Origin of the sequence: Epilithonimonas hungarica (genome assembly GCF_900102265.1) — a bacterium.
GTDB classification, from domain to species: domain Bacteria; phylum Bacteroidota; class Bacteroidia; order Flavobacteriales; family Weeksellaceae; genus Epilithonimonas; species Epilithonimonas hungarica.
The window spans coordinates 1,556,667-1,599,617 of sequence record NZ_FNBH01000001.1 but is presented as its reverse complement, the minus strand read 5'-3'; the positions used below and the strand labels follow the sequence as shown (position 1 = coordinate 1,599,617).

General features: G+C 37.6%; 32 protein-coding genes (1 of these 32 cut by a window edge). 10 read left to right on the top strand and 22 right to left on the bottom strand.

Translation table 11 applies throughout. The features are described 5' to 3' along the window. The 4 genes from BLT30_RS07295 to BLT30_RS07280 all read right to left on the bottom strand — a co-directional run. Positions 1-2,123 (bottom strand): hypothetical protein (locus tag BLT30_RS07295; RefSeq protein WP_139166602.1); only part of this gene is annotated, 2,123 nt, incomplete at its 3' end. 10 nt (positions 2,124-2,133) lie between these two features. Then, positions 2,134-3,843, bottom strand: a complete 1,710-nt coding sequence (locus BLT30_RS07290; protein ID WP_089872798.1) for a T9SS type A sorting domain-containing protein — start codon at positions 3,841-3,843, stop codon at positions 2,134-2,136. Positions 3,844-4,424: 581 nt separating this feature from the next. Then, a complete protein-coding gene (locus BLT30_RS07285; protein WP_089872796.1) occupies positions 4,425-5,066 on the bottom strand; it encodes a DUF6266 family protein in 642 nt (213 codons plus the stop codon). Positions 5,067-5,628: 562 nt separating this feature from the next. Then, the gene (locus BLT30_RS07280) at positions 5,629-5,889 is read right to left on the bottom strand and encodes a helix-turn-helix domain-containing protein (protein WP_089872795.1); all 261 of its coding nucleotides are present in this window, start codon (positions 5,887-5,889) and stop codon (positions 5,629-5,631) included. Positions 5,890-6,243: 354 nt separating this feature from the next. On the opposite strand from BLT30_RS07280, the gene BLT30_RS07275 reads away from it, so the two are divergent. Then, entirely contained in the window at positions 6,244-6,534 is a 291-nt protein-coding gene (locus BLT30_RS07275; RefSeq protein ID WP_089872792.1) for a GIY-YIG nuclease family protein, read from the top strand. A 230-nt stretch (positions 6,535-6,764) separates the two neighbouring features. Here the strand turns inward: BLT30_RS07275 and BLT30_RS07270 are convergent, their stop codons facing one another. The 12 genes from BLT30_RS07270 to BLT30_RS07215 form a co-directional block, all read right to left on the bottom strand. Beyond that, positions 6,765-7,721 carry a transporter gene (locus BLT30_RS07270; RefSeq protein WP_089872948.1) on the bottom strand — a complete coding sequence of 319 codons (957 nt, stop codon included), beginning with the start codon at positions 7,719-7,721 and terminating at the stop codon, positions 6,765-6,767. Positions 7,722-7,962: 241 nt separating this feature from the next. Continuing rightward, on the bottom strand, positions 7,963-9,033 hold the full coding sequence (locus BLT30_RS07265) for a cytochrome-c peroxidase (protein WP_089872790.1): 1,071 nt from the start codon (positions 9,031-9,033) through the stop codon (positions 7,963-7,965). After that, on the bottom strand, positions 9,026-9,847 hold the full coding sequence (locus BLT30_RS07260) for an MbnP family protein (RefSeq protein WP_089872788.1): 822 nt from the start codon (positions 9,845-9,847) through the stop codon (positions 9,026-9,028). Before BLT30_RS07260 ends, BLT30_RS07265 begins: the two co-directional genes overlap by 8 nt. A 461-nt stretch (positions 9,848-10,308) precedes the next feature. After that, positions 10,309-10,665, bottom strand: a complete 357-nt coding sequence (locus BLT30_RS07255; RefSeq protein ID WP_089872786.1) for a hypothetical protein — start codon at positions 10,663-10,665, stop codon at positions 10,309-10,311. Between the two features lie 64 nt (positions 10,666-10,729). Then, positions 10,730-11,398, bottom strand: a complete 669-nt coding sequence (locus tag BLT30_RS07250; protein ID WP_089872783.1) for a superoxide dismutase — start codon at positions 11,396-11,398, stop codon at positions 10,730-10,732. 119 nt (positions 11,399-11,517) lie between these two features. Then, positions 11,518-12,201 carry an SCO family protein gene (locus tag BLT30_RS07245; RefSeq protein ID WP_089872781.1) on the bottom strand — a complete coding sequence of 228 codons (684 nt, stop codon included), beginning with the start codon at positions 12,199-12,201 and terminating at the stop codon, positions 11,518-11,520. Next, complete coding sequence (locus tag BLT30_RS07240; protein WP_089872779.1) at positions 12,198-12,467, bottom strand: YHS domain-containing protein; 270 nt, start codon at positions 12,465-12,467, stop codon at positions 12,198-12,200. The genes BLT30_RS07245 and BLT30_RS07240 overlap by 4 nt, the downstream gene beginning before the upstream one ends. A gap of 108 nt (positions 12,468-12,575) precedes the next feature. Further along, a complete protein-coding gene (locus BLT30_RS07235; RefSeq protein ID WP_089872777.1) occupies positions 12,576-12,941 on the bottom strand; it encodes a hypothetical protein in 366 nt (121 codons plus the stop codon). 140 nt (positions 12,942-13,081) lie between these two features. After that, entirely contained in the window at positions 13,082-14,836 is a 1,755-nt protein-coding gene (locus BLT30_RS07230) for an endonuclease (protein ID WP_089872774.1), read from the bottom strand. Between the two features lie 21 nt (positions 14,837-14,857). Next, positions 14,858-15,391, bottom strand: coding sequence for a tRNA methyl transferase PRC-barrel domain-containing protein (locus tag BLT30_RS07225; protein ID WP_089872772.1), 534 nt, complete (start codon positions 15,389-15,391; stop codon positions 14,858-14,860). Between the two features lie 168 nt (positions 15,392-15,559). Continuing rightward, complete coding sequence (locus tag BLT30_RS07220) at positions 15,560-16,237, bottom strand: response regulator transcription factor (protein ID WP_089872770.1); 678 nt, start codon at positions 16,235-16,237, stop codon at positions 15,560-15,562. Further along, on the bottom strand, positions 16,227-17,531 hold the full coding sequence (locus tag BLT30_RS07215; protein WP_089872768.1) for a sensor histidine kinase: 1,305 nt from the start codon (positions 17,529-17,531) through the stop codon (positions 16,227-16,229). Before BLT30_RS07215 ends, BLT30_RS07220 begins: the two co-directional genes overlap by 11 nt. Positions 17,532-17,780: 249 nt before the next feature. On the opposite strand from BLT30_RS07215, the gene BLT30_RS07210 reads away from it, so the two are divergent. The 6 genes from BLT30_RS07210 (at position 17,781) to BLT30_RS07185 (ending at position 26,552) form a co-directional block, all read left to right on the top strand. Then, complete coding sequence (locus BLT30_RS07210; RefSeq protein WP_089872766.1) at positions 17,781-20,132, top strand: outer membrane beta-barrel family protein; 2,352 nt, start codon at positions 17,781-17,783, stop codon at positions 20,130-20,132. A 205-nt stretch (positions 20,133-20,337) separates the two neighbouring features. Beyond that, entirely contained in the window at positions 20,338-20,937 is a 600-nt protein-coding gene (locus tag BLT30_RS07205; RefSeq protein WP_089872764.1) for a hypothetical protein, read from the top strand. Positions 20,938-21,339: 402 nt separating this feature from the next. Continuing rightward, on the top strand, positions 21,340-21,669 hold the full coding sequence (locus tag BLT30_RS07200) for a hypothetical protein (RefSeq protein ID WP_089872762.1): 330 nt from the start codon (positions 21,340-21,342) through the stop codon (positions 21,667-21,669). An 11-nt stretch (positions 21,670-21,680) separates the two neighbouring features. Continuing rightward, the gene (locus BLT30_RS07195) at positions 21,681-24,059 is read left to right on the top strand and encodes a hypothetical protein (RefSeq protein WP_139166600.1); all 2,379 of its coding nucleotides are present in this window, start codon (positions 21,681-21,683) and stop codon (positions 24,057-24,059) included. A 75-nt stretch (positions 24,060-24,134) separates the two neighbouring features. Continuing rightward, complete coding sequence (locus BLT30_RS07190) at positions 24,135-24,767, top strand: hypothetical protein (RefSeq protein ID WP_089872758.1); 633 nt, start codon at positions 24,135-24,137, stop codon at positions 24,765-24,767. Between the two features lie 630 nt (positions 24,768-25,397). Then, complete coding sequence (locus BLT30_RS07185; RefSeq protein WP_175487143.1) at positions 25,398-26,552, top strand: transcriptional regulator; 1,155 nt, start codon at positions 25,398-25,400, stop codon at positions 26,550-26,552. Positions 26,553-26,641: 89 nt separating this feature from the next. On the opposite strand, the gene BLT30_RS07180 is transcribed toward BLT30_RS07185, so the two are convergent. The 6 genes from BLT30_RS07180 to BLT30_RS07155 all read right to left on the bottom strand — a co-directional run bounded on the left by BLT30_RS07180 (position 26,642) and on the right by BLT30_RS07155 (position 37,530). Continuing rightward, positions 26,642-27,778, bottom strand: coding sequence for a 1-acyl-sn-glycerol-3-phosphate acyltransferase (locus BLT30_RS07180; RefSeq protein WP_089872754.1), 1,137 nt, complete (start codon positions 27,776-27,778; stop codon positions 26,642-26,644). Between the two features lie 124 nt (positions 27,779-27,902). Then, complete coding sequence (locus BLT30_RS07175) at positions 27,903-28,286, bottom strand: hypothetical protein (RefSeq protein WP_089872752.1); 384 nt, start codon at positions 28,284-28,286, stop codon at positions 27,903-27,905. Then, positions 28,270-28,830: a LemA family protein gene (locus BLT30_RS07170; protein ID WP_089872750.1), complete on the bottom strand. Its 561-nt coding sequence runs from the start codon at positions 28,828-28,830 to the stop codon at positions 28,270-28,272. Before BLT30_RS07170 ends, BLT30_RS07175 begins: the two co-directional genes overlap by 17 nt. A 26-nt stretch (positions 28,831-28,856) precedes the next feature. Continuing rightward, positions 28,857-30,086 (bottom strand): UbiA family prenyltransferase, encoded by a 1,230-nt coding sequence (locus BLT30_RS07165; protein WP_089872748.1) that lies wholly within the window; start codon positions 30,084-30,086, stop codon positions 28,857-28,859. A 41-nt stretch (positions 30,087-30,127) separates the two neighbouring features. Next, positions 30,128-32,497 carry a translocation and assembly module lipoprotein TamL gene (tamL, locus tag BLT30_RS07160; protein ID WP_089872746.1) on the bottom strand — a complete coding sequence of 790 codons (2,370 nt, stop codon included), beginning with the start codon at positions 32,495-32,497 and terminating at the stop codon, positions 30,128-30,130. Next, complete coding sequence (locus BLT30_RS07155) at positions 32,497-37,530, bottom strand: translocation/assembly module TamB domain-containing protein (RefSeq protein WP_089872744.1); 5,034 nt, start codon at positions 37,528-37,530, stop codon at positions 32,497-32,499. Before BLT30_RS07155 ends, tamL begins: the two co-directional genes overlap by 1 nt. Before the next feature lie 331 nt (positions 37,531-37,861). Here BLT30_RS07155 and BLT30_RS07150 point away from each other — a divergent pair, with 331 nt between their 5' ends. From BLT30_RS07150 to BLT30_RS07140, 3 genes are all read left to right on the top strand, one after another. Continuing rightward, entirely contained in the window at positions 37,862-38,458 is a 597-nt protein-coding gene (locus tag BLT30_RS07150; protein WP_027382452.1) for a TetR/AcrR family transcriptional regulator, read from the top strand. Between the two features lie 297 nt (positions 38,459-38,755). Continuing rightward, positions 38,756-39,916 carry an efflux RND transporter periplasmic adaptor subunit gene (locus BLT30_RS07145; RefSeq protein WP_089872742.1) on the top strand — a complete coding sequence of 387 codons (1,161 nt, stop codon included), beginning with the start codon at positions 38,756-38,758 and terminating at the stop codon, positions 39,914-39,916. 34 nt (positions 39,917-39,950) lie between these two features. Further along, a protein-coding gene (locus tag BLT30_RS07140; RefSeq protein ID WP_089872740.1) for an efflux RND transporter permease subunit crosses the window boundary here: on the top strand, positions 39,951-42,951 show its 5' portion. It continues 170 nt past the right edge of the window; the window shows 3,001 of its 3,171 coding nt (coding positions 1-3,001); its start codon is at positions 39,951-39,953; its stop codon lies off the right edge, out of view.

Sequence of the window (42,951 nt, the reverse complement as noted above, 5' to 3'; positions counted from 1 at the left end):
ATCAAATTGTTGTTCGCCTGGTTGAAACTCTTCTCCGAGATATCCGTCAAGGAATTACTATTGGAATCGTATGTGATATCTGTCGTCGTGATCTTATCGAAGAAAGAATCCATGTAGTATTTTACCGTTCCATTAGGGTTCTCGTACAAATAGAGTTTGGTCTCATCAAATGGCGGAAAGGTATAATCATAGATCGTTTCATGCGTTTTGATATTATCTGCCCCATACACCTCTTTTTTATCCAACAGCCCATTTTTGACCAGATTGAAATTGGTTTGTACATCGATGTTATTGAACATAGTAATGGGATAGTCTCCTGCTGATTTATAATAATATTTGGCATATCCTGGCTTATCACTCTCTGTCACTTTGAAGTTTTTATAAATGAAGACATCTTCCTGGTCCTCAACTGGTACACCACTCGATAATCCCGAACCATCAAATAAAGTATAATCATAAGTAATTGTTTTTTTGAGGTCATAAGTATTAAGAGCATCATTATTATAAGGGATACTATTTTCAGCAATATCATAGAATTTCGTACTTTCCAGCACAGGAAGCCCCACTTTAATGTAAGTTTCATAAGGAGGCGCTTTTAAAGTTTTTTCCATAACATCAAAGGTCCCCTTTCCACCAGAACCATAAACTTCCAAATATAGATTATGGGAAGGTATTATGATATAATTATCAGTTTTGCCGATTAGAGGGGACAAAATTTTCCCCGTAAGAGCATCTACTAACCTGTATTCAAATTGTAGCGGGAGATCTTCCCCTAAAGTAGGGTTTTGTGTAGTATCATTGGGATACCACTCACCTCGCGAAAAACTTACAAAAATCATTGTTTCCGCATATGTAAATTTGGATGCATCCAAATAATATTTTGTCTGATTTTTAGTGTCTATATTATGTTCGACCTTAGTTGTATATTCATGTATTCCATTGATAAACACGCCTGGGCTTTGTAAATAAGGCAAGTTGGAGGGATTATTATAATCTACTGGATTCTTTACTTTGTTAAACCCAAAATTATATTCGATCTTTTGTCCTGATGAAAAGCTGATCTTGCTTAATAACTCTTTGTCCCGATCTACTGCACCACTTATACCATATGGGTCATTTGTATAAATTTTAGTCCCAAAACCAATCTTATCCAAGACAACATTATTTTTATCCATCTTTTCTATTCCGCTAATATCCCTATACCATATATCGCTAATACCAAAATCAGTTTCTTCATCATCAATATGATTAGAATGTATATCCAACTTACTTTTAGAAACAAAATTTCCCTTATGATCCTTCAAAATAACACTGTCTATAAAGTAACGGTCTTGAATCGGGAAATCCAGTCCTTGAGAATCACTATCCCCATGCCCAAAATTAACACTTCCATAAGCCGTGGTGACTGTTGTTGGTAAATAACTCCAAGTATCATTTTTATCGTTGGCATATTTTGTGTTGTTGAACGTGGCCACAGTTCTATTTAAGGCATCCTCCACCCTTGTGACATAGAAAGTATTTCTAAGCTTCATGGTAGGTGACGTACCAGTCCCATTACTATATGTAAATTTACTTTCATCATATTCTGTAAAATAATATTTATATCCTTTACTATCTTTTACTGTAAAGGACTTTACAACTCTTCTATCGCCAGCCCAAGTGATTGCTATCCTTTCTGATTCGATAATGATATTACTGGGGGTCAATTTTATGATCTTATATGTATCATTTGGATAGACTCCATGTTTTTCGAATTTGAAACTGCCCTGTTCACCATTGACATTATAATAATAGATATCATCCCAATAATCATTGGTCTCTATTTCGTCTGGGTAACTATTTTTAACAGCTCTTGTGATGGTAAAATTACTACCCGTCAGCGCCCAGTTCTTTGCAATCAATCCAGAGTAGCTACCTTTCCTGTAAGCATTGGCATTATAGGCGAGTCCAAAATTAATGGTCATATCCTTGGTGGCCGGAAGACTTACTAAAGGAAATGATATATCCGGTACGCCCGTCTGATAGGCGGCTGGAGAATTGACAGAAGCAGCCAGAGTATTATCCTGTGCTTTGTAGGATATACCTGCCAATAAAATAAATAATAATTGTAATCTTTTTCTCATAGTTTGTGTTTTATTCTTTCACGATCTTAGTAGTTAGTTTTTTGTCTTTCTGGGTCGGGATACTCGCCTTGATGATATAAACACCCTGTGGTAATCTTGAGGTATCCACTTTCGTTACCTTATTCTTTGTTTGTAACTTCTGTATAACCTTACCTGTCATATCATACAGATAGATTTCGGCTTCATTGAAGTCCAATCCTATCTCCACATAGGCATAGTCCTTCACAGGATTCGGGTAGATCCGGATATCCTTGTTCTCCATCAGGTCCTCCACATCACCGTCCAGCAGTTTCACCACCTTCCAGTTCTCTTTGCCCAGCTCCTCTGCACTTGTCCCTGCCAATATGTACGAGCCGTCCCTGTTCAGTATTGCACTCGTCAGTCTCTCTTCTTTCTTCTTGTCCTTCCCTTCCACATACTTCCTCCACACCTCCTTGCCATTTCTGTCGATGTACAGCATCCAGAACGTCTCATCGTTCTTCTCCACCTTGCCTTCCGACTGCGTGAAACCGCCGATGAGGAATCCTTTCGTCCCGTCCTGGTTCTTTTCTCTCTGTCCCTTTATCTCATTCAATGACATCAGCACATCCCTGTTCCTGAAATTGTAAGACTGCTGCCATTGTTCATTGCCGTCTTCATCCAAAGCCAAAACCCAAAGATCAGTTCCTTCTTCCAACTTAGCTCTCTTATTTCCCGAAGTCTGTGATCTACTTTCGCCACCGATAATGTAACCTGAATCTGTTAGTGCCATAGTTCTGACATGATCATCTTCACTCCCTCCAAAGTTCTTTTCCCACTGGACATTCATATTCTTGTCCAATTTCACGATCCAATAATCCCCTTCTCCATAATTCTGTTCTTTCTTACCATAGAAAGTAATATCATACGATTCAGAATATTGAGGATTTGATGCTGAAGTATTAGTATTGCTAGTAGAATTGTTTACGGATGATTCAGAATGATTGTTTTGTGAGGATATTGGATTTAGATCTTTAGAATTAATCTTTGATCTGGTTTGACCTTCATACATTCCACTTCTTGAGTAGATACCTAACAAAGCTCCGCCATCTTTCGTAGGAATCACTTTCTCGACTTCATCCAAGCCATTACCCCCGAATATTAATTGGCTGATGATTTTTCCTTTCTGATCCAATTTTGTGATGAGGACATCTTTAGAACCGTAGCCTAATTTGGGATGGTTGGTTGAACCTGCCACAATATACCCTTGGTCTGTTGTCTGGGTAACACTTCTGGCTTCTTCATTATATCGTGTTCCTATCGTCTTCTGCCATTCTTCTTCCCCGTTCTCATCAATCTTGATCACCCAAATATCAGAAGAGCCATTGCCTTTGTCCTTCTTGTCCAGGGCCGATGAGGAATACGAGGTGCCTGCCAACAGAAAACCACCTTCCTGAGTGGAAATGGTGGAACTGAGGTAGTCATGACGATTCCCCGAGAAATACCTCTCCCAGACCTTTTGACCTTGTTGGTCAAGTTTTAGGATATGATAATCGTAACCATTGTTTTGATTGGAGCCTGGGTTCTGATCCTTTTGGATGGAAGATCCGGATACCAAATACTGTCCGTCTATCGTGACAGCAAGCCCGGAAAGGAAATCCTGAGTATTGGAATCTATGTTCTTTTGCCAGCTCACCTTTTGGGCATGGGCATGGACATGGCACAGGACAAGAATGCCCACGCCGATGCTGAGTCTTTTCATGTTATGAGTTTTTATTGATTAAAAATAGTTATACGATCTATCTGATCTATTTTCTTTGATCTTTTTGCAAAAATAAATTTTAAAAACGACAAAACTTGACGTATTATATATTTTTTTATTAAAATTTTATAGTTTTTATCTTCGATAACGGATTTTACTATGTAATATTTTGATTTATTCGTAAATTTTTATTTCTTAATAAAATATACACTAATAAAAAAACTGATCGGGGCTTTGTATTATATTATATCCATTCATTAAAAAATCAAATTATATAATATTAATCCGGAATAGGGATCTTTAAAACGCAAAGCCGCACAAAGAATTAACTACCTGATTCAAAATATAAGATAAACCAAGACGTAAAACTTATCAAAGTAAACATCGTTTTGCATTACTTTGACAAATGAAGTGGCATTGTACAGCTTAAAAACGTTTCAGAAAGTAAATATTGCTTGTTTTCCTTTGCGATAAAATAATTAAATTTCTGAAAAACAATTATTTAAAATATTACTTATCCCGAACGCAGCTTCATATATGCTCCATAAAGAAAGATCCACTCTAGCGAGTGGATCGATCGTTTAGATAACCTGGTGTTGTCCCAGATAGAAACTGGTGGATGCCGAGGTCTGCTTCTCGTTGTTGAGAAAAGCATAGGCCTCCATCGTTTTGCCGATGCAGTAGTTCGGGAGCGTGACATCTGCCATCAGGTCGGAGCGCATTACAATGCCCTCAAAGATCTCAAAATTCTTCAGCTCCGCACAGTAGCAAACGATACTGACCTGGTCTGACGGAGCAGCATTCCCCTGGGTACTGTTGTCCTCCCAATCCAGATGCAGCACGCCACCTGCCTGTGTAGTCAGTACCGCATTCTGAAACCCTGTAAGGTCACCTTTGGTAATGAGCACCTTGTTGTAGATCAGCTCCGGAACATCTTTCTGTACCTCAACCGCCTCATTGATGGTATAGGACACCGCCATATTCACCCTGGACCTCACACCACTCGACGAGCCAAAATACCGTGACTGGATGGTTTTGAGCGGCTGAAGGAAGGTGATGACCAATTTGAACCTGAGCTGCTGCATAGCCTGTTTTTCTGATGGAAGCCTCTGGGTCACTTTGGGACGGCTCCTGATGATGTCCTTGCCCCGCCAGTTAGCGCCTACTACTGTTCCTACTTTTCCTGAGAATCCGCCTAGGATCCCTTTGTTGATTGTTGCCATAACATTTGGTTTTTAATGTTTAATGACACGAAGGTATAGCAGAAAATATCACTCTGTATACCCCTGACAGGTTTTGACCGGTTTTGATTGATTTTGACCGGGTATCTGCTGCATTTCTTCGGAAAGGCTTCGAGGTTTCTTCGGGTCTTCTTCGGAAAAAAGATGTTTTTTCCGAAGAAGACCCGAAGGATTATCGAAGAAAACATGAATGGAAGTTGAAACATGTTCTTTTTAGTTGTTGAGGTTTTGATATCCTTCGACTCCGCTCAGGATGACAGTTTTGATTTTGAGAAAAACTTCTCGCAGATCTAGAGTATCTTGCAGGTTTTTTAATGCAAAGAAGTTGGACGGATGGTGGTGCTTTGGGGGTATTCGGGTCTGCCCAAGATGCTATATATTTAACCAAAATTGGGATAAGGCATAATGATCAAAGTATTAGAATTTAATATCACATCTTATCCCGAACTGAGATCATTTATGGAAAATGGTGTTTGTTGATCTGGAAAATATATCCCTCTCTTCTGTAGGCACTATTGCTTTAACTGATAATGTTTATGTAGTTCTATTTCAGCAGGTCTTCTATCGACCTACGGGAATAATAATATTTACCACCCAGCTTGATATATTTTATCTTTTTGTTTCGCCTCAAACGGTAGATAGAGCTGTCGCTCAGGTTGTAGATCTGTTTGAGGTCAGCACTGTCCAACAGATCTTTGGATTGGCTTTTGGTCCCAAAGTTGTCCAGACGGTTGAGGATCTCATACAGCAAAATAATAGATAGGTCCTCACCCGGATCGGAGGAATAGAAATTTGTTTTCATCATTTTAGTTTTTAGGAAAATAATATAAATTACTTATAAAACGAAAATAATATTGATTATATTCTATAATTAAATAAAATTTTACCATTTTACACTATTTTTTATCAAGTAGCAGAAATTAAATATTTAATTAGAAGTAAAAACCTGTCCGCTCGTCAGTTCGAGTAGCGGAATGAAGTGGAGCATATCGAGAACCTCGTCTTATAAATACAAACGGTTCTCGATACAATTTTTCTCCGCCCCTGCTCCGAAAAATCACTCGAACTGACGAGAGCTCAACAGTTCTAAATCCAAATAGGTTTAAAAAAAATATTGAGAACATCAATTATTTCTTATATTTAATAAGATCTTATAATCATGCTTTTATCTTATGTCTATATTTTAGAATGTTCCGACGGCACTTATTACACAGGAGTTACAGAAAATGTCTATAAACGGCTTGATGAACACCAAGATGGTAAACACTTTGGTTCTTATACATTTAGCAGAAGGCCTGTGCAATTAGTTTATTTTTTTCAATTTATGGATATAGAGTTAGCCATTGTTTTTGAAAAGAAGATTAAAAAATGGTCACAGGCAAAGAAGCTAGCTTTGATAGAAGGTCGTTTCGAAGATTTGCCCAATCTTGCTAAAAAAAAGTTTAAATAGTACAAGCTCCTCGATATAATTCGTCTAATGACGAATCACTCGAAGTGACGATATTATATTCAAATAACCAAATAAGACGTTAGTTCGAGTGTTTTCGTAGCAAAGCGAAGAAAATGTATCGAGAACCCCAATTATACACCTAATCCAAAAATTTCCAATACAATTCGCTTAAGAACGAATCACTCGAAGTGACGGTTAAAAACTTCTCTATAATAACCATCCATTCAGCCTTATATCCCAAAGTTCACAAACAAGCTGAATCTGGATCTGGCTTCGATATCGCCGCCCGCCAATTGCGCATAAGCAGGTAACATCAGCTCACTGCCAAGACTGAACTTCTTGTAAGATATCTCAAATCCCAGTTTACCATACAAGGCACTGCCAGCAGTCCTGGGCATCACTTCGCCGAACTGCCTGTTCCGATCATAAACTTCACCCTGTAATCCAAGCTTCCCTGAAAAAATGCTATCCTCATTGCGCCAAAGTCGGTAAAACCCTGTTGCCACATAGTTCCACTGGTTACCGAAGCGGTAGTGTTTCCTGTTTTCGGTCTTGATGGTATAATCGGTATTCAGCATTAATGCAAAGAGGTTTTTCTGAAATTTGTAACTCAATGCCAACTGGTAATCCCAACTCCCTGTCCCCAACTGGAAACCCGGATTAACTCCCGTAATGCCTTTCTCATCAAATTTCCCCAACGGAATCTTCATACCAATACCGCCATTCAGCTGATGGTAATCGCTTTTGGATCTAAGGATTTCGTAAATCCCCATTACGCTGGCATCCCCTATTCCGCTGATATTGATATCGCCCTGTAAGGTTTTCTTCTCATGAAACTGAAACGGAAGGCTTCCATAGATACTCAATTTCTGGGTCACAGGAACCTTACCCCAGATCTGAATGGTATTGAAATACTGGTCCTGCGTCAGATCCTGCATGAACAGGTTTTCTTTGGCCCTATAATGCTGTGCGAAGTATTTGACTCCGACGAACTGGGGATTGAGCAACGACTCAAAGCCGGAAGAACCGTTGCCGGCAGCACAACCGCAGGCATCGCAGAAGAATTCTTCGTATCTGGATAAAGACTGTAACCGGTTTTGATATTGAGGGATATAGAGGCTGTCTCTATTGGCTTTTATTTGCTGAGACAGGATAAAAAGTATCAGGAATAGTATTGATTTTTTCATTTGTTGAGGGTTTGTTTGAACCATAAAGGCACAAAAGTTTTTATTGATTGTGAACACAAAGCGCACTAAGTTTTTATTTAAAATGTTATTAAGGTTCACAAAGGCGCTTGCTTAGATAAAATTGATATTTCTCGCAGATCGTTTCGATTTTGCAGATCATTAAATCTCCTTGACCTGTTTGATCTGCGAGATAATTATTATTGAGATTGCTTCACTTTGTTCGCAATGACAGTGACTGTCGCTATTCTGCAAATTGTTTATTGGTAATAAATTGCTGGTCGCTGAGGGTTTTCAGGAAAGCGATGATGTATTGTTTTTCTAAAGTGGTCATTGGGATACCGATGTGTCCGTTTTGTTTCAGAAGCGGGTCCAGATTGGCTTGGTTCTCTACGTTATCCGAATAAAAATTGAGAACCGCTTCCAAAGAATAAAACCGGCCATCGTGCATATAAGGTGCGGTGTATTCTACATTCCGAAGACTTGGCACACGGAATTTCATGTTATCATTCCAGTCCAATGTTACGTGGTATCTTCCACGATCATCATACTGTGCATTATAATACATTCCTGTATTCCGGTAACTTTCATCCGTAAACAATTCCCCCGAATGACAACCCGCACATTTGCTTTGAAATAATGCCAGTCCTTGCTTTTCTTCATTGGTGAATGTTGCTGTACCTTTTTTCATTCTGTCGTATTTGGAATCGGCGGAAATCATTGTGACCATAAACTGAGATAAAGCTTTCAACACTCTTTCACCTGTAATATTCTCATCGCCATAAGCTGCTTTGAATAGCTTCTTGTAATTGGCATCTGCATTCAGTTTTGAAACGACTTCGGGCAGAGAACTGTCCATTTCAAAATCGGTGGTAATCGGAACCAGAGAACGTTCATCCAGGTTATGGCTCACGCCATCCCAAGTATAGTTTTTAAGAAATGCCATATTCTGGATTGCCGGTGCGTTGCGGATTCCCAATTTATCATCAATACCGTGGCTCACAGGATGCCCGTGGTGTGTGAACGCATACTCCTGAATATGACAGAATCCACAAGAAATGGTATTGTTACGCGACAATTTACCTTCATAGAATAATTTCTTACCCAAGGCCACTCCATTCACGGTTAAGTGATTTTTATCGGTATCAAATGCCAATGCTGGAAAATTAATCGGAATTTCCAGATTGTAAACCTTGTCTTCTTCAAAAACTTCGCCTTCATATTCATCGGAGCAAGATATCCCACAAAGCACAATGAATAAAATCCAAAGAGAACAAAATCGTTCCCTCTGGAATTGTTGAATTGAATTAATCATTATGAACGTGGTCGACTTTGAACATATTGATGAGATTGTTGCTGACATCCACCAGATGCTGACTGCTTCCCATCGCCATATTGTTATTGGTATCTAAAGTCAATGCCTTATTTCCGCTCAGGTATTGATTAAAGTCTGCCAAGATATGTACAGAAGGTGTAATATCCTTATGCACTCTCGCTGTAGTCGGTAAATCTAAAACTACTTCTCTATATAGATCTGCCGTACCGTTGGCCGTCGTGTCACCCATATTTCCGCAATGGTTCATAAACTCTGTGTCAGGAGATGATGTTCCATACTTACCTTCCAGTTTTGTAAAGATGTAGCCGGCAGCCCACGACCAGGCCATCCCTTCCTGCTTGGCCTTTTCCCAGAACAGGCCTTGCCCACCCTGGCCAATAAGATAAGCTGTTGGACTAACACCTAAACCCAATTTGATTTTCTTGTAGTTGCCTTTTGGGATTTCGGTAAGATTGACATAGACGATCCCTCCTTTGGCTTCTTCTTGGTTGATGATGAAAGCGCCTTTGTCGGGGTTATTATAATTGTATTTGAATTCGGCTCCATTTTCATCAATCAATGAGATATTGCTAATGATATATTTTAGGATTGAGAACTGGTGTTTCTGTCCGTTGACCGAAGTTTGTGTGGTCTGGTTGAGAACGATATCGCCAAGGTTGTTGAAACCGTTCTCAAACTTGAGTTGAAGATTTCCAGTTGCGTCGTCCTGAATATCTTCATCAGCGCTGTTACTACAGGATGAAAGAGTTATTATTGTGATGAATAGTAGTGATAAGAGTTTATAAATTTTCATTTGTCTAGATGTTATGTTGTTAAACTGTTGATTTGTTAAATCGTTTAACTGTTAATTGTGTAATTTTTGAACACAAAGGCACAAAAGGTTTTGAGCGATTCTTAGTTTGTAAGATACTAAGGTTTGACTTCGTCAAATATTTTTTTTGAGCTGTTCTTTTCGTTTAAGATTTTTTTCAACGCAAAGGCATAAAGGCTTTTTGAGCGATTCTTTGTTTTAAGGCGCAAGGTTTGACTTCGTCAAATACTAATAATTCTCTGCTGTCTTTAATTTAAAAAGACGGTTATTTTTTTGCTGAAATACGTGTTTTGTGCTCTGCTGCGATAGGGAAAGCAGCGGTTACCCCACAGGGCAGCGGCGGAGCGAAGCGGAGCCGTTGACCGAGGAGTATGAGTGGATAGCCCGACCCGAGGGTTGCTTTAGCGTCGGAGAGGGAATCGCCCTAATAATAAATTGAAAATCTAAATAATGGGAGGTCTGAAAACGTGTTTCAGGAACAGATAAGAATAATCTGTGGTATGTGTGAAAATAAGGCTGGTAAAGAATCTCTGCCCTACTGTTTTGACCGCAGAAATATCAACCGGAATGTAATAGTCGATGATCTTCTGTGTCGGACTTTTGGATTTGGAATCTTCCGAGCTGTTTTTTGCAAGCTCTTTTCCGAGGTAACATTTGCCGTTGCAATGCAGTTCCGGCTTTTTCTTGTTGATACACAAAACCTCTGAAATATAATCATAGTTAACCACATACTCCACCAATGGCAACACCGGTTTGAGCACCAAATAAAAGACGAGTAACAGGTTAAAGATTAATTTCAAAAGTCAGTTTTAAGGATTTTAAAAAGCACAGACAAGCTGTGCTTTTTTTGATATATCGAGGTTGTTATTTAATAGCTTCCTCGTATCTTCTGCTGATCTCTTTCCAGTTGGTGACGTTCCAAAGGGCTGCCAAATAATCTGCTCTTTTGTTCTGATATTTAAGGTAATAAGCGTGCTCCCAAACATCAATCCCGAAGATTGGCGTTCCTTTGACCTCAGCAATATCCATCAAAGGATTATCCTGATTACCAGTAGATGTAACAGCCAATTTTTTATCCGCCGTCACAACCAACCAAGCCCAACCCGAACCGAAACGGTCTGCGCCGGCTTTGCTCAGTTTCTCTTTCAACGCATCCAGACTTCCGAAGGAATCGTTGATCGCCTTTGCTAATTTAGCAGAAGGCTGTGTGTTTTTCTCAGGCGTTAAAACCGTCCAGAACAACTCGTGGTTGTAGTGTCCACCAGCGTTGTTTCTAACCGCAGGGCTTTCTTTGGAAACGTGGGAAAGGATCTTTTCCAAACTTTCTTTTTCTAGTGGAGTTCCAGCGATAGCCTTATTAAGATTAGAAACATAAGCCGCCGCGTGCTTTGAATAATGGATTTCCATTGTCTGCGCATCGACAGAACCTTCCAAAGCATTGTAAGCATACGGAAGTGGCGTTTGCTTGAATTGTGCTGCTGCAAAAGTCGCTGCAGATATAGCACTTGCTAGAAATATTTTCTTGATTTTCATATGAATAAATTTAATTTATTTTTATTTGTCATATGTTATCGCCAAAACTTCAATGTTATTTAATATTAGAGAAAGTCTTGGCGATTTCATAATAACTTTTTTTAGTAATTAGACATTTATTATTTTAATAATTTTCTGATATCTTCTATCAATTTTTCCCTGTCCGGATGGTACTTTCCTCGCAGACTGGTTTTTGTTCCAGCTTCATCTTCATAATTCAAACCTGAATAATAAAGAACCGGCATATTGTTCTCATCGAACCTGCAACGCAGATTGCCTTCTTTGTCCACCAAAGCGATCATCCCGCTGTGGTTGAGACTCTCCGCATCATCTTCCTTGTCCCCTACATAGATATCGAACTTATCCGCTAAGTTACCGATATAATCTCGGTTTCCCGATAGAAAATGCCAATTGGGTGAGGTTGCACCAATCATTTTGGCGTGATTTTTCAGCACTTCCGGCGTATCGTTTGTCGGGTCTATACTGATGGAGATGATCCCGAAATCCGGACTATTAATTTGCTCATCGATATATTTCATATTCGAATTCATCACGGGACAGATCGTGGGACAACGGCTGTAAAAGAACTCTACGAGATAAACCTTCCCCAGCATATCCTTATCGGTAACCTTTTTAGAATTCTGGTCTGTGAGCGCAAATTCCGGGACTTTCATTACCGTATAAAGACTTTTCCTGAAGTAGCTCATCCCAATTCCTATGACCAAAAATAATACCGCAAAAATGACAATGGGCAGAATCAGTTTGCTTTTTTGGAAAGACTTCTGTTTCTTTCTATTTGTCATTTCAGGGCGTATTTGGTTGGATTTTTCCTGAATTCTTTTTTGCAATGGTCACTGCAAAAGCCGTAAGTTTTGCCTTTGTAAATGACAGTATCTTTCAGGAATTCGACTGTTTTCATATGACAGATCGGGTCATCGGCATTCACGACCTTTACTCCCTTGAGGTCGGTCTTGGGTTTCATCTTGGAAACCTGTTTTACTTTGGGTGTTTCCTGTGCACAAGATAGTGCAGACACCGAAAGCAGTATCATCAAAATATTGAATTTCATTTTTTGAAGTTGATTTAATGATAAATTTTAAACGCAAAGGCGCAAATATTTTTTAGCTATTAACTGTTTAAAGTCGCAAAGACTAAAGTTAAAAGCTCGCAGATGTTATTAAGCCAACGGTGGATGGAATATCCTTGAATCTAATGAGAAATTGTAGAATGAACTTAAATAAGAATTCTGTTTTTGATTGTCCAAGCTGAAATTTAAATTATCCAGAACTGTGAAAATATTCCCTACAGTAAATAATTCTGAGAATACGGAAAGTTTTAATTGGTCTTGTTTTGCAGAGTTCTGAGAAGATTTGGAAAGTTCTTTGACCAAGTAACATTTTCCTTTACAGTTCATTTCTTTTTTTGCTCTGTTTTCGCAAAGATTTTTGGTGATGTAATTGTAATTCACGGTATAATCAATCAACGGCATTACCGGTCGTAATGCAATTATGAAAATGATGAATAAGGAAATTAAAGCTTTCAATACAACAAAAATAAAACATTAGTCCCGGATACCAAATGATATTTGACAGTAGATCGTAAGAGTTTACTGAAACTTAATTTTGAAAATAAAAAAGGTCAGAAGAAAAAACTCCTGACCTTTTTATTATGATTTGAAATTGATCAATCAACAATTACTTTTGTGCTGCTAGATTTTGTTTTCACAAAATAAACACCTTTAGAAAGCTTTTTCAAGCTGATCTTTTCGTTGTTGTTAACATTATTGATCGTCTGAACCAATTGTCCATTGGCAGTGTAAATCTGAACTGTTTCGTTCTTAGAAATTCCACTGATGAACAATTCGCTGTTCTTAACAGGGTTTGGATAAACAGTCAGTTTTTGGTTTTTAGAAGCTGATTCTTCAACTGCCATTTTCGCATAACAAGTCCAAGATAAGTTATCAAAAGATACCCTGTTGCTTGTTGTGTCATCTACTAGCTCGATCACTACATTGCCATCTACGTTGATATCATTGATCGTATAAGTCTTGGCCGTTTTGGAATAAGGAATCTGGCCCTTCACCACTCCATTGATCTTCAAAGTATAATTACCATCCGAATCACTGAAAGGCAGATAGGTTTTAACCGTCAATGAACCAACACCTCCAGAGATTGTAGAAGATTTCAACGAACCTTTTCTCAAACAGATCGCTCTGTTGTTATCGCCATCGATATGAATTTGTTTATCTGTTCTGGCATAAGTGGCAGTCCATGTAATGCCTTTATTAACCCATTGTCTATCAAGGTAAGATGAGTTAGTAGCTGGTATAGTTTCAAAATCCTCAGTTCCACAAGTTGTCTCTGGCTCACCTGGATTTCCGTGTCCTGATGTTGTGCTCTCTACTGTATCACTATTGTTAGATTTATTACCTGCCGCATCTTTTGCTACGACATACAAAATATAAGTTGTAGAAGAATCAAGTCCTGAGACTGTTCCGCTCGTTGTAGTAACCGTAGTTTTATATGTATTGTTCGCATAGATATCATATCCGCTAACCCCAACATTATCGGTAGAAGCTGTCCAGGATAATGAAATGCTAGAAGAAGTAGTTCCTGTAACACTAAGATTTGTTGGTACAGTTGGTGCCTCTGTATCAGTAGTACTTCCGCCATTGAAAGTATCCGGCCAAGTATTCTGAGCCGCAGGCCCACCCCAAATAACAGTTGCCAAATATGGGTTATCGATGAACGGGTTTCTGTTCTTTTGCGTGTTAGCCACCACATTGTTTCTTTGTCTTTCGAAGTCAGAAACCGGGTCTTCAACATTCCATTTCAAAAGGATATCCGGAAAGTCTGAAGAGTATGTCGCCGGATTCATTGTGATATTCAAAGGCAAACATCTTGTGTTATATCTTACATACATATACATTAGAATTCTCGCTACATCACCTTTCCACTCTTCACCCGGATACCATCCACCACGGCTAGTTTTGTAAGCTGTAGCTCCAGTTCCGTCATCAAATAACAAACTTCCTCTTGTACTGTTCAAAGTATTGTCTGCGGGACGAAGGTGGTGACCATCTGCTCCAGGACCAGAAGTTCCCAAGTTAGGTGTTCCTTTGGATTTTGCATAAACGTGCTCACGATTCCAAGAACCATTGATAGCACGGCTTCTCTGGTGTGTTCCGGAAGCTTGAGAACCGTAAATCAACAATAGATTTGAGGGGTTTTGTGGGTCAACATCACTACTTTTCAAAAGCGTTTGCAATTCGCTGTAAGAAATGGTTTTGGTGTGTGTTGTTGTGATTAAAGTTGCAAGTTCACTCTTTAATTCGTTTTTAGTTTTGTTGAAGTTAACTCCTGAATAGTAAGATGGAGCCGACTGTGCAAAACCAACCAACGAAATAATACTTGCAAAAAAGGAAATCTTTAATTTCATAAGTAAATATTTAATTATTTTTTAATAACTCTTTATAATTCTATTTTGATAAATGATATCGAACGGGTTATCCTCAACAGTTACTGAGACTTTATTTTCAAATTCCAGGAAAAAACTTTCATCAAATCCGTAAAGTTTAGCTGAAAGATCATCTTCATTTATTGATGTTGAAATTTTCACATCAATCCCTTTTTCTAATTCTTCTTTCGAAAAACTGATATCATTTAATTTTAAATTTTCGCCAAGACGAATGGTAGCTATCGATAGGCCCGGATGTGAGTCTCCTGCGCCTACAAAAAGCATGTTTTCTTTTACATCGATCCAGATGACATACAAAGGCTCTTTTTTTCCACCTACATTGATTCCTTTTCGTTGTCCGATCTTGAAATTTTCTACTCCCTGATGTTCTCCGACCAGAAAACCATCAAACAACGAGTACTCTTTTTCCCGGGATCTCCAGATGAGTTCATCTTTCTTTGAATGAAATCCTGGCAATTCTCTACTATAAATTGGAGAACTTGCAGGTATTTCAACTATTTGGCCTTTTTTGGTCATCTAAAACAGAATAATTTTTTTGTAACAACCCCTATCGATATCGGGGGCGCTAATATAGAAATTTATATTTAAACAGAATATAACTTATTATTAATTTCGAATTTTTAATGAAATTTTATGATTTACGCAAAATCAGCAATAAATTGAATTTATAAAAAATGAATTTAGTTATTCAGGAAATTCGACTTTGAAACCGATGCCGCGAACAGAATCGAATCTGATCCTTTCATCTTTCTGAAAATATTTGCGCAATCTGGTCATAAAAACATCCAGACTCCGGCCAAGAAAGTAATCGTTTTCGCCCCAAAGTGTTTCAAGGATTTCTTTTCTGTTAATGATTTTCTGGTTGTTTTTAGAAAGTAAAAGCAACAACTCGGATTCTTTCTCGGTCAACTGAGTCGTTTCATCATTGAAAAGCAACTGAAACTGTGACGGGATGAAAGAATAATTGCCGAGTTTAATGATTGCCTTTGTAGAATTCTGTTGTCTTTTCAGAATATTTTTGATTCGTAAAATCAATTCTTCTGGCTCACAAGGTTTTGTGATATAATCATCGGCACCAAGTTTTAAACCTAAAATTCTGTCAATACTTTGTCCTTTTGCTGTCAGAAATAAAAATGGAATATCAGAAGTCTTTCTAATTTCTTTGGACAATTCAAAGCCATCAATTACTGGTAACATTACATCAAGAATTGCCAATTGGTATTGATCAATCTGTTTTTTATTTTTCAGAATTTCTTCCGGATTCGCAATCCAATTGACCTCAAAATCGGAAAATTCCAAATATTGTTTCAGAACCATTCCCAGATCCTGGTCGTCTTCTACTAATAAAATCTTAGGCTTCATTGGGGATCATTATTTTAAATGAAACACCTTTCTTTTTTGGATTCACTTCGATATCGCCTTTGTATTTATCAATGATTTTTTTAACTAAAAAAAGACCGACTCCAAGACCGTTCACGTGAAGATTTTCATCTCGCGTGATGCGATAATATTTATCAAAAATATTTTGTTTTTCTTCTTTAGGAATTCCGATTCCGTCATCGGAAACTTCCATTTCAATGGATTTATTTACTTTAATCAAAACCTGAATTTCCTTTGCACCATATTTTGATGAATTATCGATGAGATTATCCATAATTTGCTTGAAATCATTTTGAAACAACGATTTATTCTCAGTAAAATCGATTTTAATTTTGAAATCGATTTTATCAAAGGACTTTTTAATTTCTGAGAAGTAATTTTCAATCTCTTTTTTATCAATCAAAATATCATCAGAATCGTTGTTGTGAATGGACGAAACAATAGTCTCCAGACGTTTGATTTGGCGTTCCAATAAGGTTTTGGTTTCAGAATCAGAAGATTGGGCGATGGAAAATTTCAGGGTTGTAATCGGCGTGTTCAGTTCGTGAGCAATGGAATCGATGGTTGTGTGGAGCTGTGAGATCTTCTTTTCTTGGCGATTCAGGTTTTTGATACTGTTTCGGAATAGAATTACAATCAGAATCACAATCAACAAACTAATGATAATCAACGGAATGATTTTCTTTAAAACTAAAATTTTGACATTCAAAAGTTGAAAGCTCGATTTAGATTTTACCAGATAATAGTTTTTTTCATCCAGCTTCAAATCTGTATTTTCCCTGGTTTGGCGGCTTGACCATTTGCCTTCGTTAATTGTCAATGGTTTTGACATCTTTTTTACAGTTTGATACAAAATAAGCGAGCGATTAGTCGGTAAAAGCTCCTTTTTCTGAACTTCATCCAAAATCGAATAGATTTCGCTTTTCATTGCAATCTCAAAACCTGAATCTCTAATATTGTCTTTAAGAGTTTTCTCCAATTTTTGATTGTATAATTTCTCTGAACTGTAAATCCTTTCGGGATGTAAAATCTGTTCTTTTTGTATCGTAATTCCTTTTTTCAGTCTGTCGAAATCGCCAACCAATTTTTCTTCATTGGTTTCGTTTTCATATTTTTCCATTGTTTCCAACGTTTTGTCTGCAATGATTCTCGCTTGTCTGTTGAGTTCTTTTTCCTCGAGACGATAAGAATTGTAAATGTAATAGCCTTGCAGAACAACCAAAATAACAAGGCTGAACGTGAACAAAATCATCGTGATGTTTCTCTTCCGATTCATATTGATTTTTCTAAAACCACAAAGGAGCAAAAGTTTATTAATTATTACAAAAATCCTTCGACTCCGCTCAGGATGACATTTCTAATACTAACTGTTTACATTGTCAGGCTGAGCGGAGTCGAAGCCTTTATTTAATATTCCAAAAATACAATCAAATTTCTTTCAAAATAAGCATTAACCTTCCATTAACCGTTCATTAACAAAACTTTCCTGCGTTTCGTCTCAATTTTGTCAAAATAATTGAGAACTATGAAAACTTATTTGATAATGATATTGATGATGCCAACTATAATCTGGAGTCAGACTATCAAAGGACACATCGAGAATGAAAATCAGGAACCTATTTCCGAATCAGGCATTGAAATTAATGAAAACAAATCGATATTCTATTCTGACAAAGAAGGGAATTTTAATATTGAAGGCATTTCGAAATTTCCTGTCTCAATAACAATAAAAAAAACAGATTATCAGGATTATGAAATCACACTGGAAGAAGATGAATTTCTGAATATCATCCTCAAAAAAGACACTGTGAAATCCATTGAAAGTGTCACAATAAAAGCCAACAAACCTTTACTGAAAAGAAAAATCGACAGATTGGAATTTAACATCGATAAAACGCCACTTCAAAATCTAAATGCCTGGGACATCTTGAAAAACACACCCAATATCTTAGTGAAAAATGAGGAACTAAGTGTTCGTGGAAATTCTCAAATCATAGTAACAATAAATGATAAGAAAACATTGATGACGCAGGAACAATTAAAACAACTTCTGGAAAATACCGATGGAAATAATGTTTCTTCCGTTGAAGTTATCACAAATCCGCCAGCAAAATATGAAGCTCAAGGAGGCGCTGTTATCAATATTAAAATGAAGCAAAATGTGCTTTCCGGCTACAAAGGAAGAATCTCAACAAGATATACGCAAGCGACTTATTCCAAAGGATTAATTGGAACGTCGCAGTCTTATAACACAGACAAATGGCAGTTGACCGGAAACTATAACTTTGTGACCGGAGATTATGTACGATATAATTTTGATGTTGTAACCTTTGACAAAGACAAAACCCGCTGGGAAAGCGATATGGTGAGAAAAACACACGCTCACGAACAGCACGTCTATAATTTTTCCGGACAATATACAGTAGATAGTTTGTCCACCATCCAGTTTGGTTTTGACGGTTACAATGCGCCCAACAACAATGGTCATTACAATGTTCCAACCAATATCTATAACACAGAGAACAATCAATTACAATCTTATTATCTGACATCCAACAAGAAAAGACAATATGATAACAGTTTCAATTCTTATCTGGTTTATGATAAAAAGTTCGGAAATCATAATCTGACCTGGACCAATAACTCCAGTACAAAACGCTTCAAGGAAAATCAGGATGTTGAGACTTTACTGAATTTTGACGGGCAACCTGAAAGCAATAATAGATTTGCGAACAACAGTATTCAGGATATTTCGCTTTATGCCACACAATTGGACTATCGATTTTCAAATGACAAATTCACGTTGGAAAGCGGACTGAAATACAGCTTTGTAAACAATAAAAATGACCTCGATTTCTTTGACGGAACAAGCGGAACTTTGATTCCTGATTTAACAAAAAGTAACCTATTTAATTACAAAGAGAATATTTTTGCTGGTTATATCTCTTCAGAATACAAATGGAAAAAATGGGAAATGAAAGCTGGTTTGCGTTCGGAAACGACTCTTATAAAAACCAATTCGGACAATCCTGTGGTGGAAAACAAGACAACAAGAACCGGGCTTTTTCCTACGTTTTATCTGATGTATAATTTGAAAGAAGACCAGCAATTAGGATTCTCGTACGGAAAAAGAATCGACCGACCGAACTATGATTTCCTGAATCCTTCCAAATCTTATTACAACCTATATTCTTATTTTCAAGGCGATGCCTATTTGAAATCGACTATCATTCATAATCTTAGTTTGACCTACACTGTAAAAGACTGGAATTTTGAAGCCTGTTACAGCTATATCAAAGACCCTTCTATGGAAATTTCTATTCAGAATCCGCAGACTTTTGAAACAGTTTATAATTATACCAATATCGACCACGGACAAAATCTGGGAGTCAATTTCTCCAAAAGCATTTCTATAAAGCCCTACTGGAAACTGAATCTTTTTGGAATGGGAGAATTTCAGGAAAATTATTTTATGGGAACAGACAAAATTCTTTACAAAAATGATGTCTTCTTTTACAATGCGAATGTTTCGACACAAATCACTTTGGACAAAGCAAAAACCTGGGATTTGAATGTGTCTTATGTTTACAATTCCAAGACGATCCAGGGTTCTTTTGACATCAGTTCATCTCAGAGAACCAATATCATCGTCAATAAAAAAATGTTTGATAAGAAATTGGAAGCGGGTTTGGTTTTCAATGATATTTTCCGAACAGATAAGAACATAATCTCGACAAGATATGCTGACCAAAACCAGTATTTCAAAGATTATCGTGATACGCAGTATGTTATGATAAATCTGAAATATAACTTCGGAAACCAGAAAGTGAAAGATGCAAAAGCCGGACGTAAGACCGATGAGCAGAATAGATTGTAAAAAAAAACCAGCAAAAAGGTAAATCGCATGATTTACCTTTTTTATTTACATAGCAATTTACCAAACAAAAATTATAACTTAATTATCAATACTTTAAAACAAAATAGTACAATTATAGTATATAGAAATCATTGTTAATAAAGAGGATTTCTATTCATTTGCACATCAATTCTTATGGATATCTGTCTGGATTGAAAAAACACAAATGATGAAAAAAAATACTCTGGTTTCACAATTTCTTGTGAGGACTTTTGGTACATTTTTATTACTTATTTCTATTTCGGGCTTTGCCAAAATTCATCTTGACGAGGATATTGTTTCAAGTATTGAAAACAAATCCAAGTCATCAGAAGAACAAAGTCCTCAACCTGAAAAGGCCAAGATCTATGTAACTGAAGGTGTAGTGATCACTAATTTAAGCAATAATATAGAAATTGTTTTGATTAGAAGCAGGTCCAATAAAAAAGAGAAGAAAAAAAGCAGAACAACGCCAGTTGTAGTAACTTTTAAGCCCAAGAAACAAAAATACACGATAATAAAACAGGCTGTTATCGTACAGAAGTTCATCCCCAAACCTTACTCTTCAGAATTATTATTTGGCAAGGCTAGCAAGTTAGATACTGCAACAATCACTTCATCTCAAAATTACAAGTCAAAAATATATGCTATAAAAGACTTTGTAAAATTTACTTTATTTATTTTCCTTGTAATTTTCCTTGGTTTTTATACCTACAACATTAAAATTCTAAAAACAGAATCTTCTTTATATTCTGTGCGTCCTCCCCCATTTCTCGGTATTTTATAGACAATAGTCTGAAAAAAGACTTGAATAAGCACAATTAATTATAAAAACGATGAAATTAAAATTATAAACCGCTTACTTCCAAGTTATGCGATTCGTTCCTAATCGCAAATGCAAAGGGCATCAAAATACTATCAATAGCATCAAAAGCTCTTGAAATGGCAATTTGCTCTGCTGCTTAATTAAATAAAGGCTAACACAGAGATTGAATTTTTTAATCTTAAACATTTTGATCTTCGGAAATACATCTTTCTGAAGATCCGGATACCCTTATGCCAAAATTTAATGGAGCTAAATAATTTAATTCCTTTAGTATAGCATGGTTACTATTTACAAAGCCTTGTAAAAGTGAACATATTATAACTGCACCAAAAACTATTTTTTTAAATCAAAAACATTTCAAAAATGAAAAAAATTATTTTCATAATCTCTGCCGTGTTTTCCATATCAGCTTTTTCACAAGTTGATAACAAGACTCACAATACAACAAAAACAGGTCTCATTGCCGAGATATGGACAGGTGATGAACTCAGGACTGCCGACAACTTTGAATTCACGGATAAGAAAGTTGTATTTATATCAGAACCGGATTCTAAGCCACAAGGCAGGACCAATAACATCACCGCAAAGGGATATTATTACTACGATGCCAGCAGTAGAAAATGGTTAAGACTAGAGCATCTGCCATACAATTCTTCAGTTAATCCACTTGAAAAAACAAGAAATAAACATTAATAAGGGAAAAAATGAAATTAATATTAAAAAACACAAAAATAATTGTCCTGATGCTTTTTCTTTTATCGAGTATAAATGGTAATGCACAGGTAACATGTAGTGGAGGAACTACAAATATACCAAGATCCGGCTCTGTGGTGGTAAACGGTGTGACCGTCACCACTACTTATACAGGTGATATTCAAAATTATTCTTATGGTGCCTGGTCCAGTTGCTCAGGAGCAGTTACCACATCCAACAATTCATTACTTGTAGGTGCTGGAGACCTATGGAACCCAACAGCCTACAGTCCCTGGAGTGTCACGCTAAATTTCAACAAGCCGGTCAATGACCTGGTAGTTGTTCTAACTGCAACAGGAACAGGCGGATACCCTTCTTATAATGAAAATTTTATATTTAATTCCAATGGAGGTACAGTCAACATTACGGCTGGAACAAACTGTTATTCTACAATAAGTGGTAACACCATTTATTCCGGTGCCGGAGCTCCTCTTGACACAAGTGGAACAAGTGGCGGCGGCGGAGGGCTGTTCAAAATATCTGCACCCAATGCTTATACAAGTTTGACCATTAGCGGAAATGGAGGTTTAGCAGGTTCACTCATGGCAATATGCGGAGTATCGATAAAACCAGCTTGCTCAGCAGGAACTACAGCGCCTACAGTGAAGAACCTATCATACTCTTGTCCTGCTACTTATATAAATCTCAACACGGCACATACAGGAACGGTTCCGTCCGGAGCATCATTGGTATGGTTTACAAATAGCGCACATAGTGGAACGGCGCTTTCTGGAACTCAGGTCACACAGGCTGTCGCAGGAACATATTACGCCTTTTATTATGATAGCACAAACGGATGTTATAGTCCAGCTTCAAATTCTGTTGTCGTAACTAATCCTACAATCACTGCTCCATCCGTCCAAAATCTATCATACTCCTGTCCCGCAAATTATGTAAATCTTAACACGGCACATACAGGAACTATACCTTCCGGGACATCTTTGGTCTGGTTTACAAACAGCACACATACGGGAACGGCACTTACAGGAACTCAGATCACACAAGCTGGTGCAGGAACATACTATGCTTTTTATTATAGCAGTACAGGAAACTGTTACAGTTCAGCTTCAAGTCCTGTTGTTGTTACAAACCTTACTTCTTTGGACAGTGACGGAGACGGGATTCCCGACGCCTGCGATCTAGACGATGATAATGATGGGATCTTAGATACCGAAGAATGTTCAAATGCCTCACAACAGCTTATTATTTATTGGAATAGCGGAAATTATACTGCCTCAATCTACACATCTGCTCTCACAGCATCCAATAGTATTGCAGGTGCCGGATTAAGCAGAACACTTCAAACTTCGCATAATTACCAGCAACTTTCAGGAATCAATGCTGTTAATGAATCTCAAGCGATAGCAAATAATGAGTATATAGAATATACAATAACTCCTAGTCAATATATCGCTATAAAAAGTGTGGGATACTATTCGATGAACTCTGCTCAGACAGGAGAAGATACACAATATCATTATTTATTGAGAGTATCTGATGATAATTTTTCTACAAGCAATATTTTGCATGGAGATAAGACCTACAATCCTAATCTGGGAGATCTGGTTTACAGTGTAACAAATGGTACTTTCTATATGCAACCAAACAAGGCTTATAAATTCAGAGTATATTTTTATACCGTTAGCGGAGGTGCTTCTGCAACTATAGGACATGATGATTTTAAACTGATCGGATTTGTCGAATGCGACACAGATGGCGACGGTATTCCTGATAGATTAGATCTGGATTCTGACAATGACGGCTGTTTAGATGCTCTGGAAGGAGGTGCTGACATTACAACTTCCCAGCTTGTAAATGCCGCAGGTAACGTAAAAGTAGGAATCGGTTCCACTGCGTCTAATCAAAATCTATGCGCTAGTTCAGCATGTGTGAACAGTAATGGAATCCCTCAATTTTCAACCTTACCCGCCAACTATAGCAATATTACAGGTCAAACAATCGGTAGTTCCCAAAACAGCCTTATAAACAGCTGCACAACTTCTAATTTATGCTACAAACCTGGAGCTACAGGAGGAATAACACTAGAAACCAGCCATGGTATATCAGCATTACAAAGAGCTGGTGAAGATGATAAGGATAACTGGCCAATGATTAGGAAAGGAGCATGGACTGTTCTAGAATCCAAAGAAAAAGGATTTGTCGTAAACAGAATTCCTGCAACCGCCAATCTAAACCTTATTTCTAATCCTATCGAAGGAATGATGGTATATGATGAAGAGGCAGATTGTCTTAAAATATATACCATCAAAGAAGGAACAACAACTCCAGCTTGGTATTGTTTCAATACTCCGGCTTGCCCGAATCAATAACAAATAAAAAGATAGCAGAGGTGAAAAACTTTAAAAATCACCTCTATATCTTTCTTTCTAAACACAATAAAAACAATGAAAAAAAGTATTACAGTACTATCAATACTATACACAACTACCATCTTTGCACAGGTAGCGATTGGTAAAAAAGCAACAACAGCAGGATCCGATATTTCCCTTGAATTTTACGACTCTGCAGATAATGTCAAAGGAATTGTTATCCCATGGGTATCTACAATACCAGACACTCCTGTCGTTTATAATTCTACAACGGGGTCAGGATACAGAGGAATGCAGGGAACAATCGTAGATGGGACAATTATTTTTGACCTGTCGGACAAGAAGATGAAATATAGAAAAGCCGGTGCATGGTTTGACCTTACAGGAGATCCTACTTTTCCGTTGACGGTTAAAGACAAATCAAATAATGACATTACGTTCACACAGTTCAACAGTATTGACTCTTCATTACAAGACGAGAAAAAGGAATCGAATAGCGCAAAGGTAACTATTGGCATAAATGGTGAAAGCGATACAACTTCAGGGATCCTTGTTTTAACAGACACCAATAAAGCAATGGTATTACCCAAAGTAGCAAACCCACATCTGAACCTCATGAACCCCACTCCAGGAATGATGGTATATGACACGACCAATCGACAATTAGCTGTCTATAATGGTACGATATGGTCTTTTTGGAAACCCTAGAATAATATTGACGATTGGTCTATAATGAATCAACTGAATTTTACATGATCTATAACAACCACTCTTCGTCTTATTTGTGAAAGTATAGACAGAGTGGTTTTTAACTAATAACTATGAAATAAACTAAATTAATTATAAACATAATATATTATAACAAAAATATTTGTTAGATATTTACAAAATACACACTCATAATAACTGTAATAAATCATTATATCAAAATAATTTATAATATTAATTTTGTTTATTCGAATAAGTTGGCCTTCTACTACTATGAATAAAATCTTACTATATATATTGTTATGTCTTCCTGTTATTTTTTTTTCACAAAATGGACAAAAAATTAAAGAGATCGAAGTGCTATTAGATTCTTCTTATATAAAAACAACAGAGTTCGATCTGCCCGGAGCAATTAAATATGCACAGAAAGCACTAAGATCAAGCAATCAAAAAAAATATTCGCGCGGAATAGCTATCAGTAATTTTCGCATTGCCCAGTGTCTAACGGAATTAAGCATCTATAAGCAAGGGTTAGAATACCTTGATAAGGCACAACATGAAAATCAAATTCTAAAAGACCCGAATTTAAATTTTGAGATAAGAAGGGTTCGTAGCCGGATATATGGCAACATGAAACTACTTCCAAATGCCATTTCTGAAAGCAAAAAAGCATTAGAAACCATTCCGGAATTAAAAAAAGATGAAACTGAAAAAAAATTTGCCCAGACTCTAATTAATGAAAATATCGCCTTGATCTATAGATCAATGGAAAAACCTGATTCTACATTTTATTATCTTAACGAAAACCAACTGATATTAGAGACACTGGAAACTCAAAAATACCTTTCAAGCATCATTAATAATTATGTAGAACTAGGCAATTATTATCTATCCACACACGATCCAAAAGCAGCCCGGTCCTTCCTGAGCAAAGCGATCAATACAGCAAAAACCCATAACTACCCTTTTCTTTCTCATACATTCAGGTCCTACGGTGATTTGATGATATATAATAAAGAAAATGATTCTGCAATAATATATTACAAAAAAGCGCTAGAAATCTCTGAACAAACCAAATTAAAAAGTGAGATTCCGCCTATTTATCAAAAGATGAGCAATGCGTATCATCTTTTGGGGAATAAAGTTCTGGAAGAAAAATATAAATTACGATCTCTCGAGCTTCAAAACAACCTGAAATCCGAAATGCTTTCTGCATCCAGCCTGATAATCAATTCTATCCTTTCTGATCAAAAAGATGAATTCACAAAAAAAGATGCAAAAGCAAATTATACGATAATCACAATAACGGTTGCTGCAATCGTTCTATTTGTAACTTTATGGTTATTATACAGGAGAAAGGTCAAAAAATTTAAACATTTAAAAAAAATATCTTCTCAAAAGGAAAAAATGCTTATTCAACAAAAGGAAGAGATCACGCTGCGTTACCGAGAAGATACTCGAAATCTGGAACAAAAGATCAATCAATCCTTTGATGATATCTTTGCTTTGGCAAAAAGTAATAATCCCGAATTTTTCACACGTTTTCAGGAAGTCTATCCAGAAGTGATAAGCGCCATACTTTCCATAGATAGTAAACTAAGAATATCAGAATTAACACTTTGCGCGTACTTTTTTCTAGGCTTCACTACAAAAGAAATAGCACTATACACTTTCAAATCAATAAATACTGTTAGAAACAGGCGACAGAACCTCCGTAACAAATTACAAATACCAGCAGATGAAGACCTTGAACTATGGTTTAAAACTTTGTCCAGAAAGAATTAATATTAGAACTATTCCAATAGGAAAGCCAAAATTTAATATATTATTAATATGGCTTTGCATTTGATTGATCGATGATGTATAAATTAAAATTATACATTATCGTCTTGTTTGGCCTTATTAGTTACCGGATTGGCGTACATCTCAAGAAAACTATTTTTCAGAGTCTCATCGGAACTATCGATACGCATTTCCAAACGTCGCTCGAATAATTGCTTTTCCTCTTTTGTGTAATGTTCAGAATACCGGTCAGTTTTATGAAGAAGGTCGTAAGCAATATATTTGGTTGGCCAAAGTTTATAGTTTTTTATGATGGAATCATCTATGACCTGAGCGATCGCCTGAAGTTGTTTGTTCTTGTTTTCATATTGTGATGCGATGTTGTCCAATTCTTCATTTAGAATATTGCCTGCATGTAGATGGATATGTTTTTTTTGTCCCAAGGCACCACTCAGAATTGTCTTGAAATCTTCATTATCATCTTTGGCATAGGTCTCATTTCTTGATTTTGCCATCAGTTGTGGCAATTTTAGCGCATCTGTAGGATCATATTCATAAGATATCGATAATGGGACTATTTTCAGGCTTTTAAAAAAATCTATCAATGGTATATCACCACCAGCCATTGCCAACATCTTCAGTATACCTTGTTGTGTAAAATCATTTCCGTCTTTGGCTCGGCCTTCTCGCTGCGCAATCCACACAGAACGATTTTTCTTCTTCAAAAGATCATAGATATATTCTGACAGAAGTTTCGAACTGCTCAACTGCTCACGAATTGGCAGATCTCTTTGTACCAAAAAATTTCGGGTCAATTTTGCCAAAATATTGATAAAAGAGTTTTGGATAAGATTATCCCCAACTGCAGAAGCCGTCAGCATCAATCCGTTATCCAGCAATACCAGATTCAACAAAGAGGTGTCCAATACAATATCTCTATGATTTGAAATGAAAAGATAAGCTGTATTTTTATCCAGCTTATCAAATCCAGAAGTACTTAGACCATCTGAACTTTTATTAAGGATCTGACGAACGGTATGCGAGATGATCCGATTTTGAAAATCATTTATAGAATGTATATTTTTAAACTCATCAAGCCAAAAATTCTCATCACGATTTGGAAATGTAAACTGCATGAGCGCTTTCATCATCGGATGTCTGGCCACATTTAGCAAAGCTCCATTCACTTCTTCATCATAAAAATACCTGATATCATCGATCTTCGACATAGTTCTGTTAAAATAAGATTTTGCAAAAAAACGAAAATTTATCGGACTTATCTCCTGAGATCTATAATAATCAGAAGCAACAACAACCTTGTGATCAAATCAAATGATAAACACGTTATAATGATCAATTATTCAAAGGTTTCTTTTTCAATTGGTCCTGATCGAACTTCTTTCTCAAACCAGCGGCATTCACTATGACAAAAGCGGTGATGCAGAGATACATCGAGAAGTAGACCATCAACATCTTAAGTCCGGAAACACCCATGAACATTAGCAAGATCTGAGAAACAAAACCCATAAGCCAACCAACCATAAAAATAACGGTCACAGAAAAACCAAAGATACCAAGACTCTCGATCGGTTTGTAAACACCAATTTTTTTTAATATCCAGAGCGGAATTATTAAGATCACCAGTGCAAAAGGATGAAATGCAGCAAAAGCCACCAAAACTCCAGGTTCTGCTTCTATATTTCGCAGGATATCTATCATATTAAAAGGCAATTCCATCGTATTTTTTTTCTTGTTCGGAGATCTGAAGCAATTGCTTTTTCCCGTAAAGCATCATTTTTGCCAAAATCAAATTAGGGAATTCTGCAATTCCGATGTTGTACATCGTCACACTTTCATTATAAAACTCTCTTCGGTCAGCAATTGCATCTTCTATCTGAGAAACACGACCTTGTAGCAATTGGAAATTCTGATTGGTTTTGATATCAGGATAATTTTCCGCAATAGTGAAAATCGATTTCAATTGCTCCTGCATCTGATTGGACAACTCCACTTTTTTTTCAGCCGAGTTGGCATTAAGGAAATTGGTGCGCAATTCGGTCAACTTCGTCAACATGGATTCCTCGAACCTCATAGACTCCTTCACCACTTTTATAAGATTCGGAATTTCATCGGCTCTTTGCTTCAAAAGCACATCGATGTTCACAAAGGATTTCTCAACATTATTTTTGAGCATCACCAATCTGTTGTAGGTCGAAACAATCACATTCAAAAGTCCTAAAACGACCAGTCCTAAAATAACGTAAGCGAAAATCTGTATCATAGTTTTGTATTTTTTTTAATTTAAATTTATTCTGATGGCTTTGTTACTTCTGCACCTTCAGCTTGTTGTTGATCAGTACTATCAATTGGTTTCGTCTGTTCATAGCTATCATAGATGTTGTCATAAAAATCCGTGACAGATCTCACAGGTTTTGAATTTTTAAAAGGCAGATCCATATTGATCTTTCCAAACTTTAAACCATTATTGGTCAAACTGATCGGTGTAAGAAAGATCAATGCAGTCAGGATCACCCAAAAATAAACGAAATACCCGGCAGATTGTAGAATTGGCCTTAATGTATTATAATTTTCCACACTTTTTACAGGTGAGATCCCGAAAACATCTTTGATCTCTTCCTTTTGAAAAACAGGTTCGTTATTTTCCTGCAAACCAGCTTTACCTATGAGTAAAACTTCCATATCCTCTTTCAGGAGATATTGCGTGTATCGCTTCATCGAGGATTGATATTGCTCATCAATCTCAAAATCTATGAACTCAATATCATCGGTTACCACTTTGATTTGACCAGATTTATCTTGTAGGAAAAAAGGATTACAAATGGTTTCCGAGGATTCCAAAGAGTAAGAATCTTTACCATCTTTGTCCGTGCTTACAGTTTCTATCGTATAAAGATAGCCAATGCACTCTTTTTTTCCGATACGCGCCATCATCGGCTCAATTGTCTTTGACGTTCCAGAGATCTCTGCCAATCCCATTGCCACAGAACGGATATTGGAAGTTGGAAGTGTGCGCTGGAATTTGTAGAACCTTTTTTTGTTATTTGGTTTTAAAGATGTTAAAAACGGAAGAATAATGAATACAATGATGATAAAATAAGGAACACCTAATGATAGGACCAATCCAAAGAAAATCAATCCGGAAAAAGTCAATAAGATCTTTTTCCAAATAGGAAGTGCTGGTTTTCCACTTCGTTTTCTGCGTTCATCTTCTTCCTTGGAACTTTGAAGTCCACTTCTGATCGCTGAGACAATCATCCCGAGAATTCCTAAAACAAACACAGAAAGAAACAAAACAATTGCAACTAGTGCTCCCGATCTGCTGTCATATAATGAAGCAAGCCAGATCAATAAAGGATTTAGAACAAAGAAAAGCCATTTTGGTTTGAGATCGATCTCATAAAGTCCCATCAGAATAACTGTATGGAAAATAGCTACGAAGACGCTCATGAGCATCAACATGAAAAGAAGCCCGTTATCAACTTCTAATGTTTTGTAGAATTCTGAAAACTCATTCATAGGCAGAAAATACGTTCATCAAGCTTTGGCTAAGATATAATTTAAAATGGATATCCGATCGCAATATTCAGGATCAGGTTGTCTTTTCGCCAGGAGCTGTCTCCAAATTTCACTCTATCCAAAACCCAACGGTCACCTTTTTCATAATAAGGCACTTTCAAAGGCATTGCAAGATCTAGTCTCAAAACAAGAATTGAAAAATCCAGTCGTAAACCTACTCCGGCGCCAACCGCTACTTCACTCAAGAAATCTTTGGAGAACTTTCCACCAGGTCTTGTATTGATGCCTTGTTCATTGATATCATCATTCACCAACCAAATATTTCCTGCATCTACAAACGCGGCCACATTCAGGAATTTGTAGATATTGGCTCTGTATTCCGCATTCATTTCCAATTTGATGTCACCTGACTGGTCAAAATAGAAAGTCGCATTCTGAGTTCTAGGATCATAACTTCCAGGGCCTAATGTTCTTGCTCGAAAGGCTCGGATACTGTTACTTCCACCCACAAAAAACTGTCTGGAATAAGGCACAAATTCTGAGTTTCCGTACGGATAGGCAATTCCGGCAATAATTCGAGAAGCGAAATTCGTCTTCTCATTGAATTTGTGGTAGAACCTGAAATCGTGTTCCATCTTCGCGTATTGACTGAACGGAACACCGAAAATATTTTTCTGATCGCCTTTTTTCGCGTTTGCGCCTGTTAGAAATCCTGTGATATTTCCTGCCAGATCCAACATTCCACGGTAATAGATCGTGTTGGTCTTTGGCGAAGTGGTGTTGGTGTAAGTGTAAGTATAAGTTGGTCCGAAGATCAGTTGCTTATCCACAACCCTTTGCAAAGTCGGATTGGCTGGAATTCCATTGGCTGGATCTCCGTTGATCTGTTGGCGGTATTTTTCAGTTACAGTTTGAGGTGCGACCATTGTGATATCGATGACCTTCAGATCATGTTCTTTTCTCACATTTTCTTTCCAAACATAACCAAATGACGCATTGAAGTTGTGTAGTGTGTACAATTCCGTACGACTTTGATATTCATAACCCAAGTTGATATTGGTCCTCGGAACGAATGCACTGGAGGAATTAAATCTAAACGGCGCAACAATTCTAGGAATAGAAAGTTGTGTATTCGCACCAACCCGGATGATGTTGTTCGCATCTTTCGGTCCACCCAACTGCACATCGAAAGCTCCATAAACAGCCGCTTTGAATTGCTCAGCACCACGGAAGAAGTTACGGTGCGTCCAGTTCAGGTTCACCTCGCCTCCACCATAATTGGCTGAGTTGGTTCTTCCCAAAGTTTCCAAACGCAATGACTGGATCTGTCTTGGTGTCAGTAAATAATAGGCATCGAATTTATGATTCAAAGAATCTGAAACCACGAACTCATTCTTCACAAATTTGAAAACGCCCAAGCTGATCAGTCGGCTCAAGGTTAGATTATGGTCTTTCCTGTTATAGACATCTCCTGGTTTGAAGTATAAAGCGCGGTCAAAGATCCTCGGTTTGAATTTATGTTCCGGATCGATTACATAGATATCTTCATAAGCATATTTGGAAAGGGAATCTTCGCTCATTGGAACACTATATTTTCCGTCTTTCACATCACGAATGTTATAATTTGGGAAAACCACTACTTTATCAATGGAAAATTGTTTCGTTGCCAGATAAGGTGTTTGTTCCTTCAGTTTGACATTCAGTTCTACTTTATGATTTTTTGCCACCGTACTATCTGCCTGAACGATGATATTGTCCGGATGGAAATAATAGAAACCTTTTTCCTTCAATCCATTATCAATTCTTTCCCGTTCAGCTTTGATGACACCAAGATCAAATGGATTTCCGACTTTCAAAAGGGATTTGTCTTTCAAATTCTGAATTTCCTGATTGATCAAAGTAGAATCTTCCTGAAACTTAACCTGACTGATCAAATATTGATTTCCAGGCTTAACTGTATAAATGACCTGCGCCTTCTTGTTTTTCGAAACCGTATCGTAAGTCGCCTGCGCATTGAAGTAACCTTTGTTTTCGGAATAATTAACCAAAATATCCTTGTTGAATTCCTTATCGACATCGCCTAGCAAAACTGGTTTTTCTCCAAATTTATATTTCAACCAATAATTGAAACCTTTCTCTTTCTTAGGTTCTTTGGCAATATTGTAAGCATACAATTTTGGTCTCAGTCCAAGAAAACTTGAGTTGGGTTTCGGCGTCAGATTTTCTTCCAGTTCAGCCTTCAAAGCTTTCTTTTGCTTTTTCGGAAGGCTGTCGCTTTCAATTTTAACTTCGGCACCTGTATAAAGCATTTGTCCGTCTTTCAGAAATTTGGTATTGCTGCAAGATGAAATGATCGCAATGGATGACAAGGCAATAAATGGTCTAAAATGGATTGGAAATTGGCTCTTCATTATTTAAAATCTACTACTTGGTTATTGTTTTTTTCTCGTTCTCTTTTTCTTTTTTCTCGCTTCGAACTCTGGAAGATCTCACGGAATTTATCATAATCCAAAGTGATGATGAAACCAACTCCGGTTTCCACGATCTGACCTTGCAAAGCCACCTGGTATTCGTTCTTACGGTAAGCCCTCAGCATATATCTGCCATCTCTGGAAAGACTGTAATCTATTGTGACATCGCCTGCGATATTGGTCGTACTTTCATTTTGTCTGGCGTCGCCTTCCAATCCGAAGTTACTTCCTACAGAGACTTTCAGACGGTCATTGAGCAATTTTTTACTGATATCGACATTCAGATCTGTTCTTGTATTTTGAGTTCCTGTTGAATAATCTTCAGAGGACTCCAGATCGAAATTCAAATCAACACCTTTTATCAAGTCGGAAGCCAAATTATTTAATTGTTGAGAAAGGATCTTGCTCACACTTTGTCTCGCCAAAGTTTCTGTGGAAAGTCCCGCACTATTTTCGAAAGGATTTTCACCAATGAAACGATTCAGTAAAAGTAAAGCAAAAACCTGCTTGTTCATTTCATTTTCATCGGTTCTGAGTTGAGTGAGTTTTTGATCTACAATATCTTTTACGTTGGACGAAACGGAATTATTTTCCTCGTCGGTCGTGATATCAAACGTGATGGCAGGTTTTAGCAATTCACCTTTCATCTGAAGCAACGTATTGAATTCCATTCTCTGTTTGTACTGGTTGAGCGTCGCTGCACTTTCTCCACTGATCTGCTGTTCCACAAGGTCAAGGGGCGCGGTCTGGGTTTTATAAATTGCCGTGATGTCAAGTGTTGCCGCGGTCGGTTCGCCAGTCCAAGTGATCGTGCTTCCTTTTTGGATCTCGAATTTACGTTTCAAAAGACTCACGGTCATATCATAACTTCCCTTATCTACTTCGTAAACGCCGACCAACGTGGTTTTTCCGGATGGATCGATTCCGCCAGTCAATTCTGCTTCACCTTGAAGTTTTACAAAATCGCCGTTGGCCTTGTCAATGATCACCGACATCTTCGCTTCCTTGCTGACCTCGATGTTTACGCTAACATCCATTCCTTTGATCTTATTTTTGGCGGCCAAGGAATCTGCAACAATGGTTTTGTTTAATGCGATCTGGTCTTGATCAATAAATTCCACAATGCCGTCTCTTTCCTGCAACGATGGACTTGATTGAGGCAAAACAAACGTAAAATCTGTATCATCCGAAACTGCCAATCTACCATCAACTTTTGGAAGGTCTAGGTTTCCTCTCACTTTTAAAGCAGCGTCGATAGACAAGATTCCGTACATCAAAGCGTCATTCGATTTTTCAGAATTTACGACTTTGAAATCTTTTGCATTAATATCAAGATTAAAGGCAAAATCCCTGTAGGTCTGAGTCAAAACCTGACCGTCAATCTTAAGTGAATTCCCGTCCTTGTCATTAATTTTAAAATCATCAAACTCAATTCCTCGGGTGGTGAAAGCTATTTTATCATTGATCTTTCTGAAATCACTTCCAGTTTGCGCGATCATCAATCCGACATCATTCATTTTCACATCACCGAGAATTTTCGGCTCAGTCGTTGTTCCTGTAATTTTCAAATCGCCTGAGAGATAACCTTCTGTATTTGTGATCGCATTCATAGAAAGACCTTGAAGCGTTTTCATCTGAAGTTGATTCATCGCAAGATTCAAATCAAAACTACTTGCTGAAGTGTTGTAATTTCCTGTGATTTTCACATCATTTTCGTTCCCGGAAAGCGCAATATCAGCACTGATGATATCAGCCGACGTGTTATTGGCCTTCAAAGCAAGATTCCCGACCGGACTTCCGTAAACGAAAAGGTCAGAAACATTGATGTCGGCGTTGAAGTTCATTTTCTTGTTCAGATCTCTCAACTGCGCTGTTCCATTGATCATTCCTTTTGCCAACAACGAATCTTTTTTGATAATCTCCGTAATGGTTTCAATCCTGAAATCTTTCAAAATGATATTCAACGGACTGTTCGGCGAAGTATTTTCTGATTGAACCAAGATCTCACTTCCAGAATTTGATAGTCTAAAATTATCAGCGAAAATCCCTTGACTTCCAATCTGGATCTTGTTACCGTCAGCAACCGCCCAATCCATATAATTTAACTTCAAACCATTTGGGTTTAATGAAATTTCTGTAATGTCATTCATCGACTTGGCGTTACCTGCGATCAGGAATTGCGTGGCGTCTTTTTCGTCTTTCGTTGTAATGTTATAATTAATAATATTATCCGCGACATCACCATTGATATTGACTTTGTTCAAAGCAAAACTTTCACTTTTCAAAGCTGCAACATCGAGATTGTATTGTAAAGCTTGATTTTCGTTGGTGATCTTCAAGTTTGTATTTTCAAGTGAATTGGTGCCATACAGTACTTGCGGAATCTTTGCATCAAGTTCTATTTTTTGAGAATCTGCGTTGTAATTTCCAGTGATATTGATGGTTTCAAAGCTTTTTAATTCCGGAACGAACTTTCTGATCAAATCATCGTTTTTAATCGTTGTGTTGACCGTGAAAAATTGTCCAGCATCAATCTTCGCCGCTTTTCCAGGTTTTTGGAATTGATAATACTGGTTAACCGTTTGTGACAATGCACCGAAGATTTGGGTCAGTTTGTATTTTCCGTTCAGTTCCACATCTGCGATCTGAGAATTGAATTTAATCTGCGTGGAATCTGCTGTAGAAACGGCTAACAAATTCACTTCCTGGATGGGATAAACTTCTTTGGTATCAGAAATGGCAAAATTCTTAAGATTCAAATATCCATTCAAATTATCCGGGTCGAGACTTTTGAAATCACCATCGATTGCGCCAGCCAAGATCATTGGCGAACTGTAAAAACCAAGTTTGTTTAAATCTAATTTGTTGATATTTCCATTGACTTTCACCGTCGGATTTTTGTCGTCATAAACGCCGGAAGCGGTCAACTGAAGATTTGCATTCGGATCTTTTGAATTAAGAACAATGTTATAAGCACCACGATTGATCTTGCCAACCAAATTCATATTTTGATAACGATAGCCTTTGTAGGTCGCCGATTGCACGTTGCCAACAAGGTTCGCATTAGCCTTTTTGAAATCAAAACCTTCACCTTTCGCAGAGATCTGAGCGGTAATTGCACCGAGATCTTTGTTTTGAATGATCTTCCCTATTTGTAGATTCTGAAGATTCGCTTTCACATCGTACAACTCACGGTTTTTTCTCCGCATGTCAACTTGCGCTTTTATTCCGGCATTTCCAAGTGTGGAATACAGACTAAGATTTGTATTTACAACCTTTGTCGTACCTTTCGCAAAACCTTTGATACTGAAGTGGGAAGGCAGTGAAATGTTGGACGGGATCGTGCCTTTTGGGACCAAATTGAAAATCGTTCTTCCGGATGAAGCTAATTCGCCGATCCTTAAATCGTAATACAAATTGTCAGGATTCATCGCATTTCGGATTCTTCCTGAGGCATTTAGACGGAGTTGATCAAGACCAGAAACCTTCAGTTCATTGATCAAAAGGTCATTTACCAGACCTTTTACATTGGCATTGACAGAAAGAATTGCGTTTGGATATTTGCTAAATGGCGCGGTATTTCTGAGCGTTGGAACCAAGTTCAGAATATCAGAAAAACCGATTTTGGAATCTTTGATATTTGCAGAAATCTTGACTGAGCCAGGATTTGCCGATAATTGCTCAATTGAATTATAATTAAGGACAACCTCGTCTCTTAAAATCGTCTTTGAAGTTTGAAGATAAAGGTCTTTCAGATAGGCTTCTTTGTCCGAGTAAACAAAATCCGTATTGAATTTCTGAATATCCAAACCTCGTGATTCCTGGATCTCCGCAAATCTCACGCTTCCTACAAAACCATTGTTTTCCATTTTGAAATCGCGAACATCGAAGTTCAGTTTTCCGAAATTAAGATGGTTAAAATCCATTCCTGACTTCGTTGGCGCAACTGCTGTATTATTGTAAGCCACTTTTACATTCTCAAAGACCAATTTTCCGAGAAGCACTTTCATTGCTTTTTCCCGCGTTGTATTTTTCGAAACTTCTGGTGCTTTTTCTTCTTTCGGATTGGCGTTTGAAGCTGGAAGGAATAAGTTGGCGTTGATGTTTGCACCTGTCAAATAAACAGTCCCAACGTCATATATATTATTTTGAAGGTCGAGATTGTTGACTTTGGTGCTTAATTCCTTGAACAGAATCTTCGCAAAAGTTTTAGAATTGTCATCGCCATAATCGATGTTGAAATTAGTCAGTTTGATTCCGCTCAAGCCCAACTGCATTGGTTTTTTCTGATTGAGCGAATCCACTTTATCCTCCACATTTTTGGAAACTTCTTCGATCAGATCTTGTTTCAGTCTTAACTTCAAACCATCCAGATTGATGTCGTTGACCGCATATTTGTTATTTTGAAGGTCGAAAGTTTTCACCCGCGTATCGAATGAATTGAAATATAACTTGATATCATTTTTAGATTGCTGATCATTGAACGTAACGCCAATATCTTTTAGATTGATTTTATCCAGAGAAATGATAAAAGGCTTGGACGGGCTTTCCTCTTTTTCCGAAGTTGCGAACGCATCCATAATATAATCAAAATTGAATTTCCCCTGCGGATCGCGGACAACATTAGCGCGAACGCCTTCCAGATCTACCGACGTCAGATCAGCTTTCGAATTGATCAATTGCCACATATCTAATCCAACATCAAATTTTCTGACCGCCAAAAGCGTGTCGACTTTTTGACCTTTCAAGTATAGATTCTCGATGACCAAACTGTTTGGAAAACCGATGTAAACCTTTTCCAGGCTCACTTTTGTTTTGATCTTCCCTTCGAGATAGACAATCAATTTATCCTTAATAAAATTCTGTACGAACGGAAGTCTTAAGCTAAAAATCAGCAACACAAAAAAAACCAAAATAGCAATTATGGTTCTGATAAAACGTCTGAACAGCTTTCCTTTATTGAGTTTTTTCAAATCTTGATGGTTTACAAAATATGCTACAACAAATACCGTACTATAAAGGTGTTTTATTAAAAATAATTTATCCTGATCATGTTATAATTTACAAATAATTATTTTTTCTTAAAATTATTCTTCAAGATTTTTAAAGAAGGTAAATTTTTTTGATCTGGATAAAGTTCTATTGTTTCGCTTCCCGGCAAAACAATTTAAAACTACAATTAAACAACTGATTTACAAATAATTAAATCCAAATTCAATTTAAATTAATATATAAAACCTAAATTTTATTTGGAAGTTAAACTAAAAAGTTCATACTTTTGCTAACGCTGTTAGGAAAACTAAAATGGGAGTACACGAACGACGACAAAGAGAAAAAGAATCAACACGCGCCAATATTTTGGATGCAGCTTTCTCTTTGGCAAAAACCGACGGTTGGGCTTCTCTCTCTATCAGAAAAATTGCTGACGCTATAGAATATAGTGCTCCAGTAGTTTATGATTATTTTGAAAACAAAGAAGCAATTCTATTCGAAATCTCTCTGAATGGTTTCCATAAATTACACATCGAATTGCTGAAAGCGCAGAAAAAATACGATACTCCAGAAGAGCAACTTATTGCGATCGTGGATGCCTATTGGAAATTTGCTTTTAAAAATAAGGAGTATTATCAGTTGATGTTTGGACTGGGAATGCAGTGTAGCGGAAAAGGATTGATGAAGGAAGAGTTTTCTTCGTTTCAGGATCTGCTTTACGATTGTACTTATGATATCATCAAGAAAAAAGGGTCCAATCCAGACAATGCCTGTCATTCTTCACATGCTTTGTTTTCAGCTGTTCACGGCTTGATCTCGATCATGATGATGCGTAATGATGACATCCCTTCTACGATGAACAAGACAACGCTTGATGAGACCGTTGCTGCTTATATAAAATCGTTATAATTTTTTTTTGAATTTTCAATTAACACTGTTAGGAATATTAACACAGTATTAATTTAAATTTAATTAATAAAACAAATAATAAATCTGAGATATCAATTTTTCACCAACATGTAGCACTGTCAGTGAAAAGAGCAAAATCCAGGTCTAAATTAAATTAATCACATAAACTCTCTAAATATGGAAACAATATAAAACCAGGCGCTAATATTTTTGATTTAAAATCTAACAATGTTAGATAAATTAACAAATATTTAATTCAATTACACTATTACTTAAATTAACACTTAAAAACTTGAAATGAAAATAACTAACAATTCTAAACTTATTGTACTTATATCGAGTATCATCTTTTTACAAAGTTGTACAAAAGCTGCGGACAATACGGCAATGGCCTTCCCTACGCCGGAACTTCCGGTCTATACCGTTATCACTTCTCCTGCTACGACTTACCAGGAATTTCCAACCTCATTGGAAGGTAAAAACAATGTGGAGATCCGCTCGCAAGTAGACGGCTATCTTGATAGGATCTATGTGGAAGAAGGTTCTTTTGTAAGAGCTGGACAGCCTTTGTTCAAAATCGACCCACGCGTTTATGGCGAACAAATGAATATGGCTTCCGCTAATCTTCAGGCTGCCAATGCCAATATTCAAAAAGCTAAAGTAGAAGTGGAAAGACTTCAGCCTTTAGTGGCAGACAAAGTAGTTTCCGATGTTCAACTGAAAACTGCAAAAGCCAATTATGCAGCCGCCGTTGCAGCGGCTGCTCAGGCAAAAGCTTCGTTGGGAGGGAGTAAAATCAATGTCGGATTTACAACTATTACAGCACCTGTGAGTGGTTACATCGGAAGAATTCCTTACAAAAAAGGAAGTTTGATTTCCAGGACCGACGCTACTCCACTGACCTTGTTATCAGACATCAGCCAAATCTATGCTTATTTTTCTTTGAGTGAACTGGATTTCATTGCGTTTCAAAAAAAATATGCAGGAGCAACACTTGAAGAGAAACTTAGAAATATGCCGGCTGTCGACTTGGTCATTGCAGACGGTAGCAATTATCCTGAAAAAGGAAAAATGAGCATTATCGACGGACAATTCGATAAAACAACCGGTGCCATCAGCGTTCGTGCTGTATTCCCAAATCCAAACGGAACTTTGAGAACCGGAAACACAGGCCGTGTCCGTATGCCGCAATTATTATCAGATGCAGTTGTAATTCCGCAGGAATCAACTTTCGAGATTCAGGATAAAACTTATGTCTATGTTCTTGGAAAAGATAATAAAGTGATCGGAAAACCTGTGAAAATCTCAGGTAAAACAGAAAATTACTACTTTATTTCCGAAGGATTAAACAAAGGTGAAAAAATCGTCTTCACAGGAATTGGAAACCTTAAAGACGGTGTTCTTATCAAACCGAAAACGATTTCTTCTGACAGCTTATTGAGAGCGAATCCTTTGTAATAAATCATTCAGAAGAACAAAAAATTAAACTTGTATGTTAAAACAATTTATAGAAAGACCGGTACTTTCAACGGTCATCTCCATTATATTATTGCTGTTGGGAGCACTTTCGGTTTTTAATCTGCCGATTACATTGTTTCCCGATATTGCACCACCAAGTGTTCAGGTAACGGCATTTTATCCGGGTGCGAACGCTGAAGTTGTTGCCCGTTCTGTTGCCGTTCCTATCGAGGAAGCAGTGAACGGTGTTGAAAATATGACCTATATGACATCCAATTCCAGCAATGATGGAACGATGACCCTGAGCGTATTCTTCAAACAAGGTTCAGATGCGGACAATGCTGCGGTGAATGTTCAGAATCGAGTTTCTAAAGCGATGAGCCAGCTTCCACAAGAAGTTGTTCAGGCGGGAATCTCGACCCAGAAAGTTCAGAACAGTTTCATCATGTTTATGGGATTGTATAGCGAAGACCCGAAAGAATATGATGAATTGTTCCTTCAGAACTATATGAAGATCAATATCATTCCGCAGCTGCAACGTATTCCGGGGGTTGCTCAGGCCCAGGTTTTCGGGACCAGAGATTATTCGATGAGACTTTGGCTGAAACCGGACCGTTTGGCGGCTAACAATCTTTCTCCACAGGAAGTTCTGAATGCTGTTAAAGACCATAACTTAGAAGCTGCACCGGGTCGTCTTGGACAAGGAAGCAAGGAAACTTACGAATATATCCTAAAGTATAAAGGTAAACTCAACAAGAACGAAGATTACGAAAATATTGCAATCAAAGCCAATAATGATGGTTCTTTCCTTAGACTGAAAGATGTGGCGAGAGTAGAATTTGGTTCTTATACTTATACTGCTGCGAACAGAGTTGACGGAAAACCGGTTTCCGGTTTCGCAATCCTTCAAACTGCAGGTTCAAACGCCAACGAAATCTTAACCGAAATCGAAAAGCAGGTTGAGGAATTCAAGACAACTTTACCAAAAGGAGTGAAACCAATAATCATGTACAATTCCAAAGACTTTTTGGATGCGTCCATTCATCAGGTTGTTGAGACTTTGGTCATTGCGTTTATTCTGGTATTTATCGTTGTTTATATTTTCCTTCAGGATTTCCGTTCAACATTGATTCCGGCAATTGCAGTTCCGGTAGCGATCATCGGTACATTTTTCTTCCTGCAGTTATTTGGTTTCAGTATCAATATGTTAACGTTGTTCGCATTGGTCCTTGCCATCGGTATTGTTGTGGATGATGCGATCGTTGTCGTAGAAGCCGTCCATTCCAAAATGGAACATACGGGAATGTCTGTGGAACACGCAACAGTAAGCTCTATGTCAGAAATTTCCGGAGCCATCATTTCGATTACTTTGGTGATGTGTGCGGTATTTGTTCCCGTTGGTTTTATGCAAGGTCCGGCAGGTGTCTTCTACAGACAGTTTGCTTTCACATTGGCAATTGCGATTATGATCTCTGCAGTCAATGCATTGACATTAAGTCCGGCTTTATGTGCATTATTCCTGAATGACCCTCAGGGAGATCATGCCGAACGCGGCCAAAAAAAGGGTTTTGGAGCTAAATTCTTCAACGCTTTCAACGTGGCTTTCAACAATATGACCAGAAAATACATTTACAGTCTTAAATTTTTAATTAAAAATAAATGGGTTGCTGTAGGTGGTTTGGGGATTATCATCGCTGCAAGTATTTTCCTGATTCAAAAAGCGCCGACCGGATTTATCCCGACTGAAGACCAAGGTTTCGTTTTGTATGCTGTGAATACGCCTCCGGGAAGTTCATTGGAAAGAACGCACAAAGCGACCGAACAAATCGATAAAATCGTAAAAGGTGAAAGTGCGACCAACCATCTTTGGGTTGCAGACGGACTGAATTTCATCAGTAATGCCAATGCTTCGCCCTACTCTGCAGGTTTCATCAAACTGAAAGATTATGAAGACCGCGGTGATATGAAAGACCCAGACCAAATCGCAGCTACCTTGACAGGAAAAGTATCCCAGGTAAAAGATGCAAATGCGTTCTTCTTCAACTTCCCGACGGTTCAGGGATTTGGTAACGTTTCCGGTTTTGAGTTTATGCTTCAGGATAAGACCAACGGTTCTTTTGAGCAGTTGGGAACTACCACCCAGGCTTTCATTGGAGAATTGATGAAACGTCCGGAGATCGCATTTGCTTTCACCACTTATGCGGCAGGAAATCCTCAATACACCATTGATGTTGATACCGATAAAGCGAATCAATTAGGTGTTTCAATCACCGAACTAATGCAGACGATGCAGATCTATTACGGAAGTAGTTTCGTCTCGGATTTCAACAGATTCGGGAAATATTACAGGGTAATGGCCCAAGCCGATATCCCTTATCGTACAGATACGAATTCTTTGGACGGAATCTATGTCAAAAACAATCAGAACGAAATGGTCCCTGTAAAAACGCTTGTAACTTTGAAAAGAACTTTCGGGCCAGAAACGGTAACAAGAAACAACTTGTTCAACGCAGTTACAATCAACGGAACACCAAAACCGGGTTACAGTACAGGTGACGCCATCAAAGCTGTGGAAGAAACAGCAAAACAATCACTTCCGAGAGGTTACGGCTACGAATGGACCGGAATCACACGTGAAGAAATCAAAACCGGAGGACAAACGGCTTTCGTTTTCCTATTGAGCATCTTGTTTGTGTACTTCCTATTAGCAGCACAATATGAAAGTTATATCCTTCCGTTTGCGGTCATTCTAACGGTTCCAACAGGAATCTTCGGCGTGTTTGCATTCACGGGATTGGCTGGTATCGATAATAATATCTACGTTCAGGTTGGACTGATCATGCTCGTCGGATTGTTAGCGAAAAACGCCATCCTGATCGTAGAATTTGCGGTTCAAAGAAGAAAAGCTGGAAAAACATTGATTGAATCTGCTTTACAAGCTTCGAGATTAAGGTTAAGACCAATTTTGATGACATCATTTGCCTTCATCATCGGGATGCTTCCGCTAGTTTGGACTCAGGGTGCGGCGGCCAAAG

Excerpts from the sequence above, each read along its gene's own strand:
- tamL (WP_089872746.1), bottom strand. The coding sequence starts at position 32,497 with ATGAAGAGCCAATTTCCAATCCATTTTAGACCATTTATTGCCTTGTCA.
- BLT30_RS07270 (WP_089872948.1), bottom strand. The coding sequence starts at position 7,721 with ATGAAAAAATCAATACTATTCCTGATACTTTTTATCCTGTCTCAGCAA.
- BLT30_RS07205 (WP_089872764.1), top strand. The coding sequence starts at position 20,338 with ATGATGAAAAAAAATACTCTGGTTTCACAATTTCTTGTGAGGACTTTT.
- BLT30_RS07165 (WP_089872748.1), bottom strand. The coding sequence starts at position 30,086 with ATGAATGAGTTTTCAGAATTCTACAAAACATTAGAAGTTGATAACGGG.
- BLT30_RS07185 (WP_175487143.1), top strand. The coding sequence starts at position 25,398 with ATGAAACTACTTCCAAATGCCATTTCTGAAAGCAAAAAAGCATTAGAA.
- BLT30_RS07190 (WP_089872758.1), top strand. The coding sequence starts at position 24,135 with ATGAAAAAAAGTATTACAGTACTATCAATACTATACACAACTACCATC.
- BLT30_RS07145 (WP_089872742.1), top strand. The coding sequence starts at position 38,756 with ATGAAAATAACTAACAATTCTAAACTTATTGTACTTATATCGAGTATC.
- BLT30_RS07170 (WP_089872750.1), bottom strand. The coding sequence starts at position 28,830 with ATGATACAGATTTTCGCTTACGTTATTTTAGGACTGGTCGTTTTAGGA.
- BLT30_RS07285 (WP_089872796.1), bottom strand. The coding sequence starts at position 5,066 with ATGGCAACAATCAACAAAGGGATCCTAGGCGGATTCTCAGGAAAAGTA.
- BLT30_RS07290 (WP_089872798.1), bottom strand. The coding sequence starts at position 3,843 with ATGAAAAGACTCAGCATCGGCGTGGGCATTCTTGTCCTGTGCCATGTC.
- BLT30_RS07265 (WP_089872790.1), bottom strand. The coding sequence starts at position 9,033 with ATGATTAATTCAATTCAACAATTCCAGAGGGAACGATTTTGTTCTCTT.
- BLT30_RS07260 (WP_089872788.1), bottom strand. The coding sequence starts at position 9,847 with ATGAAAATTTATAAACTCTTATCACTACTATTCATCACAATAATAACT.
- BLT30_RS07225 (WP_089872772.1), bottom strand. The coding sequence starts at position 15,391 with ATGACCAAAAAAGGCCAAATAGTTGAAATACCTGCAAGTTCTCCAATT.
- BLT30_RS07240 (WP_089872779.1), bottom strand. The coding sequence starts at position 12,467 with ATGAAATTCAATATTTTGATGATACTGCTTTCGGTGTCTGCACTATCT.
- BLT30_RS07275 (WP_089872792.1), top strand. The coding sequence starts at position 6,244 with ATGCTTTTATCTTATGTCTATATTTTAGAATGTTCCGACGGCACTTAT.
- BLT30_RS07215 (WP_089872768.1), bottom strand. The coding sequence starts at position 17,531 with ATGAATCGGAAGAGAAACATCACGATGATTTTGTTCACGTTCAGCCTT.
- BLT30_RS07200 (WP_089872762.1), top strand. The coding sequence starts at position 21,340 with ATGAAAAAAATTATTTTCATAATCTCTGCCGTGTTTTCCATATCAGCT.
- BLT30_RS07210 (WP_089872766.1), top strand. The coding sequence starts at position 17,781 with ATGAAAACTTATTTGATAATGATATTGATGATGCCAACTATAATCTGG.
- BLT30_RS07195 (WP_139166600.1), top strand. The coding sequence starts at position 21,681 with ATGAAATTAATATTAAAAAACACAAAAATAATTGTCCTGATGCTTTTT.
- BLT30_RS07230 (WP_089872774.1), bottom strand. The coding sequence starts at position 14,836 with ATGAAATTAAAGATTTCCTTTTTTGCAAGTATTATTTCGTTGGTTGGT.
- BLT30_RS07280 (WP_089872795.1), bottom strand. The coding sequence starts at position 5,889 with ATGATGAAAACAAATTTCTATTCCTCCGATCCGGGTGAGGACCTATCT.
- BLT30_RS07245 (WP_089872781.1), bottom strand. The coding sequence starts at position 12,201 with ATGACAAATAGAAAGAAACAGAAGTCTTTCCAAAAAAGCAAACTGATT.
- BLT30_RS07250 (WP_089872783.1), bottom strand. The coding sequence starts at position 11,398 with ATGAAAATCAAGAAAATATTTCTAGCAAGTGCTATATCTGCAGCGACT.
- BLT30_RS07180 (WP_089872754.1), bottom strand. The coding sequence starts at position 27,778 with ATGTCGAAGATCGATGATATCAGGTATTTTTATGATGAAGAAGTGAAT.
- BLT30_RS07220 (WP_089872770.1), bottom strand. The coding sequence starts at position 16,237 with ATGAAGCCTAAGATTTTATTAGTAGAAGACGACCAGGATCTGGGAATG.
- BLT30_RS07150 (WP_027382452.1), top strand. The coding sequence starts at position 37,862 with ATGGGAGTACACGAACGACGACAAAGAGAAAAAGAATCAACACGCGCC.
- BLT30_RS07175 (WP_089872752.1), bottom strand. The coding sequence starts at position 28,286 with ATGGAATTGCCTTTTAATATGATAGATATCCTGCGAAATATAGAAGCA.